This is a genomic window from Streptomyces sp. NPDC047043, assembly GCF_040644055.1.
Classification (GTDB): domain Bacteria; phylum Actinomycetota; class Actinomycetes; order Streptomycetales; family Streptomycetaceae; genus Streptomyces.
In genome coordinates this window covers 55,456-111,322 of the sequence record NZ_JBEYVO010000009.1, presented here as the reverse complement: position 1 = coordinate 111,322, position 55,867 = coordinate 55,456, and the positions used below count along the sequence as shown (strand labels likewise).

The following is a 55,867-nucleotide window of genomic DNA, read 5'->3' as shown; positions in this document are numbered from 1 at the left end:
CCCACGATGGCGGCGCGCCTTGCCGAGGCTCTGCCGGAAGGCGCACGCCGCGTGCACATCCTCGGCTTCGAAGAGCTGATGTACGCCCCCCTCCGCCTCGCCCGCGAGCTGGAGCAGGTCGTCGACGCCGAGGTGCGCTACTCCACCACCACGCGCTCGCCCGTCCTCGCGGTCGACGACCCTGGCTACGCGATACGCAGCCGTATCGCCTTCCCCGCCCACGACGACCCCGCCGACGGACCCGGCGAGCGGTACGCCTACAACGTGGCCGGAGCCGGTTTCGACGCCGTCGTCGCTGTGGTCGACTCGGCCGCCGACACGCCTGAACTGCACGCACCCGACGGCCTGTTGGCCCAGCTCGCCGCCCACACCCCGCACGTCTTGCTCGCGGTCATACCGTCGTACGTCCCCGAAAGGCCCCCCATGCTGCCCGAGCCCCTCCGCGGCCCCGCCTTCTCCTCGTATCCGCCCGAGGAGGTCGGCTGGCTGCTGCAGGACCTCTCGGACGTGACGCTGGAGGCGCCGACCGAGGAGCGGGAGGAGGCCATCCAGAGCGGGGGCGCGCACTATGCCGAGTCGCTGCCCGTCGAGTACCAGCCGAGCGAGCAGTACCAGGAGCTGTTCCACGCGGCGCTGCGGGAGTCGTCGGCGCGGCTCGCGCAGGCGGTCGGCGCGGTCACCGAGCTCGTGCTCGCCGAGCGGTCGCCGCGGCCGGTCCTCGTGTCGCTGGCCCGCGCGGGTACCCCGGTCGGCGTCCTGATGCGCCGCTGGGCGCAGTTCCGGCACGGACTCGACCTCCCGCACTACGCGGTCTCGATCGTCCGCGGCCGCGGTATCGACGCCAACGCGCTGCGCTGGCTGGCCGCCCATCACGACCCGTCCGACGTCGTGTTCGTCGACGGCTGGACCGGCAAGGGCGCCATCACCCGCGAACTCGCCGATGCCATCGAGGAGTTCGAGGCCTCCGACGGCATCACCGGCTTCGACCCGGAGATCGCGGTGCTGGCCGACCCGGGCTCGTGCGTGCGGACGTACGGCACGCGGGAGGACTACCTCATACCCTCCGCCTGCCTCAACTCGACCGTTTCGGGCCTGATTTCGCGGACCGTCCTGCGGGCCGACCTGGTCGGGCCGCACGACTTCCACGGCGCGAAGTTCTACCGCGAACTCGCCGGAGCCGACGTCTCGGTGGACTTCCTGGACGCCGTCGCCGCCCGCTTCCCGGAGGTCACGGACGCCGTCGACGCACAGGCCAAGGAGCTGCTGTCCGGCGACCGCGAGCCGACCTGGGAGGGCTGGGCGGCGGTCGAGCGGATCAGCGAGGAGTACGGCATCCACGACGTGAACCTCGTCAAGCCGGGCGTTGGCGAGACCACCCGTGTGCTGCTGCGCCGGGTGCCCTGGAAGATCCTGGCGCGGCAAGGTGCCGGCGCCGATCTGGACCACGTACGACTGCTCGCCGAGCAGCGGGGCGTACCGGTCGAGGAGGTCGGTGAACTGCCGTACACCTGCGTCGGGTTGATCCACCCCCGCTTCACGCGCGGTGCGACCGGTGCCGACGGCAAGGCGGTGAACGTCTGATGCCGGTGCTGGTGGCGAGCGATCTCGACCGTACGCTGATCTACTCCGCCGCGGCCCTCGCGCTGACCATGCCGGACGCGCGGGCGCCCCGGCTGCTGTGTGTCGAGGTGCACGAGAGCAGGCCGCTGTCGTTCATGACGGAGACGGCGGCCGGGCTGCTGACCGAGCTCGGCGACACGGCGGTCTTCGTGCCGACGACGACCCGGACGCGCAAGCAGTACCAGCGCATCAACCTGCCGGGACCGCCGCCGAAGTACGCGATCTGCGCGAACGGCGGGCATCTGCTGGTGGACGGGATCTCCGACCTCGACTGGCACGCGCGCGTGACGGCGCGGCTGGCCGAGGAGTGCGCGCCGCTGGACGAGGTGCGCGAGCACCTGCTGGCGACGGCGGACCCGGAGTGGGTGCGCAAGCACCGGGTTGCCGAGGACCTCTTCGCGTACCTGGTCGTGGAGCGCGAGCTGCTGCCCGAGGAGTGGGTGAAGGAACTTGCCGTCTGGGCGGAGAACCGAGGTTGGACGGTCTCCCTCCAGGGCCGCAAGATCTATGCCGTCCCGAAGCCGCTGACCAAGAGCGCGGCAGTGCGGGAGGTGGCGCGGCGCACGGGCGCGGAGCTGACGCTGGCCGCGGGCGACTCCCTCCTGGACGCCGACCTGTTGCTGGTGGCGGACCGAGGCTGGCGCCCAGGCCACGGCGAACTGGCCGACGCGGACTGGGCGGCCCCGCAGATCAGCGCACTGCCGGAGCGGGGTGTCCTGGCGGGGGAGCGGATCCTGCGGGAGTTCCTGAAGGCGACTCGCACCGCAGCCCCCTGAGGGGCGCGGGGCTGTGTCGATTTGCGGCTCCGCCGCGTGAGCGCGACCATCCCCCAGGCACCCGCAGTCAACAATGCACCGGTTCTGCCTAACCGCAGCACCCTCCACCACAACAACCGCCCCCGCCGCCGCCCCCTCGTGGAGCCGCCGCGGGGGCGGACGCCGTTCCGCCCACGGCCACCGTCGACAGAAGCTTCACCGTGTCCCCGTGCCCGGCGGGGCAGTCGGCGGGGGCGGAGGACTCCGCCATCGGTCGGCTCAGTTCAAACGTGTCGCCGCACGTCCGGCAGCGGTACTCATAGCGAGGCATGCGACCAGGTTAGCGGCGCCGCGGTGCGGCAAGTGTGACCCAAGTCACGCGTCCATCATGTTATCTACTGATCGGTATGTGATCGTTCCTGTCGGATTCTTATGTGGAGAAGATGCGAAGATCGTTGATATTTTTCGGGCGTGACCGGGACAGCACAACGTCGTGGCCGGCCGGCTGACCACCGCCGTCCACGCCGCCGAAGGGCGGCACCGAAGCGGTCCCTGTGGGCGGCGTTAGGCCGCTTACGCCCCGACTACCCCCGCCCCGGCCGCACCGGCTGGCGCCGCTGGCTGCCGTCCTGGCGCCATTGGCTGGGGGGCTTCCTCGGGGCCGTCGGCCTGAGCGGCTTCTTCCTGGTCGTGGCCTACGCCGTCACGGACATCCCGGAGAACCTCAACTCCTACGCCACCCAGCAGGACAACGTTTTCTACTGGTCCGACGGCACCCCCATGGCCCGCACCGGCTGGGTGCAGCGGCAGGCGATGCCGCTCAGGGACATTCCCGAGGACGTCCGTTGGGCGGTGCTGGCCGCCGAGAACGAGAGCTTCTACTCCGACCCCGGCATCTCCTTCAAGGGCCTGACCCGCGCACTGTGGCGCACCGTCGGGGAGGGGGACACCGAGGGCGGCTCGACGATCACCCAGCAGTACGTCAAGAACGTCTACCTGACGCAGAACCAGACGGTGAGCCGCAAGTTCACCGAGGCGATGATCTCCCTCAAGCTCGACAACCGGATGAGCAAGGACCAGATCCTCGAGGGGTATCTGAACACCAGCTGGTTCGGCCGGGGGACCTACGGCATCCAGCGCGCCGCCCAGGCCTACTACGGCAAGGACGTCACGCACCTGAATGTCAGTCAGGCGGCGTTCCTGGCCTCGCTGTTGAAGGGCGCCGGACTCTACGACCCCACCCTGTCCGAGGCCAACCACAAGCGTGCCGTGGAGCGTTGGTCCTGGACCCTCGACCGCATGGTCAAGATCGGCAGGCTGTCGCCGGCCGAGCGCGCCAAGTACCAGAAGTTCCCCGAACCGCTCAAGTCCGCCCGCGTCTACGACACCGGCAAGCAGAGCGACTACCTGGTGGAACTGGCGCAGCAGTACGCCAAGAAGGCCGCGCACATCTCGGACAAGCAGTTCGACCTCGGCGGCTACCAGATCTACACGACCTTCGACCGCAAACGGGAGACCGAACTCACCGACGCCGTGGCCAAGGCCCGTAAGCAGGCGAGGAAGGACGAGCCCAAGGCCGCCAAGACCGTGCACTACGGCGCCGCCTCCGTCGCCACCGACGGCCGGATCCTCGCCGTCTACGGCGGCCCCGACCACCGTACGCAGGGCTACAACGAGTCCAACTCCAGTACCGTGCAGGCCGGTTCGGCCTTCCTGCCGTTCGTCTACGCGGCCGGCCTGGAGCACGGCGTGCGCAAGACGCGCGGCGGGCCCACGACCCGGATCACCCCGCAGACCGTGTACGACGGCGACGACGGCATCCCGGTCACCACCCCCGAGGGGCCGTACTGGGACCGCAGCGGCAAGCAGGTCCTCGCGCACAACGAGGACGGCAGGTCCTACGGGCGGATCGGCCTCGGCAAGGCGCTCGCCGAGTCCGTGAACACGCCGTTCATGCAGCTCGGCATGGACACCGGCCTGGACAAGGTGCGCGACACCGCAGTGGCCGCCGGGCTGCTCTCCTCCAGCCTGGGACCGCAGGTACCGGCGCTGTCGCTGGGCAGTTCGACACCGAGCGCGATCCGGATGGCCGGCGGATACGCCACCTTCGCCGCCGCGGGCCTGCACACCGAGCCGTACTCGGTGCGCCGTATCACCCGCAACGGCTCGAGGGTCGCGCTGAGCACACCCATCGCCCGCCGCGCGGTCGACGCCCAGGTGGCCGAGGAGGTCTCCCAGGCACTGACGGACTCCCTGCGCGCCGCCCACCCCACCGTGGCGGCCCCGAGAGCGACCGGCAAGTCCGGCACCACCGCGGACGACACCGCCGCCTGGTACGCCGGCACCGCCGACTCCGTGTCGACCGCGGTCGTCGTCTACCGCATGGACCTGGCCAAGTCCCTGGAGCCACTGCCGCTCAAGGGCCTCGCCGGCACGACCGCCGACAGCGTCCCGTACGCCGTCTGGGCGGGCGCCATGGGCTTCGGCTGACCACCGAGACCCTGCACCACACCCCCCACCCCCCTCGCAGAATGAGCACCGCATGCCCCGCACCATGCAGCGCAATGGACCCCAGGGCCGTCGCAGGAAAGCGCGTACATCCCGCCGACCCACCCGCCCCGAAGTCCGGACCCTGACCGCCCTCCTCGTCGTGGCCTCGGTGGTCTCCGGCTTCCTCGTCCTGACCCGCCAGGACCACACCGAGCCCACCGCCGCCGCCTCGAAACGCCCCGCCGGCACCGCGCGGACGTCCACCGCGGAACCCTCCCCGGACGGAGAGATCAAGACTTTCGGAGACGGCTCCACCTCCTACACCGGCCCGCAGAAAGGCGAGTTGAAGGCCGAGCCGCTCAAACCCGGTGAGAAACCACCCCAGTTCGTCGTCTTCTCCTGGGACGGCGCGCTGGAGGGCAGCGACCATCTCTTCTCCCACTACCGGGAGTTGGCGAAGAAGTACGACGCCCACATGACGTTCTTCCTCACCGGCATCTACCTCCTGCCCAAGAGCAAGAAGACCCTCTACCACCCACCGCAGCACAAGCCCGGCGCCGCCGCGATCGACTACCCCACCGACGAGCACGTCCGCACCACGCTGGAGCAACTGCGGCTGGCCTACAACGAGGGCAACGAGATCGGCACCCACTTCAACGGCCACTTCTGCGACTCCAGGACCAGCGGCAAGTACTGGAGCGTCGACGACTGGAAGCAGGAGATCGACCAGTTCTACTCCCTGGTCGAGAACTGGAAGACCAATACCGGCTTCACGGACGTCCCCGCCCTGCCCTTCGACTTCAAGAAGGAAATCGCCGGCGGCCGCGCCCCCTGCCTGGAGGGCCAGAAGAACCTGCTGAAGGCCATCAAGGGCCTCGGCTGGAAGTACGACGCCAGCTCCCCGGGCGACTTCCAGATCTGGCCGTCGAAGAAGAGCGGCGTCTGGGACTTCCCGCTCCAGCTGGTCCCGTACTCCGCCGACAACCAGGCCCTGTCGATGGACTTCAACTTCCTCTACAACCAGACCGGCGGCGAGGTCCAGGGCAACCCGGCGAACTACGCCCAGTGGGAGAAGCAGACCGTCGACTCCTACATGAACGGCTTCAACCGCGTCTACTACGGCAGCCGCGCCCCGCTGTTCATCGGCAACCACTTCGAGGACTGGAACGGCGGCATCTACATGAAGGCCGTCGACCGGATCGTCAAGAACGTCTGCACGAAGAAGGGCGTCAAGTGCGTGTCCTTCAAGGAACTGGCCGACTGGCTGGACGTGCAGAAACCGGAGACCTTGGCGCGGCTGCGCGGCCTTGACCCCGCACAGGCGCCCGACTGGTCGACCGTCGTGAAATGAACCACCCCCCACCGCAAGGAGAAACCCCCGTGAGACCCAGCAAGTCCGCTGTCGGCAGAGGCCGTTGCACGGTCGTCGCCGCGATGGCCCTCTCGGCCGCCCTGCTTCCGCTCTCCGCCGCCCACGCGGCCGACTCGCCCGCCGGCCCCGCCGTGACCGCGGCCACCACCGACGCCTTCGGCCGCATCGCCGATGCCGTCCTCACCGACCGCACGGCCGCCCTGGTCGAAGGGTCCGCCAAGACCCGTACGGCTTTGAAGGCGACCGCAGGCGTCCAACTGGCCACCGCCCAGGCCAAGTCCGAGACCGCCACCCTGACCGCCCTGCACGGCACCCGCTCCCGGCTCGCCGCGCTCGGCGAGGCCTACACCGGCGCCGACACCAAGGTGCACATCGACAGCACCCGCCTGCAAGGCCGCACCGCCACGGTCCGCGTCACCGAGAGCACCACACTGACGTACGCGAAGATACGCGGCGACGAACCCGCCACCACGGGCTTCACCGCACACCACCAACTCACCTTCACCGAAGGCCCGGACGGCACCTGGCAGCTCACCCGCGAACGCCTCACCGACCAGGGCCCCCGCCCGGTCAACGCGCCCGCCCCGGCCGCCCCCGCGACCCCGGTCCGCCCGAGCGCCGTCATCGACGCGCCCCGCGCGGCCACCACCTACCCGGCCCCCGCCAACCCCAAGAACCTCGGCTCCGGGACGACGTACAACTACGCGGCGATGGCGACGTACGCGGAGAAGTACTGGAAGAACTACAACACCGCCTACCGCCGCTACAACAGCGCGGGCGGCGACTGCACCAACTACCTCAGCCAGTCCCTGTATGCCGGCGGCTGGAAGCAGGTCACCAACTCGAGCGAGGACTACGGCACTTGGTACTCCAAGACCTCGGGGGAGTCCGACACCTGGATCGGCGTCAACGAGTGGTCGTGGTTCACCCAGACCACCAAGCGGACGACGGCGCTGGCGAACGCCTACCAGATGGACGTCGGTGACGTGCTGCAGATGGACTTCGACAAGGACGGGTCGAAGGACCACTCGATGATGACGACGTACCGGAGCTCGAGCGGGGTGCCGTATCTGACGTACCACGACGTGGACACGTACCGGCGCTCGCTGGCGAGCCTGATCGCGTCGTACCCGAACTCGGCGTACTACGCCTACCGCAGCTAGCGAACCGGCCGCGTGGGGGCGGCAGTTCAGTGACCGCCTCCACGCTCCTCGCGAATCTGCGAGACGACCCGCCCCACCGTCTGCCGCACCGCCTCGGTCTCCGTGAGGAAGTGCCAGTAGTCCGGGTGGCGGCCCTCCAGGCCGGCGATCGCCTGCTCCAGCCTTGCCACCGAATCGTCCAGCGGCCGGGCATGCCGCGGATCGGGCGTCGTCCGGCCCGTCATCGCCAGCCGCTGGGCGTCCCGGATCGCGAAGCGCGTGCGGTCGATCTCCTGCTGGGGGTCCTTCTGTACGGCGTTCAGGCGCTGGAGCCGGTCCCGCGCCGCCGACACGGACTCGTCCGTCGTGTTCAGCAGCGCACGCACCGTCGACAGCAGCGCCGTCGCGTCCGGCCAGCGCTGGGCGTCCCGAGCCGCCTGCGCCTCCTTCAGCTTCAGCTCGGCCTGCCGGACGTTCTCCTCGGCCTGCTCCGGAACGTGCTGCAGGTCCTGCCAGCAGGCCGCCGCGAACCGGCGCCGCAGCTCGCTCAGCACCGGCTCGACCTGCCCGGCACGCGTGGTCAGCGCCTGCGCGCGCGTGCGCAGCGACACCAGCCGGTGGTCGATCTCGGCCGCCTTCTCCGGCAGCCGCTCGGCCTCCACCCGGACCGCCTCGGCCTCCCGCGCCACCCGCTCGGCCCGCTCCAGGGTCTGTGGCACACCATGCTGCCCGGCACCCTGGTTGAGCTTGGTCAGCTCGGGGCCGAGGGCGGCGAGACGGGCGGCGAGGTCGTCCGCCTTCAGCTTCGTCTGCCGTACGGCATCAAGGGCGTTCGAGGCGGCGAGGAGCCCCTGGCGCGCCCGCTCCACCGCCGGGGCCAGCCGGGCGAGCTGGGTCTCCGCCTTGCCGAGCAGCGGCCCGAGGCTGTCGCCGAAACGGTCCAGCTCCCGCTTGACGTTGGCGAGCTCGTCCTTGGCCCGGGTCAGCTCCGTACGCGCGCGCGACGCGACCGAGGCCTCCAGCTCGTCGCGGTCGAGGTCATAGGCGTCGACCGCCTCGATGTAGCGCTGGCTGACCTCGTCGATACGGCGACCCAGCGCCTCGAAGTCGGAGACCGCGCGCCGGGCGGCCGGGGTGTCGTCGACCGCCGTGATCGTCTCGATCGAGATCCGCATGTCCCGCTGGGCGGTGTCCAGCTCGTAGAACGCGGCCGCCGCGGCGTCCTTCGCGGCCTGCGCCTCGGCCCGCTGGCTCTCCGCCCGCCCGCCGAACCACCGCCGCGTGCCACCGCCGGCGAACGCGGCCGGCAGCGCGAGCGCGGCGACGAGGGGCAGAGCGAGAAGCGTGACGGTGTCCATGACCGCCCGACGATGTGCACGCAACGGCCCGCGATGCGCGCGCGGCACCAACGGCGAGTACGGCTGCGAAGGTGTCGCCGTCACATCCCTCTCCCGTGCTGTCATCCGTCCAGGCCGGTGCCTCGTTTCATTCTCCCACCGGTTAAGGACGAACACACGGGCCGGTTAGTTCGCGGTCCTGAGAGTGACTTTGCCGTCACCGGTGCGCGCGGACACCACGTGTGAGCTGGAGCCGGACCGCGGCACGGACACGTCCACCGAACCGTCACCCGTCTCGGTCGTCACACGGTACGTGGACCTGGGCAGCGCGATGGTGACGGACCCGTCGTGGCTGCGGGAGTCCACCAGGTCCGGTACGGCGCCGAGTTCGAGGTGAACCGAACCGTCACCGGTCTCCGCCCGCACCTGACGCGAGGAGACGTCGGCGTGCACCGAGCCGTCGCCGGTGCGCAGCGTCAGCGGCCCCGTGGAGTCCGTGACATGCACGGACCCGTCCCCCGTACGAATGCTCAGCGCATCCTCGAACCCCCGCGCCCGCACACTCCCGTCCCCGTCCTCGACCTTCACGGTGACCCCGCGCGGCACCTCGATCCGGTGCTTGGCCGAGCAGTCGGCGACGACACCGGAGCACTTCATGCGCAGCGTCAGCTTGTCGCCCGCCATCTTCCAGCTCACCTTCGGATCCTTGCCGATGGCCACCGACCCCTGGAACCACCGCGTGACCTCGACCTTCCCCGCCGGATTCCCGTCCGCGGCGACGATCTCCAGCGCCGAGTCGTCGGAATCCACGGTCAGCGTCCGCCCCTCCAGCGCGAACGTCCGATGATCGGGATCCTTGTCGTCCCCCGCGGAGGCCCCACAGCCGGTGGCGACCCCGACAAGAACCACGACGGCCCCGGCGGCGAGAGCGATACGGGCGGCGCGTGCGGTGCGTGCGGTGCCGGGACGGGTACGGATGCGGGCCATGGTGATCTTCCCCCTGCGACGGATTGTGAAGGCTCTTCGACCGTAGGGAGTGGGGGGCTGGAGGGGGATCCGGGATCCTCCCGGAATCGGGGTGGGGTAAACCCCCGGACCGGTCAGGGTCGCGGTCCGGGTCCCGATCAGGGGCCGATACGGGTTTGCAGGGCACTGCCCCTGGCAAGGTAGGCTGTCGACTTGTCCCGGGCGCGTAGCTCAGTGGTAGAGCGCTGCCCTTACAAGGCAGATGTCGGCGGTTCGAAACCGTCCGCGCCCACCGTCACGAGAAGACCCCGGCCGCCGCGGCCGGGGTCTTCTTCGTTCACTCCTCGTGTGCGTGCTTGAGCCTCATGCGGGCCTGCACGCGCTCCCCGGTCGTGACCTCCGCCCAGAAGCGGTGGGTGCTGACGAAGACGGCGAGTTCGTGTTCGCGTTGGCGGAGCTTTTCCACCTCGGCCTGTTCGTCGGCCGTCCAGCCGGGGGAGGCGGGGCGCTCCACCTTGCGCCAGCCGCCCGAGTCGCTGAAGGCGTCCAGGGGCTCGACCGACCAGGGCAGCCGCTTGAGCAGGGCCGACAGCTCGGCCCGGACCTGATGCAGCTCCTCCTGACCGGCGAGGAGGTCACTGGGAAAGTCATAGGTCTCAGCCACGGCGCAATGCTACGCCTGTTCGAATTTGGGATGCGAGCTCCTTCTCGGGGTTCATGCGGACGGGTGTGACTGGGCGCTTCAGTTGGCCAGTGAGCGCTTCCGTTGGCCGCTGCGGTGCTCGGCTTGCTGCTTCATCGTCGGGCCGGGGAAGCGCGGTGTTCGCCAAGCAGGTGAAGCCGTGTCGTGCGGTCATGCGCGCGGTGCGGGCCAGGAGTTGAGGGGTAGCGGGCCGCGGTCGACGACGGTGCGGATGCAGAAGGTGCTGCGGGCGTCGCGAACGGGGCCGATGGCAAGGATCTGGTCGGTGAGCACCTTTTCGAAGGTGCGCAGGTCCGGCACGGCGAGCTCGACGAGGAAGTCGGCGTCGCCGGAGACGACATGGCAGGCGACCACGTGGTCGATCGCCTTCAGTGCCGCTTCGACGACCTGGGAGGTGGTGCGGGAGTGCTCGACCTTGAGGGAGAGGAACACCGTCAGCCCGAGGCCGAGGCGCTCGCGGTCCAGGTCGGCCCGGTAGCCGGCCAGGACTCCGTCCTCCTCCAGCGCCTTGGTGCGGCGCAGGCAGGACGAGGGGGAGAGGCGTACGGCCTCGGCGAGGTCGACGTTGGGGGTGCGGCCGTGGCGCTGGAGGTGGTCCAGGATCGCCCGGTCGATGCGGTCGTACAGGGGGCGTGGCATGAAATGCAGCGTATCGGCCGTATCGGCGAATAATCCTGCGTCGCGGCGCCGTATCGGCGCTCACTACGCCATCGTGTGCGGGGCTCGGCGGCGCATTCTGGTCACGCGCCGCGGCCGCCAAGCCGGTCCGCTGCCGTCTCCGTACCGCCTCTCACTGCCATCGGACTGCCTCATGCACCCCTTTCCCCTGGAACCCGACCGCGCCACGATGACCGAAATGGGCCGTCTCGTGCTGGAGCGTGTCGTCGACCGCACCGACCAGCTCGCGGCACGCCCCGCGGCCAGCCCCCTGTCCCCGCGGGCCGAGGCCGACCTCGTGGAGTCCTTCCTGGCGCCGCCGCCCGACCGGGGCGGCGACCTGAAGGCTCTGCTCGCGCGCCTGGACGAGGCCGCCGACTGCGCTCTGGAGACGGCCGGGCCCGGCCACCTGGCATACATCCCGGGCAGCGGTCTGTACTCGGCCGCGCTCGCCGAGTTCTACAACCGTGCCGTCAACCGCTACGGCGGCCTGGCCTCGGTGGCCCCGGCCCTCGCCGCGCTGGAGGAGAGCGTGATCCGCTGGATGGCCCGCGAGGTGTGCGGCCTGGCGGAGGGCAGCGGCGGCCTGCTGACCAGCGGCGGCTCGATGGCCACCTTCTCCGCGACGGTCGCCGCCCGCCACCACCGGCTCGGCGACGATCTGGCCGGCGGCACCGTCTACACCACCGCCTTCGCCCACCACTCCGTCGCCAAGGCCGCCCGCCTCGCCGGGATCCCCGCCGCCCGCATACGGACCGTGCCGCACACCCCGGACCTGCGGATGGATGCCCACGCCGCCGCCGCGATGATCCGGGCCGACCGGGACGCGGGGCTGCGGCCGTTCCTGCTGGTGGCCACCGCCGGCACCACCGACACCGGCACCGTCGACCCGCTGCCTGAGCTGGCCGACCTGGCCCGCCGCGAGGACGTGTGGTTCCACATCGACGCGGCCTACGGGGGCTTCTTCCGGCTCACCGCGCGCGGCGCCAAGCGCCTCGCCGGTTTCGAGCAGGCCGACTCGATCACCCTGGACCCGCACAAGACCCTGTTCATGCCGTTCGGCACCGGCGCCCTGGTCGTCCGCGACCTCCCCGCCCTGCAGGCCGCGCACGAAGGCACGGGCAGCTACCTCCAGGACATGCGGGCGGCGGGGAGCGTGCCGGACTCCGGTCACCTCGGGCCCGAGTTGACCCACGAGATCCGCGGTCTGCGGGCCTGGCTTCCCCTGCACCTGCACGGGGTGGACGCCTTCCGCGAGGCTCTGGACGAGAAGCTCGACCTGGCCGAACACGTCCACGACACGCTGTGCGGCGTCGCGGCGTTGGAGGTCCCGCAGCGCCCGGACCTGTCCACCGTGATCTTCCGCGTCCGCCCCGTCGACGGCGGCCGGGCGGCCGCCGAGCGGGCCGACGAGGCGAGTCGCCGTCTGCTGGAGCGGATCAACGGCCACCGGCGCATCGTGCTCTCCAGCACGGTTGTCGACGGCCGCTACACCCTGCGCGTCTGCGTGGTCTCCCACCGCACCCACCACGACCGCATCGCCGAGGCGCTGAAGATCATCATCGCCGAGACCGAGCGCTGCACCACCGCGTAGCGGTCTCCGACCACCTGCGATGCTCGCCGTATCGAGTGATTTGCCTCCGCCGTAGCCGTCCTGCAGGGACCCAGAGAGGCCGGCGTGCGCGGCCGCCCCGGAGGCAAGGCCACCTGGGGCTCGCCCGCCCGCGCTGCGCTGCGGCGCCTCATCGTCGCGGCCGGCCGCGACTGATCGCATCCGTGGTTCGGAGCGTGTCGTGAGACGCAGGTCACCTTTGTTTCTGTCACGGCCGGTGGGGGCTGTTCGGTCCAAGGGGTGCAACGACCGACAACGACGTAGGAGTGCACTGTGGAAGCTCGGATGAACCTCATGGCCAGCCCGGTCGCCGCCAAGGCCTTCAAGCACATCGTGGCCGCGGCCCACGCGCTCGCGGACTCGACGCTGCCGTTCGCGACGCGGGAGCTGGTCAACCTCCGTGCCAGCCAGATCAACGGTTGTGCCGGCTGCATCGACATGCACACCAAGGAGCTCGCGCACGCCGGGGAGAGCGCGGTGCGCATCAACCTGGTGGCGGCCTGGCGCGAGGCGAAGGTCTTCACGGAGGCCGAGCGTGCCGCTCTCGAGCTGGCGGAGGAGGGCACCCGCCTCGCGGACGCCGCCGGTGGTGTCCCGGACGAGGTGTGGGAGAACGCCGCCAAGCACTACGACGAGGACCAGCTCGCCGCCCTGGTGACCCTGATCGCCGTCATCAACGCCTTCAACCGCGGCAATGTCATCACCCAGCAGCCCGCGGGTGACTACCAGGTCGGCCAGTTCAGCTGACCTGCCCGGCATCGAGGGCCGCTGTCAGACCCTGGTTCTACCGTTGGCGGTATGGACATCGCTGAGGTGGAGCAGGTGCGGTTGGAGCCGTGGGGTGAGGGGGACTTCTGGTTGCTGCAGAGGACCAACAGCCCTGAGATGACCGCGCACTTGGGCGGGCCGGAGAGCGAGGAGAAGCTCGTCGCTCGGCATGGTCGGTATCTCGAGCTGGCCGCGGGGCAGATGTACCGGGTCGTGCTGGCGGGCAGTGGCGAGACCGTCGGTTCGGTCGGGTTCTGGGAGCGGGAGTGGCGGGGCGGCACCGTGTGGGAGACGGGGTGGGGCGTGTTGCCCGAGTTCCAGGGGCGGGGGCTGGCCGTGGCGGCGGCCGGGGGTGTCATAAACGCCGCGCGGGCCGCCGGTGGGCATCAGTACCTGCATGCCTTTCCCGGCGCGGACCACGCCGCGTCGAACTCGGTGTGCCGCCGCGCCGGTTTCACGCTGCTCGGCCCGGTCGACTTCGAGTACCCGAAGGGGCACTGGATGACGTCCAACGACTGGCGGGTCGATCTGCGGGCGGCCGGTTGACACCCGCACCCGCGCGGACGTCAACCGGCCCAGGACGCAGGCCTGTCAGTGGCCGGCGTCCCTCAACTCCCCTACCAGCCGCGCCGCGACCGGCACGCTCACCCGGTGCCGCTGCGCCGCGCGCAGCAACGCCCCGCCGATCGCGTCCAGTTCGAGCGGGCGGCCGGCCTCCGCGTCGCGCTGCATGGAGGACTTGGTCTGCGGTGGGAAGGCGTCGTAGCGGGCGAGTGCCTGTGCGGGATCGGCGGGGCCTCCGCACGCGCGGCTGACCGCGGCCGTCTCCGCCACCAGGGCCGTCAGTTCGTCGCGATGCTGTGTGCGTACGTCACCCAGCGGGACCGCGTACCGGGTCGTGAGCAGGGCGAAGGGTGCCAGGAACGACATCTTCGCCCACAGCGCCGACGCCTCGTCGTCGAGGACGCGGGTCGTCGGTCCGGCGGCGTCGAGGGCCAGCGCGAGCGTGTCCAGCCGCTTGCGGTCGACTCCTTCGCCGGTCAGGTCGATCTCGGCGAAGGGGCTGCCGTGCTCGATCATGCCGGGCGCGATCCGGGTGGACTCGGCGCGGATGACGGCCGGGGCGACCAGGCCGGGGCGGTAGCGGGCGCGCAGGGTGGCCGGGTGTTCGACGCCGTTGAGGAACGGTACGAGGAGGGCGTCGTCCAGAGCCGTGGGCGGGACGCGGTCGAGGGCGGCGTCCAGGGCGGTGTGCTTGACCGCGACCAGGCAGGCGTCGACCGGTTCGCGCAGGACGGTGTCCGCCTCGACGCGGGCGGTGAAGTCGCCGAACAGTCCGCTGCGGACGCGGATTCCGTCCTGGCGCAGGGTCTCGGCGGTGTCCTCGCCGGCCAGGCAGAGCACGCGGTGTCCGGCGCGCGCCAGCAGTCCCGCGAGCAGGCCGCCGATGCCGCCGGGGCCGAGCACGGCCACGGTGAGTTCGTCGTTCGCCATGATTCATTTGTCCCTTCGTCGGTCGGCCCCGCATCGGTGGCCGCCTCGGAAAGGATCATCGCAGGGACAAGGGAGTTGAGCGAGACTTGTCTCATGTGCCGGAGCATCAAGACACTTCGTCCGCCCGCGTTGCCCGAAGAGGCGACAGAGGAAGAGATCAGGGCCGCGGCCCTGCAGTTCGTACGGAAGGTGTCCGGCTTCCGGGCGCCCGCCGCACACAACCAGGAGGTCTTCGACCAAGCCGTCGACGCGATCGCCGAGGCCACGGCGGAACTGCTGGACGGTCTCCAGATCCGGGGACAGAAGGCGCCTGCGCCCGCCTAGCCGCCATGAGGGGCGGCTACGACGCCTTCGCCGGCCGCCGCATCACATACGCCGCCCCGGCCCCCGCCCCGAACAGCGCCACCACCGACACCCCCGTGGCCAGCCACGTCGTACCGAGCCACCGGCCGCCGTAGTAGCCGAGGGCCACGCTGTAGGTCGCCCAGGTCAGTCCCGCGAGGGCGGACCAGGGCAGGAAGTCGCGGGCGCGGCGGTGGGCGGCGCCCGCGCCGAGGGAGACGACCGAGCGGCCGGCCGGGGCGAACCGGGCGAGGATGACCAGGGGGCCGCCGCCCCGGGCGAGGGCCGCGCCGAGACGTTCCTGCGCGCTGGTCAGCCGGCGGGAGCGGGCGATCGCGCGGTCCAGGCGTTCACCGCCGCGCCAGGCCAGCCGGTAGGCCACCAGGTCGCCGAGGACGGAGGCGGTGGCGGCGCAGAGGACGAGGGCCAGGATGTCGGGGACCTCGTGCGGTACCTGGCCGGTCGCCGAGCCCGCGGCCGCGGCGGTGGCGGCCGTGATCACCAGCACCCCGCTGGGCAGGACCGGCAGGAACACGTCCAGCAGGACCGACAGCGCCACCATGGCGTATATCCATGGGCTGCCGGTCAGCGACCCCATACTCTCGAGCACCGCGTATCTCCCCGTGACTCCCCCGTGGTCCGACCGTGCCGCGACGTCGCGAGGGAGCGGCAAGGGCGGCCGTAACAGCCATACAGCGTACGCCCGTGGTGTGACAGGAGATTCATGGGGGGCGCGTGTGATCGGCACAGTACGTTCACTCACCCGGCGAGCGTCCCGACCGTCCAGACGCCCCGACCGTTCAGCCGTCCCGCCGCCCGAAAGGGGAAGGGCCTTCCCCCGGCCGGCGGGGGAAGGCCCTGTCGTGCGGTGGATCAGGCGGCGACCGGCGTCTGCTCGACCGTCCGCTTGCCTTCGGCCGTGGAGCGCTTGGCGAAGAGCCGGTCCAGGCCGAGGGCGCCGGAGCCGGTGAACACCAGCAGGAAGAACGACCAGCAGAACAGCACGGACAGTTCGCCGCCGTTCTGGATGGGCCAGAGGTTCATCTGCTGGTGCACGTCGAAGTACGCGTACGCCATGGAGCCCGAGGCGATCAGCGCGGCGCCGCGGGTGCCGAGGCCGAGCAGGACGAGGCCGCCCGCGATCAGCTGGATGACGGCCGCGTACCAGCCGGGCCAGGTGCCGGCGTCGATGGTGGCGCCCTTGGTGCCCATGGCTCCGCCGAGGACGCCGAAGAGCGATGCGGCGCCGTGACAGGCGAAGAGCAGGCCGACGACCATGCGGAACAGGCCGAGGGCGTAGGGCTGAGCGGTATTGAGGCGTGCGGACATGGTGGGGGGTGCTCCTTCGGTGCAGTCGGGCCGGTCGGGGACTGACCGGCTGTGGGGGCGGCGGTACCGAACGAGCAACCCACGTTAGGTGGGCCTAATCGATGCTTGCAAGTTCAACATTTGGCCACCGGTTTGCCTCCGTTTCCGGCTCCGTTTCGGCCGCAGTCGCACGTAGAAGGGCTCTGGCCACCGCATCCGCGTCCGAAAGTGTGACCGAATCCACCCCTGGCCGGGCGCCCGCCGCGGTCACCCAGTGCACACCCTCCGTCGGCACCCCGAACGCGAACCGTCTTGGGTGCGCCCGGCCTTGACGGTCCTTCAGGCGGTACGGCCGCTCGGTGACGTCCAGTCCGCCGGTCTCGTAGCCGTCGACGGTGTGCGGCCGGCACTGTCCGGTCTTCAGCAGCCGGGCGAGGAGTTCGTCGGCGGTGCGGCGCAGATCCGGTTCCGGAAGGCGGGCCTCTATGAGGGTCGTCACCCGGACCTCGGAGCCGGGTATCTCGGGCGAGCGCGCCCTCCACGCCCCGTCCTGCTCCCGCACCTCGAGGCCGGGGCCGAGCACCTCCACCACGCCTGCCTCCACCAGCGCGGCCAGCTCCTCGATGCGCCGCCGGGGCGGGCCGATGGACAGGAAGGCGTTGAGCGGGGTGTACCAGCGGTCCAGGTGCTCGCGGCGGGAGACGCCGGTGAGGCCGCCGTGGTCGACGATCAGCCTCAGTTCGTTGCGCAGGTCGCGCAGGACGTCCAGGGCCGCCTTGAGCGGGCCGTCCACATTGCCGAGGGCGGCCTGCGCCGCGTCCTCGCGCAGATACGCCAGCAGCCACTGCCGCCACTGCCCGGGATCCGCGAACTCCCTTTCCGTATACGGCCGGGAGATCCGGTCCCAGCTCCAGCGCTTGGCCGCCGGGACGCCGAACTCGTCGAGCACGTCCGCCTCTTGGGGGTCGCGGTGGGGCACGGCGAGGAAGCGGTCGGTGAACTCCGGGCGCGGTACGAGCGCCGTGTAGTAGACCGTCTCGACCTCTTTGGCCACCAATGGCCAGATCTCGGCGAGGAAGTCCGGCGCCTCGCCCGAGTCCGCGCGCTTGCGGAAGCCCGCGATCACCTCCGGGGTGAGCACGAACGGGGTGTGACGCCCGTAGGGGCCCTTCGCGTTGTCGCCGCGCGCCTGGTAGGGGATGCCGCGCCGGGAGCCGGCGTACAGGCGGGGTTCGCGGCCGGAGGGGACGTAGCGCAGGCCGCGCCGGCCCGGCACGAAGCGGCCGCCGCGGCCGGTCGTCAACAGGGCCGTGTGGTCGAAGAAGTTGAGGCCCAGGCCGCGCAACAGGACCGGTTCGCCGGGGGAGACGGGGGAGAGGTCGAGGTCGGCCGGGTTGGCGGGCGGGTAGTGGAGCAGGCCGTTGCGGTCGGCGTAGGCCGCCAGGTGGCGCCCGGTCGTGTCCGCGGCCGTCGGGAGGTGGCCCTGGGCCAGGACGACGGCGGACAGGCCGGGCAGGGTGCGGCCGTCGTCGAGGGTGAGGGTCTGGCGGCCGTCGGGGGTGTCGTCCAGGCGGGTGGCCCGGGCCCGGTGCGTCACGACGTGGACGGCGGGCGGGGCCTCCCGCACCACCTTCGCGAACACCCACTCCAGGTAGCGGCCGTAGTCGGCGCGGGTCGGGTACTCGTCCGCGCCCAGTGCGCCGGCGGCCCACTCGTGCAGGCTGGGGCCCTCCCGCACGGGGCCCGAGCAGTCCACGCTGTCGTCGGTGAACAGGGTCACCTGGCAGGCCACGGTGTTCATCAGCAGCTCGGGGGACTGGGCGGCGCGCCACACGCTGCCGGCGCCGGGCGGTGCGGGGTCGATCACGTGGACGGTCAGCCGCACGCCCGGCGGCAGGAGTTCGGGCACGGAGGCGCACAGGCGTTCCAGGACGCTGGTGCCGCGCGGTCCTGCGCCGACCACGGCCAAGGAGACGGGCAGCTGTTCCGCGGTCGGTGCAGACAAAAGGGTGACTCCCGGGCGTGGGGGGCGCTTGGCAGCAAACCACCCGCTGGAAGCGGACGGTCCGCCTCATCATGCCGTCGCCGGTCACGGAAGCCAACGCGAGTCTCAGACACCCCGTTTGTCACGGATGGGGTGATGGGAGGGGACTCCTCCCTTCACTCACGGGGTGGTCAGGGCGGACTCCTCCACGGTCTTCAGTGAGCCGTTCGCCTGCGCCTGCTCCAGCCGCAGCCGGGCCGAACGCCCCCGCAGGGTCAGCGTCATGAGCTGGTTGCCGAACCAGGGCCCGCCCGTCTTGCGCCACTTGACCGGCGGCGCAGCACAACGCCCGTGCCGGGCGAAGCGGCGGCCAAGAGCCCGGGCCGCCGCGCTCCAGCCGAAGCGGAAGCCGAGCCGTATCGACAGCGGGATGGAGTTGTGGACGGGGGAGCAGGTCAGCTGCAGCACCCGGGCGTCCGGCGCGCCGGAGGGCCAGGTCGGCTCGGCCACGTAGGCGTGATGCACGTCTCCCGACAGCACGAGCACCGTCGCCGGCGCCCCGTCCCCCGAGCCGACCTCGGCGATCAGCTCGGTCAGCGCGGTGAAGGAGGCCGGAAAGGCCGCCCAGTGCTCCAGGTCCGCCCGCCGCCGCAGGTCCTCCCCGAAGCGCGCCCAGCGCGCCCCGCGGTCGCCCCGGCACAGCGCGGCGTTCCACGACTCGGCGTCGTGCACCAGGTGCGGCAGCAGCCAGGGCAGCGAGGTGCCGACGAGGAGGTGGTCGTAGGACCCGGGCCCCTCCAGCGCCTGTGCGCGCAGCCACTCGGCCTCTCCCGGGTCGAGCATCGCGCGGTGCTCCTCGTCGAGGACGCGGGCCGCCCTGGTGTCCACCATCAGCAGGCGTACGCGGCCGAAGTCGCGCCGATAGCTCCAGCGCACGGCGGCGGGATCGGCGTCGGCCTTGCAGGCGAAGGCGCGCAACTCGTTGGTTCCGTCGGGGAGTTGGCGTACGGCGGCGTAGAGCGGGTCGGCGGCCAGCTCGTCCGGCGAGAGGTTGCCGAGGTGCTGGTGCACCCAGTACGACATCAGGCCGCTCAGCAGCCGCTCGCGCCACCACGGGGTGGCGCGCATGTCGGCGAGCCAGGCGGCGGAGGTGTTCCAGTCGTCGATGACGTCGTGGTCGTCGAAGATCATGCAGCTCGGCACGGTGGACAGCAGCCAGCGCACCTCGGGGTCCAGCCACGATTCGTAGTAGAGGCGGGTGTACTCCTCGTAGTCCGCGACCTCGTTGCCCGGCGGGTCGCTCAGGTCGCGGCGGGCGGCCAGCCAGCGCCGGGTTGCCTCGGAGGTCTCGTCGGCGTAGACCTGGTCGCCCAGCAGGAGCAGGACGTCGGGGCGTTCGGCCTGCGGGTGGGCGGCGATCCGGGCGGCGAGCGTGTCCAGGGCGTCCGGGCCGACCGGGTCGTGCTCGTCGGCGGCCGGGGCGGCCCAGCGGCAGGAGCCGAAGGTGACGCGGACCTCGGCGCCGTCGGCCCGGGTGCGGATGACGGAGGGCGGGAAGCGGGAGTCGGGCAACGGCCACACGCGCGTGCCGTCGAGATGGACCTCGTAGGCCGTCTCCGTCCCCGGAGTCAGTCCGGCGAGCGGCACCAGCGCGTAGTGGTGCCCGGCGACCTGGAAGGTGCGGGCCTCCCCGCGGGTGCCGTCCGCGCAGCGCACCTCGGCGGTGCTGGGACGGCTCGCCTCGACCCACACGGTCGCGGTCGAGCCGTCGGCATACCTCAGCAGCGGACCCAGGCGCAGTTCGGCCACGTCATGCCCTCCTCCGTCGCCCCGTACGGTACGGAACGACGGAGGTGAGCGGGGAGGTTCCTTGCGTAACGATCAGCGCAGGGCGATCAGCAGTTGGCGAGGTAGCTGGTGAGCGCGGACTTCTCGGCCGAGTCGACGGAGAGGTCGTAGTAGTACTTCACCTGGACCCAGGCGCGGACGTAGGTGCACACGTACGCGGACCGGGACGGAACCCAGGTGGAGGGGTCCTGGTCGCCCTTGGACTGGTTCACGTTGTCCGTGACGGCCAGCAGCTGCGGGCGGGTGATGTCGTTGGCGAAGCCCTGGCGCTCGGAGGTGGTCCACGCGCTGGCGCCGGAGTCCCAGGCCTCGGCCAGCGGCACGAGGTGGTCGATGTCGAGGTCGGACGCGGCGGTCCAGGTCGCACCGTCGTAAGGGGAGTACCAGCTGCCGCTGGTGGCGGTGCAGGCGGAGTTGGTCACGACGTTCGTACCGTCCCGCTTGAGGATGTACTCGCGGGTGTTGCAGGTGCCGCTGATGGTGATCCAGGTCGGGAACAGGTCGCGGTCGTAGCCGGTGCGGTTCTCGGTGGCCACGGTGAGCGAGGCGAGGTAGGTGCGGGCGGTGGCGGCGCTGACCGGGGTGGGGAGCGCGGCGGAGGCGGTCGGACCGTTGAAGAGTCCGACGGAGGCTATGAGTCCGGTAAGAGCCGCGAGTATGCTGAGCCGTCGACGCGCGTAGAACTTCGGCATGCGAACTCCCTTGGGGTGTGGGGGCGTTGGGGTGCGAGCGATGGAATGCTCGCGGCGCCGTATTGCCGGGAGGTGAGTGTCCGGTAAGAAGTTAGTGACGCGTTCATGACACGACAAGGTTCACGGTCGAACTTTCTCCCGCGCACGGGTCACGTACGATGGACGGCGCAGAAGGGGAGTAGCTCTTCGCCGGACCGTCGACATACTGCTCAGCCAGCCTGAGCCGGCGCCCGGAGGCGGGTCCCTCGAGGACCTCGCCAGCGAGACCTTCGGCAAGCAGTGCACGCCCGTGCCCCCTGGCGCGGGCGCCGAGTGTGCTGCCATGCCGAGGTGTCCGCACACGCAAGTCGCACTCTCGGTGGGGCAGCCCGACCGATTGAGGAACCTTGATCAGCATCACCGTCACGGCGCTCGTCTTCGGCGTCGTCTTCCTGGCCGAACTGCCGGACAAGACCGCGCTCGCCGGGCTCGTGCTGGGCACCCGCTACCGCGCCTCGTACGTCTTCGCCGGCGTCGCCGCCGCGTTCGCGCTGCATGTCGCCCTCGCCGTCGCGGCCGGCAGCGTGCTCACACTGCTGCCGCAGCAGATCGTGCACGCGCTGACGGGCGTGCTGTTCCTGGGCGGCGCGGCCGTGCTGCTGATGAAGAAGGGCGAGGGCGAGGAGGAGATCCGCAAGCCCGACAACCAGTCCTTCTGGAAGGTCGCCGGCGCCGGATTCATGCTCATCCTGGTCGCCGAGTTCGGTGACCTGACCCAGATCATGACGGCGAACCTCGCGGCCCGCTACGACGACCCGCTCTCCGTCGGGCTCGGTGCGGTGCTGGCGCTGTGGGCGGTGGCCGGGCTCGGCATCGTCGGCGGGAAGGCGCTGATGAAGCGGGTGCCGCTGGCTCTCATCACGAAGATCGCGGCACTGCTGATGCTGGCGCTCGGCGGGTGGAGCCTCTGGGAGGCCCTGGCCGGCTGAGCTGAACGGCCGGTGAACTGTTGCCCAAGGCGGTGGCGGATGCGGCCCCTGTTTTGTACCGTGGAGGAACAAAGTGGCTCCCGCCCGTTTTCCCTGACCGGCGGGCGGGGCCGCCTTGTCCCTCCGGGCGCCACCCGTACGCCCGCCCCTCGGGCTCTTCCCGAGCCTCTCGCGCCTTGGAGCTGCCGATGACGGTCACCACCGTGCCCACCGTCCTCACCGCCCGCGCCCTCCTGCTGGACATGGACGGCACCCTCGTGAACTCCGACGCCGCGGTCGAGCGCATCTGGCGGCGCTGGGCCGAGCGGCACGGGCTGGACGCGGCGGAGGTCATGAAGGTGGTGCACGGGCGGCAGGGGTATGCGTCCATGGCCCTGCTGCTGCCCGACCGGCCGATGGAGCACAATCTGGCCGACAACGCCCGGATGCTCGCCGAGGAGACCGCCGACACGGACGGCGTCGTCGCCATCCCCGGGGCGCCGGAGTTCCTCGCGTCTCTGCGGGGGCTGCCGCATGCGCTCGTGACGTCGGCGGACGTGGCTTTGTCCACGGCGCGGATGGCGGCCGCCGGGCTGGAACTGCCCCAGGTGCGCATCACCGCGGAGAGCGTCGGCGCGAGCAAGCCGGATCCCGAGGGCTTCCTCAAGGGCGCGGCGGAACTGGGCGTCGACCCCGAGGACTGCATCGTGTTCGAGGACTCCGCGGCCGGGATCCAGGCAGGGCGGGCCGCAGGGATGCGGGTCGTCGGGGTCGGGGCACGGGCCGACTTCCACGAGCCGGACGTGGTGGTGCGGGACCTGACCCGGATCCGGGTGGAGGCTGCCCCGGACGGGCGGATCCGGCTCTACGTACGGTGAGCAAGACCAGTCCGTCCGGGGCGGCAGCCCCCGGCACGTCACGGTTCGGTCGTCTCCGACTCCAGGCGTGAGCGTGTCTTCAGGCCGTACACCCCGAGCTCGTCGTCCGTGATCCCCCGTGCCCACTGATACCGGCTGACCGCGTCCTCGACACCCTCGTTGTAGTGGCCGCTGGCCTTGCGCGTGTACAGGCCGAGCTGGGTCAGGCGCAGTTCGAGTTCGGTGACCTCGGGGCCGTTCGAGCCGCGGCTCAGGACCGGGGGCGCGGTCTGGCGGCTGTTGTCGGAACCCGACGAGATCGTGCCGGTCGCCGTGGCCGTCGGCGGGGTCGCCGTCGGCCCGGCCGAGCGGGACGGGCTCGGCGAGGCGCTCGTGAGCGACGGCGACGGCGACGGCGAGAGCGACGGGCTCGCGCTGACCACCGGCGCCGGCGGCGCGGGCCGTAGGGAGGTGGCGCCGGCGGACGGCGACCCGGACGCCTCGCTCGGCGACGCGTCCGGCACGCTCGCCCGCACGTCGTCCGGCAGCGCGGTCTCCCGCGTGGGCTTCTGGTAGGAGAACAGTCCGCTCGCCAGCCCGGCCGCCGCCATCACCGCCGCGAAGGCCCCGCCGACGCCCAGCAGCACGGTGCGGCGTCTGCGGCGCGACCGGTACGCCGCGTCGTCCCCGGCGTCCCCGGCGTCCTCGTCGCCCTCTTCGTGGGCGCCCTCGAACAGTCTCAGGTCGTCGCTGCTCGGCACCTCGGCGCTCACCGGCCGCAACGGCATCGTCGCCTCGACCGCGGGCACCGGAGGCGGCACCGGATGCGCGCTCCCGTCGGCCTCCAGCTCGACGTAGGGCCGTATGCGCAGCGGATCGAAGTCCTCCGCCGCGGCCTGCTCGGCCGTGCGGGCATCGCGCAGGGCGTCGGACGCCCGCTGTGTGCAGCCGCAGGACGGGGTGTTGTCCGCCCCTCTGGGCGCACCACACTCCGGGCAAAGGTGACCTTTCGGGTCTGTCACGCGTTCGTCCCTCCCTTCACGCTCCCCTCGCGAACTCCAGACTTTATCCAGATCATCTCCGCCCCGTGGCTGGTGGCCCCCGGAATATCGGCTTCCAACAGGACTCAACAGGCCATAACCGGTCACACCGATCACCATGGACTCACCATGAACGTGTAACCAGAGCCGCTGGAGGTCTTCATGGCCGCGGATGCGCACGGTAGGACGGGGAATGTGCGAGACGCGCAGTCGCCCGCGGGGCCCCCGAAGCAGGGCGGCGCCGCCGACGAGCACGTGTCCGGGAACGTCCTCGTCTCGATCGGCGCCCTGCTCCTGGGGCTGCTGCTCGCCGCCCTCGACCAGACCATCGTGTCGACCGCGCTGCCCACCATCGTCAGCGACCTCGGCGGTCTGGAGCACCTGTCCTGGGTGGTCACCGCCTATCTGCTGGCCTCGACCGCCGCGACCCCGCTGTGGGGCAAGCTCGGCGACCAGTACGGACGCAAGCGGCTGTTCCAGCTCGCGATCGTGATTTTCCTCATCGGCTCGGCGCTGTGCGGAATGGCGCAGAACATGCCCCAGTTGATCGCCTTCCGGGCGGTCCAGGGCCTGGGCGGCGGCGGGTTGATCGTGCTGTCGATGGCGATCGTCGGCGATGTCGTCTCGCCGCGTGAACGCGGGCGCTACCAGGGGCTGTTCGGGGCCGTCTTCGGTGCGACGAGCGTCCTGGGGCCGCTGCTCGGCGGGCTGTTCACCCAACACCTCAGCTGGCGCTGGGTGTTCTACGTCAACCTGCCCGTCGGCGTCGTCGCGCTCGCCGTGATCGCGACCGCCCTGCACATCCCGCGCAAGGCGGCCCACCATGTCATCGACTACCTCGGCACGTTCCTCATCGCCTCGGTCGCCACCTGTCTGATCCTGGTCGCCTCCCTCGGCGGCACGACCTGGGGCTGGGGCTCCACGCAGATCGTCGGGCTGATCGTCCTCGGCGTCGGACTGACCGTCGCGTTCGTGGCCGTGGAGCGCCGGGCCGCCGAACCCGTCCTGCCGCTCAAGCTGTTCCGCATCCGCACCTTCACCCTCTCCGCAATCATCAGCTTCATCGTCGGCTTCGCCATGTTCGGCGCGATGACCTATCTGCCGACCTTCCTCCAGGTCGTCCAGGGCGTGACGCCCACCATGTCCGGCGTGCACATGCTGCCGATGGTGTTCGGCATGCTGCTGTCGTCCACCGGGTCGGGGCAGATCGTCAGCCGCACGGGGCGCTGGAAGGTCTTCCCGATCGCGGGCACCGGGATCACCGCCCTCGGGCTGCTCTTCCTCCACCAGCTCGACGAGAACAGCTCCACGGCCGAGATGAGCACCTACTTCTTCGTCTTCGGCCTCGGCCTCGGCCTGGTCATGCAGGTGCTGGTGCTCATCGTGCAGAACGCGGTCGCCTACGAGGACCTCGGCGTCGCCACCTCCGGCGCGACCTTCTTCCGCTCCATCGGCGCCTCGTTCGGCGTCGCGATCTTCGGCACGGTCTTCGCCAGCCGCCTCGGCGACAAGCTCACCGACGCCTTCCGGGGCGCCCGGCTGCCCGCCGGCCTCTCGGCGGACTCGCTCAAGGCCGACCCGCGCGGCATCGGCTCACTGCCGCCCGCCCTGCGCGCGCCGGCCCTGCACGCCTACTCGGCGGCCATCACCGACGTCTTCCTCTACGCCGCCCCCGTCGCCCTCCTCGGCTTCGTCCTGGCCTGGTTCCTCAAGGAGGACAAGCTGCGCGGCTCCGTCACCGCGCCCGACGTCACGGAGACGCTCGCCAGCAATCCGGTCCAGCGGTCCTCCTACGACGAGGTGTGCCGCGCCCTGTCCCTGCTCGGCACCCGCGAGGGCCGGCGCGAGGTCTACCGGACGATCACCGAGCGGGCGGGCTACGACCTGCTGCCGGCGGCGAGCTGGCTGCTGCTGCGCATCAAGAAGTACGGCTCCGTCGAACCCGGCGTGCTCGCCGAGCGCAGCTCCGTGCCGCTGACCGTCGTCATGGAAGCCGCCCGCCAGGTCGAGGAACGCCGCCTCGCCACCCGCGAGGGCCTCGACCTCTCGCTGACCGACTCCGGACGCGAGGTCGCCGAACGGCTCGCGATGGCCCGCGAGGAGTCCCTCGCCGACCTGCTCGGCGACTGGTGGGGTCCGGACCGCCCGACCGACCTGGCCCAGCTGGTCCACGAACTCAACGACGAACTGTGCGGCTCGGACCGCGAGCAGCCCCACAACGGGGCGTCTCTTACGGGGCGTTCGCCCACGGGGGCGCACTAGGTGCTGCTGGGCGCCGTGACCGGGAGCGATGCCGCAGGCGGCGCGGGGCCCGAGGACCCGGGCTGCCTGCCCGCCGGGACGATGTGTCAGATGACGGCGAGCCGGTCCACCAGCAGCTCCACCCTCCACTCGGCGTCCCCCGGCGGCAGCCGTCCCGCCCGGGTCAGGGTGGCCAGGCCGTGCAGGGCCGCCCAGAACGTCTCGGTGAACAGACCTGGGTGGATGCCGTCCCCGGCGACCTCGGCGAGGCACTCGAGCAGGGCGGCGAAGGCGTCCTTCAAAGGCTCCGGGGTGTCCTCCTGCGCGTACGCCAGGCCGCCGTCGAGCTGGAACAAGGCGTCGTAGACCGCCGGGTTGCGTGCGGCGAAGTCGAGGTAGGCGCGGGCCAGGGCGGTGACCCGGGCGCGCGGGCCGTCCGCGGCGGAGGTCGCGGCCCGCACCGCCGCGGCCATCTCGGTGGCGCCCTCGAGGGCGACGGCGCCGATGATCTCGCGCTTGCCGCGGAAGTGGCTGTAAAGGACGGGCTGGCTGTACTCGATGCGCTCGGCGAGCCGGCGGGTGGTGACCGCGTCCCAGCCCTGCTGCTCGGCGAGTTCGCGGGCCGTGGCCACGATGAGGCGTTCGCGCTCCGCCCGTTCGCGCTGCTTGCGTTCCTGTACCGACATGAATCGATCCTAGCACCGCTAGACAATCGAGCGGCAGTAGTACTAGCGTTGCCTCATCGGCTAGCAGCGCTAGATCCCAGGGGGTCGTCATGCTCAACGCACTCGAGATCGTCACCACCGTGGTCGTCGGCCTGATGGTGGGGGTGGAGTTCTCCGTCGCCTTCGTCATGAACCCGATCCTCAACGCACTCCCCGAGGACAGCGGCCAGCTCGGCCATGCCCACGGGGGCCGGATGCTCGGCGCCGTGATGCCGTTCTGGTACATCGGCTCGCTCGTCCTGAGCGCGGTCTGGGCCGTCGCCGGATGGCACCACGACGGCGCCGGCCTGGTCGTCGTCGCCGGCGCGCTGCTGATCCTCAGCGTGGTCATGTCGATTCTGCTGCTCGTCCCGATCAACAACCGGAACAAGACGTGGACCCCCGAGAACCGGCCCGCCGACTGGAAGCAGCAGCTGAATCGCTGGAACCGCTTCCACTACGTCCGCGTGGCCGTCATCGTCGCCGCCTTCGCCCTGCTGGTCGCCGCCCTCGCCTGAGCCCGCGGGCCGGCACCGCGCCCGTGACGCACCAGCCCCACCTCGCCGCCGGCGTCCGGCGGCGCAGTGGGCGTTGGAAGGCCGCTTGCCGTCAGTTGTCCGTGCGGAACCAGTGGCCGGCGTACTTGTCGTCGTTGTGCGGCCCGCATGAGGGGCGTGGCGCCGCCCTTGCCGCTCATCTGCTCGTACTGCGCGAACATCCGGGTCGGTTCGGCCGTCGTGGCGTTCGGGAGCCGTACGCCCGCCGATCCGGCAGGCTCGCCCTCGTGGCGTGCGATCAGCAACTGGCCCGTCGGCGGGGCGCGTTCGGCGCCGTGCGGGCCGCGATCTCCCGCTCCGGCTCGGCCGGGTCGGTCCGGTGCCCCTCGTGCAGGAGGCAGTAGCGGTCGCTGGCCTCCGTGTAGTGCGCCCGCCAAAGGGCCGCGGCGACGGGGGAGTCGAAGGGGGGGCGCGCAACCGAATACGGGACACGCCGGCCCACCGGATTCCGCAGACTGGGCGTCATGAACCGCACCGACCGCCTCTACGCCCTGGTGGAGGAGCTGCGCGCCGCCGCGCCGAGCCCGCGCAGCGCCCGTACGCTCGCCCGGCGCTTCGAGGTCAGCGTCCGCACCGTCGAGCGGGACCTGGCGGCGCTGCAGCAGTCCGGCGTCCCGGTGTACGCCCAGCCCGGCCGCACCGGCGGCTACGTCCTGGACCGGCGGCGCACGCTGCCGCCGCTGACCATCACCCCGGCCGAGGCGACCGCCCTCGCGGTCGGGCTGCACGCGCTCGCGGGCACGCCGTTCGCGGCGGACGCCCGCAGCGCCCTGCACAAGGTGCTCGCGGTGATGCCGGAGCGGGAGCGGGCGGCGGCCGCCGAGATGACCGGCCGGGTGCAGCTGCTCGTCCCGGCGGCCGCCCCGGCGCGCTCCGCCGCCCCCGTCGTACCGGAGCCGCTGCGCGAGGCGCTGACCGCCGGGCGGGTGCTGCGGCTGCGGTACGTGGACGCGGCCGGCACCGTCACCGGCCGCGACGTCGAACCGGTCGGCTTCCTCGGCGGCGACGAGCACTGGTACCTGGCCGCCTGGTGCCGGATGCGCGAGGCGCCGCGCGGCTTCCGCGTCGACCGGATACAGGCGGTCCAGGCCCTCGACGAGCGGATCCCGGAGCGGCATGTGGATCTCGCGGAACTCGACACGCTGGGCTCCGACCTGGTGCCGCTGGCCGAGTTCGGAATGTGACGGCAATCACCGACAGGAGGGTGTCGCGCAGGCCGCCGAGTCTGGTGTCCGACCTCGACGGACGCGCCACGAAAGGCCAGTGCTATGTCACATACCGCTTCCGACATCCTCACCCCGGCGACCGGCCTCGCCCTCTTCGACCGCTGGACCGCCCTCTGGAACGGCGACTTCAGCGACCCCGACGGCTTCCTCGCCCCCGACTTCCGCATCCGTTTCGCCGGCAACCCCGAGGGCTCGGACACCGACTCCCTGCACGGCCCCTCGGGCATCGTCGACCTGATCGCCCGGCACCGTGCCGAGAGCCCCGGACGCCGGTACGCCGCCGAGGGCACCCCGCTGGTCGACCCCGTGCTCGGCCGGGTCGCCTGCTGCTGGTACGTGACGCGCGAGGACGGCACGCAGAAGAGCGGCATCGACCTGTTCGAGGTAGTCCGGGGGCGCATCGCGACCGTGTGGTCGGTGACCGGCCTGCGCCGCTTCGCGCCCTGAGCGCACCGAAGGACGGCCGAAACACTGCCGAAGGGCGACAGTTGACCGTTTGAGGGGTGCCCTCCGGGCAACCCGGTCGGGGAACCGGCCCGTTGGGCCGACCCACCGGAAGGCACCCATGTCCACAGGCATGATCATCGCTCTGATCGTGATCGTGGCGGCCGTGGTCGTTGTCGCGGCCGCCCTGACCCTGAACGCCCGCGGTCCGCACGGCGGCCGGGACCTGAAGCGGCGCTTCGGTCCCGAGTACGACCGGACGCTGGCCCGGCACGACGGGGACGCCAAGGCCGCCGAACGCGAGCTCACCGAACGGGTGGAGCGGCACGGATCGCTGCGCGAGCAGCCGCTGGAGCCCGGCCGGCGCGAGCAGTTCGAGGCTCGCTGGACGGCCGCGCAGGAGCGGTTCGTCGACGCGCCGCGGGAGGCGGTCGCCGAGGCGGACCGGCTGCTCTCGGAGGTCGCGGCCGACCGTGGCTTCCCCGACGGCGGCCAGTACGAGGAGCAGCTCGCCGCGCTCTCCGTCCACCACGCCGGCCATGTCCACGGCTACCGGCATGTGCACCGGGTCGCCCGCGTGGGCGCGGGCGGGCAGGACGGCGACCGGGCCGACACCGAGGAGATGCGCGAGGCGATGGTCGAGGCCCGGGCCCTGTTCGAGGACCTGATGAGCCCGACCCGCGAGGACTCCAAGAAGCCCGCCAAGCCCGAGCAGCACACCCGCACCAACGGCCGCACGCGCCTGCCGTGGGCCTTCAACCGGCACCAGGCGAAGGGGAGTTGAGCGACATGACGGACGCCAAGGCCGGCCCCGGCGTCGGCGCCGAAGGCAGCGAGGCCGACGACAGGACGAAGCCGCACACGGTGGCGCCCACCCCGCCGAAGGCGACCGGGAGCGAGCCCGCGGGCCCGCGAGGCACTTCGCCGACCCCGCCGAAGGCGACCGGGGCGGCGGACCGCGAGGGCACGGAGCCCGGCCCCGACAGCACTGCCGGCCCCGCCAGCACCTCCGGCACCGAAGGCACCGGACAGCGCACCGGCACCACCACCCCCACCGCCCGCCTGCTTCCCCACGACGAGTGCGACAAGCTCGAACTCCGCCTCCGCCAGGCCGTCTCCGGGTTCGTCGACGGGCCCCGGGACGCCGTCGAGGAGGCCGACCACGTGGTCGAGGAGATCGCCGGGCGGTTCACCGAGGCCCTGACCCGGCGCCGCCGCACCCTGCGCATGTCCTGGCAGGAGGGCGAGCGGACCGGGGAGCCTGCCACGCACCCCGACACCGAGCAGCTCCGGCTGGCCCTGCGGGACTACCGCGCGCTGGCCGAGCGGCTACTGCACAGCTGAGTCCGCCCCGTCGACCGCCGTCCGACGCTCCCGCCACTCCCGTACGACCGCCTCCACGTCGTACGGCTTCATCCCGAGCGGGGGGCCGGGCGGCGGCTTGAACATCATGTCGCGGATCTTGACGTTGACGTCCGTGATGATCTTCCGGGCGAGCCGCTCCGAGGGCGCCGCGTACGCCGCCGTGAGCGCGTCCTCGGCCTCCTTGCGCAGGGCGAGGGTCGGTGGCAGCACCGAGAGGCCCTCGCGGGCCATCTTCTGCTTGATCCACCACAGTTCGTCGTACGAGGTGTCGGTGCCGGCGGGCAACGGCCTGCCCGCGCCCGGCAGTTGGGCGAAGTCGCCGCGCCGCTCGGCGTCACGGATCTGTTTGTCGACCCAGGACTCGAACGGCACGCCCGGTGGCTTTCGCTCGGTCATGACTCCATTGTGCCGGACGCGGTATGGCCGGGCGATTTATCATGCGGCGGCTGTGTAATGACACTTCAAGAGGAGCGCACGTGCTCGAACTGACCATGGCCACCGTCTCCGGGGCGGAAGAGGGGGCCACGGCCGGCATGCAGATGGCCGACGCGCCCAGTGAGCCCGGCGCCGTGCTGCGGGTGGGCCGGGACAAGTCGGTGTGCCGTCTGGCCACGCCCGACGACTGGCTGTTCATCTCGCGGGTCCACCTGGAGTTCCTGTGCGGCCCGGAGGGGACCTGGCAGGTGACCTGGCTGCGCGGCTCGCAGGCCGACCCGTCCTCCGAGGTCCGGCTGATCGTCGGGGAGTACGCACAGACGCTCGTCTACGGCGGGACCGTGGCGCTGCCCAGGGGCGGCAACGGCGAGATCGTCGTCCGGGACCGCACCGCCCCGCGCAGCGTCAACGTCGGCTTCTACCACGAGTTCTGAACCGGAGGGTCAAGGAGACGGGAGCGGGGGTCACCCGAGGACGCGGGCCAGTGCGAAGCCGTCGTAGCCCTTGCTGCCCACCGTCTGGACCGCCGTGCCGCTCAACCTCGGGTGGGAGCCGATCAGTTCGATCGCGGCGCGGCTGCCCAGGATGTCCGGGTCGGTGCTGTGCGCGTCGGCGACCCGGCCGCTGCGTACCACGTTGTCCACGACGATCAGGCTGCCGGCGCTGGTGAGCCTGAGGGCCCACTCCACGTAGTGCGGGTTGTTGACCTTGTCGGCGTCGATGAAGACCAGGTCGAAGGGGGCCGGGTTCTCGTCGGCCAGCTTGGGCAGCGACTCCAGGGCGGGGCCCACCCGCACGTCGACGATCCGGTCCAGGCCCGCGCGCGCGATGTTGCGGGTGGCGACCTCGGCGTGCTTGGCGCTGTACTCGAGCGAGATCAGCCTGCCGTCCTCGGGCAGGGCGCGGGCCAGCCAGATGGTGCTGTAGCCGCCGAGGGTGCCGATCTCCAGGATGGTGCGGGCGCCCTGGATCTCGGCGAGGAGCTGCAGGAACTTGCCCTGGGGCGGGGTGACCGCGATGGAGGGGAGTCCGGCCGCGTCGCTGTCGCGCAAGGCCGCGTCCAGGACGGCGTCGTCCGGCGAGAGGTGGGTGGTGAAGTAGTCGTCCACGTCGTGCCAGAGCTGCGACTCGCTCATGCACCTGCGCCTTTCATATGGTTAACGCTGCTAACTAGTTGGCCTAACGAACGTGGGCGTCTGCTGGTTCCGGGCGCGTGAGCGCCGTACGGCGAAGACGGTCGCCGCGGTGACGGCCAGGGCCAGTGTGCCCACGACCGTCAGCAGCCACGCCGGGACGCCGGCCACCGTGCGCAGATGGTCCTCGTAGATCACCTGTTGGAACGGGGTGTCCTCGGGTGCCGGGCGCAGGACGTGGTCGCCGGAGATCGAGGCGGGGTTCGGGAACTCCTGGCCGATCGCGGTGAGGTACGGGGTGCCCTTGGCCAGTTCGGCGAGCGGGCCCGCGGGGGTGGTGACGCGTCCGGCGAAGGTGGTGCGGGGGCGGTCGCCGCCGATCGCGGTGCGGGTCTCCATGCGGTGGTCGGCGAGGACGTACAGGCCGAGGGACTGCGGGGTGCGGGCGAGGCGGGACAGGCGCATCGGGTAGATGGGCTGGCCGGCCGCGAAGGTCAGGTGCAGGGGGTCGAGGGTGCCGCTCAGTGCGGTGGACGCGGTGGCGGGGGTCAGGCGGACGGCGACGTACTCCCAGCGGCGGTCCACGTACGGCTGGAGGGCGTCGGTCAGGCGGGGCGGCATGACGAAGCCGTTGGTGTCGAGCCAGCCGTTCAGGGCGGCGGGGTCGGTGGCCGTCAGACGGGCCACGTCGAAGGGGCCGAGCTGCTGGCGGCCGACCACGCCCACGTGCGGTGCGGCGGCGCCCGGCGGCGGTGCGCCGGCGCTGGTGTCGTCGCCGGTGACGAGGGGCCAGTCGCCGTCCTGCGGCCAGAAGTGGTAGCGGTCGCGGCGCACGGGGGCGGTGGCGTTCCTGAGCTGGGTGAACAGCTCGGGGTCGCCGAGCTCGACGGTCGCGCGGTGCGGAACGGGCATGATCCATGCGGCCTTCTGGGCATCCCCGTCCACTGTCAGGCTCATCACGATCTGTTCCTGGCGGCCGTCCCAGCGGACCACGGACTCCTCACGGCCGACGGCCACGCGCTGCTGGGCCCCCGGGATCATCGCCCCGCAGCCGCACGCGTACGCGGGCGCGATCAGGGAGCCCAGCTGCACCGCGAGCAGCGCGCCGACGACCGTCAGTACGCGCACCCGCGCACATTTCCGCAGGAACCAGCCCATTCCCCGAAGCCTCCCGGATGCCGTGGACAGGGCTTCAGACGGTACGGGGGAGGGACCGGTTCCAGGGCGTGTTTGAGACGCTGCGGTGGGTGGGGGAGGGGCGACTGCGCCGTCGCCGGCCGGGACGACGACCGCTCCTCCACGAACGAGGCGCTGCCCCTCCGTCCGCCGCGACGGTGGCGGGCGGACGACGGCCGTGGCCCACTGCCGCCGCTGCCTCGGGCGGCCGGCCGCCGGGCTCAAGGCCGTCAGGGAGTCGGCGGTGCTCGACGCGCCGCCGGCACTGTGCGGCCTTGGCCTCATCCGTCGGCCCGCGGCCGTCGTCGGCCGGGATGGCCGCTCCTCCACGAACGAGGCGCTGCCCCTTCGTCCGCCGCGACGGTGGCGGGCGGACGACGGCCGTAGCCCACTGCCGCCGCTGCCTCGGGCGGCCGGCCGCCGGGCTCAAGGCCGTCAGGGAGTCGGCGGTGCTCGACGCGCCGCCGGCGCTGTGCGGCCTTGGCCTCATCCGTCGGCCCGCGGCCGTCGCCGGCCGGGACGGCCGCTCCTCCGCGAACGAGGCGCTGCCCCTTCGTCCGCCGCGGCGGTGGCGGGCGGACGACGGCCGTGGCCCGCTGCCGCCGCTGCCTCGGGCGGCCGGCTGCCGGGCTCGAGGCCGTCAGGGAGTCGGCGGTGCTCGACGCGCCGCCGGCACTGTGCGGCCCTGGCCTCATCCGCCGGCCCGCGGCCCGGGGCTACCGCTCCACGGCCGGCGCCGACCCGGGCAGGGGCTTGCCCGCCGACTCGGTCATGAACCAGACCGCCACCCCGCCGATGATCGCGGCCGCCATCATGTAGTACGCGGGCATCATCATGTTGCCGGTGGCTCCGATCAGGGCCGTCACGACCAGGGGGGTCGTGCCGCCGAACAGGGAGACCGAGACGTTGAAGCCGATCGACAGGGAGCCGTAGCGCACGCGGGTCGGGAACAGGGCCGGCAGCGCCGAGGGCATCGCGGCGGTGAAGCAGACCAGGAGCAGGCCCAGGGCGCCCATGCCCAGCGCGACCGCCGCCAGGCTGCCCTGGCGGATGAGGAGGATCGCCGGGACGGACAGGGCGAGGAAGCCCGCGCAGCCTGCCGCGATCACCGGGCGGCGGCCGATGCGGTCGGTCAGGGCTCCGGTGAAGGGCTGCGCGATCATCATCAGGACCATGACGGCGAGGACGACCAGCAGGCCGTGGGTCTCGTCGTACTTGAGCTCGCTCGTCAGATAGCTCGGCATGTACGACAGCAGCATGTAGTCCGTGACGTTGAAGACCAGGACCAGGCCCATGCACAGGAGCAGCGCCTTCCACTGGCCCGTGACCATCTCGCGCAGGGGCACCTTCGGGCGGGTGGACTCGGCCTTCTCCAGCTCCGCCGCGAACGCCGGGGTCTCCTCCAGGCGCATGCGCAGGTAGAGGCCGACGATGCCCATCGGGCCGGCGATCAGGAACGGGATCCGCCAGCCCCACGACACCAGGTCCGCCGGCGACAGCAGCGCGGTCATCAGCGTGACCAGGCCCGCGCCGCCGATGTAGCCCGCCAGCGTGCCGAACTCCAGCCAGCTGCCCAAAAACCCGCGCCGCTTGTCCGGCGCGTACTCGGCGATGAACGTCGACGCGCCCGCGTACTCACCGCCGGTCGAGAAGCCCTGCACCAGGCGGGCCAGCAGGAGCAGCAGCGGTGCGCCCACGCCGATGGTGGCGTACGAGGGGATCAGGCCGATCGCGAAGGTGCCCGCCGCCATCATGATCATCGTCAGTGCGAGGACCTTCTGGCGGCCGATCCGGTCGCCGAGCGGGCCGAAGACCATGCCGCCGAGCGGGCGGACCAGGAAGGCCGCGGCGAAGGCGCCGAACGTGGACAGCAGCTGGGCGGTGGGGTTGCCGGACGGGAAGAAGACCTTGCCCAGCGTCACGGCGATGTAGCTGTAGACGCCGAAGTCGAACCACTCCATCGCGTTGCCCAGCGCGGCGGCCTTCACGGCACGGCGCACCAGGGCCGGGTCGGTGGCGGTGACATCGGGAGTGCTGTGGACGGGGGACGGACCGGGGGACGCACTGTGGGGGGATTTTTCGAGAAGGGACATAGCAAAGCGACCATAGGGGGCCTTGTCCCCCTTACGGGGTGCACGCAAGTCGTTGCACAGGGCACGTAAACGGCGCGTATGCAGGCCCGTAGGCCCGCCCGGCAGCGGTTTTCGTACGCCTGCGCTGTGATCCATCTCGCGTACCGCGGAGGCGGCCCCACTCCCGCCGGACTATCGTCATCCAGACAAAAGGGAGAGGGACGACAGGTGAAGCCCGGGTTGCCTGCGTCTCTCTCGGGGGGCCCAGAGAAACGGCGGGGCGGGAGGCCGACGCGGCGTGGCGGACGTGGAGCACAGCGGGCGACCGGCGGGAACCTTCGGAGCGACGGCTGCCGGAGCGGGCAGAAGACGCCTGCGCGTCGCACGTCTGGGCCTGTGGCTGATCGCGGCTGTGCTCGCCGTACGTCAACTGGCCGTCGTTCTGCGTACTCCCCGGGGGGAGCGACTGACGGACCTGGAGACCTGGGTCGGCCCGAACGGCGTCCTGCATGTGAAGGGTTCGCTGTACGACTCCACCCAGTTCACCGGCACCCCGTTCGGCGGTCTCGTCCTCAAGCCCCTCACCCGTGCGGCCGAGCAGGCCCTCGGCTGGGGCTGGACCTTCGGCACGCTGCTGCTGGTGGCCGCCCTCGGCCTGGTCGTCGCCCGCGCCCTGCCCCAGCCGGTGAGCCGCCGGGCCTCCCTGCTCGCCGCGCCGGTCGCGATCAGCCTGCTGATGCTGTCGCTGCCGGTGCGCAACGCCCTCTGGCTCGGCCAGATCAGCATCCTCCCGGTGCTGCTCGTGCTGCTGGGCTGCTTCATCGTCCGCGGCGAACGCACCAGCGGCCTGCTGATCGGACTCGCCGCCGCGCTCCAGCCGACCGTGCTGCTGTTCGCGCCGCTGCTGTGGTTCACCGGGCGGCGCCGGGCCGCGCTGTCGACCGGGGCCACCTTCGCCGCGTGCACGGCGCTCACCTGGGCGGCGATGCCGCGCGACTCGTACATGTACTGGGTGCACCACATGGCGGGCACCGGCCTGGGCGGACCGGCCGACGACCTCGCCAACCAGTCCCTGCACGGCGCGCTGCTCCGGCTGGGCCTGACCGGCCCGCTGGAGATCGCCCTCTTCCTCACGCTCGGCACGGCGGTCGCGGTCCTGGGCGTGCGCCGCGCGGTGGGCTACGCGCGCGACGGCCAGCTGCTGCTCGCGGTCGCCGTCACCGGCTGCGCGGCGATCGCGGTGTCGCCGACCACCTGGCAGCACCAGCTGCTGTGGGTGCTGCTCGCGGTCGTCGGGCGGGTCGGCAGGCGGGCCTCCGACCGGTTCGTGTGGCCGGTCGCCGTCGTCCTGGTGATGACGCTGCCGGCGAAGATGATGCTGCCGAACATGTCGCAGCTGTACACGCTGCGCGACGACATGGTGCTGCTCGCCGCCCTCGCCGCGGCCACCGTCGTCCCGTTCCTGTCCCGCACCTCGCCCTACTACCGCACGCCGATCCCGACCGAGTACGCCGCCCCGGTCCCGGCGCGATGGCGGCGCGTCCCGCTGGTGCCCTTCCTGCGCCGGGCCGTCACCCGCTCGAACCTGCTGCTCGAACTCCTCCTGATCCGCGTCACCTACGCCGCCTACCAGCGGGTCCGGGTCAGGGTGACCGCCGACCGGGCCACCGCCGAGCACCACGGACGCCAGGTCCACACGCTCGAGCAGTGGCTGCACATCGACGTCGAGGGCTGGGTCAACCACACCGTGGTGAAGATCGACTGGCTGCGCCAGTTCCTCGACTTCTACTACGAGTCGTTCCACTTCGGCGTCCCGCTGACCATCCTGGCCGTGCTGTACATCCGCCGCCCCGCGGACTACCGGTGGGCCCGCTCGGCGCTCGGCCTGGCCACCGTGTTCGCCCTGGTCGGCTTCTGGCTGTACCCGCTGGCGCCGCCGCGGCTGATGCCGGGGCTCGGTTTCATCGACACGGTGCACGGCGTCCAGGACTTCGCCAAGCCGAACTACGGCACGCTGACCGCGGTCACCAACCAGTACGCGGCCATGCCCTCGCTGCACTTCGGCTGGTCGCTGTGGTGCGGCGTCGTGATCGTGGTCCTGGCGCCGAAGTGGTGGATGAAGGCGCTGGGCCTGCTGCACCCGCTGTTCACCGTGTCCGCGATCGTGGCGACCGCCAACCACTGGATCCTCGACGCGGTCGGTGGCGCCGCCATCGTCAGCGCGGGCTTCGGGCTGATGTACCTGCTGTCGGGACCGCGCGCCGCCGCCGCGACCGCCCGCAAGGACGACCCGGTGCCCCAAGCCGTGGCGGCGTCGACGGGCCGGGCCTCCTCGGGGCATTGACTGCCGGCTGATGAACCGGAGGCGGATGGTGTGCGTCTCACGGAACGCGGGTGGCCGCGAACAAGGCTGTTGACTCCGGGGGCACCCGTTCCGCAAGGACCCGCACGGTGCGACCGTGACCAGCCCGTCAGCCCGCCGGCCCCCGTCTCCGGAGGACGTCATCACTCAACAAGTGGACACGGCGGGGCTGCTCCCGGTCCAACGCGGCCCCCGCCCCGGACAGCCACCGCCCGTCCGGCAGGTGGGCCGGGCGAAGCGGGCCGCACCGCTCGCCGCCCCTGCCGTGGCCGCGCTCGCCCTCGGACTGTGGGGCATAGGCCGGCACGACAGCATGTGGCGCGACGAGTCCGTCAGCTACCAGGCCGCCCACCGGTCACTGGGCGAACTGTGGGGTCTGCTGGGCCACATCGACGCCGTGCACGGCCTGTACTACCTCCTCCTGCACGCCGTGTTCGCCGTGTGGGACGGCGGCCCGACGGCCCTCCGGCTGCCCTCGGTGCTGGCGAGCGCCCTCGCGGCCGCCGGCGTCGGCGCGATCGGCACCCGGCTCGCCGGGCGCCGGGCCGGCACGCTGGCCGGACTCGTCTTCGCGCTGCTGCCGGCCACCCAGCAGTACGCGCAGGAGGGCCGCTCGTACGCCCTGGTCACCGCGGGGGTGACCTGGGCGACGTACTTCTTCCTGCGCGCCGTCGCAGACCCGCGGGCCCGCCGCTGGACGGCGTACGCCCTCACCCTCGGACTCGCCTGCTGGCTGCACGAGTTCGCGGCGCTGGCGCTCGCCGCGCACGGCATGACGCTGGCCGGATTACAGGTGCCGCGCCGAATATGGTGCAGCTGGGCCGTCGCCGCGACCTGCCTGGCGGCGGGCCTGCTGCCGCTGATGCTGACCAGCGCGGGACAGGCCGACGAGCAGCTCGGCTGGCTCGGACGTCCCTCCCTGAGCATGTGGCTGCAGTTCCTGGCGGTCGCGGCCACGGGCGTGCTGCTGTGCCGGCTCCTGGTGTGCGCGGGCGGCCCCGGGGCCATGGCCATGACCCGCCTGTCCCTGCCGCTGCTGATCGCCCCGGCCGGACTCCTGATGACGATCTCGCTGGTCAAGCCGTGGTACGTCGACCGGTACGTGCTCTACGGCCTCACCGGACTGGCGCTGCCGGCCGGCGCACTGCTGGCCCATGCGATCCGGCGCCGGCACCGGCTCGCCCCCGCCGCCCGGCTGCTGGCGGCCGGCCTGCTCGCCACTGCCGCGGTCGCCGTCCTGCTGCCGTGGTCGCTGATGGTGCGCGAGCCCGACAGCCGCAAGGACGACGTCGTCGCGGTCGCCCGCGCCGTGGAGAAGACGGCACACAACGGCGACGGCGTGCTCTTCATGCCGGCCCGGCGCCGCGAATGGCTCCTTGCCTTCCCCCGGATCTACGACCGCCTCGACGACCTCGCGCTCGCCAAGTCCCCGGCGGCCTCGCGCACCCTCCAGGGCACCGAACTCCCCGCCGACGAGATCCGCCGCCGCATCCTCGCGGCCGACCGGATCATCGCCCTGACCGACCCACCGGACCAGCCGCTCGACGCCTTCCCGCAGGAGAAGGTCAAACGGCAGATCCTCAAGAGGTATTACGAGCCCTGTGAACACACCCGGGTCCTGGGCGCCCAGATCGTCGTCTACGCCCGCCCGGGCCACTGCACGCCCTGAGCGGACCGGGCCGCACCGGGTGACAGCCCCGCCTCCTTGCCTTCCCGCAGGAGAGGGTCAAACGGCAGGTCCTCAAGAGGTATTACGAGCCCTGCGATCGCACCCGGGTCCTGGGCGCCCAGATCGTCGTCTACGCCCGTCCGGGCCACTGCACGCCCTGAGCGGACCGGGCCGCACCGGGTGACAGCCCCGCCTCCTTCGGGGTGCAATGTTGTGCGGAGGCGGCATGGACTGGGACGCGGAGGTCGGGCGAGGGCGCGAGGCCGTGCTGGGCCAGGCCTGGGGCCGGGCGTACGACGTGCTGGCGCAGGCCGATGCGGAGCGTCCGCTGCAGGCCAGTGATGTCGAGCTGTTCGCCGAGGCCGCCGACATGCTGGGCCGCGGCGACGACGCGGTGGCGCTGCTGCGGCGGGCCTACACCGCGTACGCCGAGGCCGGGGCGGTGGGGGCGGCGCTGCGGTGTGCGTACTGGCTGTGCAAGGCGCTGGCCTGGGGCGGCGAGTTCGCACAGTCGGGCGCCTGGCTGGCCCGCGCCCGGCGCCTCGCGGCCACCGAACCCGGCTGCCCCGAGTGCGCCTACCTGCTCATGCTGGAGGCCGAGCTGCACTTCCGGGCGGGCGAACCGGAGCAGATGCTCGACACCGCCCGCCGGCTGGCCGAGGTGGCCGCCTCCCGCACGGATGCCGACCTCGCGGCCGGCACGGCGATGACGCTGGGCCTCGCCCTGGTGAGCAACGGGCAGGTCGCCGCCGGGCTCGCCGAACTCGACGAGGCGATGGTCGCGGTCACCGACGGCGCGCTGTCCGCGCGCTGCACCGGGATGATCTACTGCGTCGTCATCGGCACCTGCCAGGAGCTGCAGGAACTGCGCCGCGCCCAGGAGTGGAGCGAGGCGCTGGCCGAGTGGTGCGCGGCCCAGCCCGAGTTCACCGGCGCCTACCGCGGCCTGTGCCGGGTGCACCGCGTCGCACTGCTCCAGCTCGGCGGCGCCTGGCCGGACGCGGTCCGCGAGGCCCGCCTGGCCTGCACCCAGCTCACCGCCGGCTACGGCGAACAGGTGGCGGGCGGCGCCTTCTACCAGCTGGCCGAACTGCACCGCCTGCGCGGCGAGTTCACCGAGGCCGAGCAGGCCTACCGGGACACCCTCCAGTACGGCTGGGACGCCCAGCCCGGCCTGGCGCTGCTCCGGCTGGTGCGGGGCCGGCGCGATGCGGCGACGGCGGCGATCCGCCGGGCACTGGCGGAGACGACGGAGCCGATGCGCAGGGCGCGCCTGCTGCCCGCGGCGGTGGAGATCCTTCTCGCGGAGGGCGAGCAGACCGCGGCCGAAGCCGCCCGGGCGGCCGACGAGTTGGTGGGCATCGCCGGTGCGCACGGCGCCGTCGCCCTGCGCGCCATGGCCGCGCAGGCCCAAGGGGCGGTGCGGCTCGCCGAGGGTGCGGTGGGGGAGGCCCTGGCGCTGCTCCGGGAGGCCGGGCGGCTGTGGCGGGAGCTGGAGGTGCCCTACGAGGCCGCGCGCGTCGGGGTGTCGATCGGCCTGGCCTGCCGGGCGCTCGGCGACGAGGACTCGGCGGGGTGGGAGCTGGACTCGGCCCGGCAGGTCTTCGAGCGGCTCGGCGCCGCCCCGGCCGTGGCACGCGTCGAGCGCCTCACCGGCGACGCCAAGGATCGCCATCCGATGCTCTCGCCCCGCGAGCTCGAAGTCGTACGGCTGATCGCCCGCGGCCGCACCAACCACGCCATCGCAGCGGAGCTGTTCCTCAGCGAGAAGACCGTCGCCCGGCACGTCAGCAACATCTTCGGCAAGCTCGACGTCACCTCCCGCACCGCGGCGGCCGCCTACGCCTTCGAGCACGGGCTCGTGCAGCGCGACACGCCTGCGTAGCAGCAGCAGAGCAGCGGCTGCGCAGAACCACCCATGCGCCCGCCCCGGCGCATGGGCATGGATGGGCATTCCTCTCGATGCGGCCGCCCCCGCCCCGGCACGAGCATCGACACGTGTCCGACGACCAGAGCGGTACAGACGGTCTCCAAGGTCTTCGCGAACAGGTCCGCGCGGCGCGCCTGCGGCTCGCCGACAGCGCCGCCGACCTGGGCACCCTGCTGCGGCTGCTCGGTGAGCACGCCGAGGCCGAGCGGATGCTGCGCCAGGCCGTGGAGATCTACGAGGCCGACCGCCGGACACGGCCCACCAGCAGCGGCACGGACATCACGGAGGAGCTGTCATGGACACCCAGCGCATCGAAACGGTCGTCATCGGCGGCGGCCAGGCAGGCCTCGCCACCGGATACCACCTCGCCCGCACCGGCCGGCCCTTCGTGATCCTGGACGCCGGCGAGCGCATCGGCGACGCCTGGCGCGGGCGCTGGGACTCGCTGCGGCTGTTCAGCCCCGCCCGGTTCGACGGCCTGCCCGGGCTGCCGTACCCCGGCCCCGCCTGGTCGTTCCCCACCCGCGACGAGTTCGCCGACTACCTCCAGGCGTACGCGGCCTGGGCGGAACTCCCGGTCAGGACGGGGGCAGCGGTGCGGCGGGTGTCGTACACAAACGGCCGCTACGTCGTCGAGACGGCAGGTGATCTGCGGTACGAGGCCGACAACGTCGTCGTCGCGGCGGGATACGACCGGCTGCCCAAGATCCCTGCCTACGCCGGTCAACTCGCCCCCGGGATCACCCAGTTGCACGCGGTCGACTACCGCAATCCCGACCAGCTCCGCGACGGCCCGGTCCTGATCGTCGGCGCCGGCAACTCGGGCGCCGACATCGCCCTCGAACTCGCCCGCACCCACACGGTGTTGCTCTCCGGCCCGCACCCGGGACAGATCCCCTGGCGGATCGAGAGCCGAAAGGCCAGGTTCCTGACCCCGGCCCTCTTCTTCCTCTTCCGGCACCTGCTGACCGTGCGCACCCCGATCGGCCGCAAGGTCCGGCCCAAGGTGCTCGCGCACAGCGCCCCGCTGATCCGGGTGAAGTCGTCGGACCTGAAGGCGGCCGGTGTCCGGCGGGTGGCGCGCACGACGGGGGTGCGCGACGGCCGGCCGGTGCTCGCCGACGGGACGGTGCCCGAGGTGACGAACGTGCTGTGGTGCACGGGGTTCCGGCCGGACACCTCCTGGATCGACCTGCCCGACGCGGAGGTGTTCGACGTGGACGGGGAACCGGCGCAGCGACGCGGGGTGGTGGAGTCACAGCCCGGCCTGTACTTCGTCGGCAGGCTCTTCCAGTACGCGATGGCCTCGTCGATGATCCAGGGCGTCGGAAGGGACGCCGAGTTCGTCGTACGGCACCTCGCGGCGCGCTCTGTTGCGGCATCCGTCGAGGACGGGCCGGCGGCGCCGGGAAGCCGCCGGCCCGAGATCGTCAACCGGCCCGGACCAGAAGGTGTTTCACACCGTTGATCCATGCCGAGCGCAGGCGGTCCGGGTCGCCGGACAGGGTGAGGTTCGGCAGGGCGTCGGCGATCGCGTTGAAGATGAGGTCGATCTCCAGGACGGCCAGGGACTTGCCCAGGCAGTAGTGCGGGCCGCCCCCGCCGAAGCCGAGGTGGGGGTTGGGGTCGCGGGTGATGTCGAAGGTGTCCGGGTCGGTGAAGACCTCCGGGTCGTGGTTGGCGGAGGCGTAGAAGATGCCGACCCGGTCGCCCTTCTTTATCAACTTCCCGCCCAGTTCCGTGTCCTGGGTGGCGGTGCGCTGGAAGGAGTTGACGGGGGTCGCCCAGCGGACGATCTCCTCGGCCGCCGTCTCCGGACGCTCCCTCTTGTACAGCTCCCACTGCTCGGGATGGGTGAGGAAGGCGTGCATGCCGTGGGTGATGGCGTTGCGGGTCGTCTCGTTGCCCGCGACCGCCAGCATCAGTACGAAGAACCCGAACTCGTCGGAGTTGAGGTTGCCTTCGTCCTCCGCGGCCACCAGCGTCGTGACGATGTCCTTGGCCGGGCACTGCTTCCGGTCGGCGGACATGTTCATGGCGTAGGCGATGAGTTCGGTGGCCGACTCGGCGCCGACCTCCTCGGTGATCGCGTACTCCGGGTCGTCGTACGAGATCATCTTGTTGGACCAGTCGAAGATCTTGGCCCGGTCGTCCTGCGGGATGCCGATGAGCTCGGCGATGGCCTGCAGGGGCAGTTCGCAGGCGACCTCGGTGACGAAGTCGAAGGGGCCGGACTGGGCGAGGGCGCTCTGTGCGATGTTGTGGGCGCGGTCGCGCAGCCGCTCCTCCAGCGCCCGGATGGCGCGCGGCGTGAAGATGCGCTGCACGATCTGGCGGACGCGGGTGTGCTCCGGCGGATCCATGTTCAGCAGGATCAGCCGCTGGGCGTCGATCGCGTCGCGCTCGATGTGCTCGTTGAAGCGGATGATCGCCGTGTTGAGGTACGAGGAGAAGAGCTCCGGGTGCGTCGAGACGTACTTGACGTCGGCGTGCCGGGTGACGGCCCAGTACCCCTCGTCCTGGAAGCCGGCCAGGTTGGCCGACTGCGGGATCCAGCGGACCGGTTCGGCCCGGCGCAGCTCGGCGAACTCCGGCAGGGGCACTCGGGCGTGCAGCAGGTCGGGGTCGGTGAAGTCGAACCCGTCGGGGAGAGCCGGACAGGGCATGGGCAGCTCCAAGCCTGTGTTCTGAACAGTTCTGACGGTCTACGGACGTTCTTCTGACGGTCCATCAGAAATCGGGCTGCCGTGAAGGTAGTAACGGGTTCTACAAGGTGCAAGGGGTACGGCAAGCCGAATTGAAGCCGAATAGCGTGCACGACCCTTGCGGTTGTGGTTGAGCTGTCAGCAGACTGCTGACAGAACTAGAACACGTACTAGTTCAGCGTGGCGGGGCCGGCCGGGACGCCCCCGCGCCGCGCGGGAACCGAGGAGAGGATCTCCCCCCATGGCCGCGGAACCCGTGATCGTAGAAGCCGTACGCACCCCCATCGGCAAGCGCGGCGGCGCGCTCGCCAACCTGCACCCCGCCTATCTCCTGGGCGAGACCTACCGCGAACTCCTCGGCCGCACCGGCATCCCCGCCGACGCCGTCGAACAGATCGTCGGCGGCACGGTGACGCACGCCGGCGAACAGTCCATGAACCCCGCGCGCACGGCCTGGCTGACGATGGGCCTGCCGTACGAGACGGCGGCGACGACGGTCGACTGTCAGTGCGGTTCCTCGCAGCAGGCGTCGCACATGGTGGCCAACATGGTCGCGGCGGGCGTGATCGACGTCGGGATCAGCTGCGGTGTCGAGGCGATGTCGCGGGTGCCATTGGGGTCGGGGTCGAAGCACGGCCCCGGGAAGCCGTTCCCCGACGAATGGAACGTCGACCTTCCCAATCAGTTCGAGGCGGCGGAGCGCATCGCCCGCCACCGCGGGCTGACGCGCGAGAACGTCGACTCGCTGGGCCTCATCTCGCAGGAGCGGGCGGCGATCGCCTGGTCCGAGGAGCGCTTCAAGCGCGAGACCTTCGCCGTCCAGGTTCCGACCACGGAGGACGAACAGCGCGCCGGGCAGGGCATGTGGCGGCTCGTCGACCGCGACGAGGGCCTGCGCGACACGTCCATGGAGGCGCTGGCCCGCCTGAAGCCGGTCATGCCGACGGCCATCCACACGGCGGGCAACTCCTCGCAGATCAGCGACGGTTCGGCGGCCATCATGTGGGCGTCGAAGCGGATGGCACGGGCGCTGAAGCTGAAGCCGCGGGCGCGAATCGTGGCCCAGGCGCTGGTCGGGGCCGACCCGCACTTCCACCTCGACGGCCCGATCGACGCGACGCGGGCGGTGCTGGGCAAGGCCGGCATGTCCCTGAAGGACATCGACGTCGTCGAGATCAACGAGGCGTTCGCGTCAGTGGTGTTGAGCTGGGCGCAGGTCTTCGAGCAGGACCTGGAGAAGGTGAACGTGAACGGCGGCGCCATCGCCCTCGGGCACCCGGTGGGGTCCACCGGGGCGCGGCTCATCACGACGGCACTTCATGAACTGGAGCGGTCGGACAAGGAGTTCGCGCTCATCACCATGTGTGCGGGCGGTGGGCTGGCCACGGGCACGATCATTCAGCGCCTGTAAGCGCAAGTAGGTGGCGCGGATTGACGCGAACTGGTCAACTTACCCAATGCTGATCAACGTAATCCTCCGCGTCCTGCCCTTCTACATCCGCGAACCCATCATCATCGCCGTCTGCGCGTTCTTCACCGGCCTGGCCTTCTACTGGTTCTTCACGGCAGGAGGCCTGGGCAGGGCCGGCATCGGGCTGCTGTTCCTGGCGGTCGGCGCCTTGCGCGCCTACTTCTTCCGCAAGGAGTGGAGAGCCCACCAGGCGGCGAAGGTGGGGGGTGTCAGACCTCAGGCGTAGCGCCGCTCCAGGAGACGAAACGACGGAATGCGTCGGGCCGGAAGGAGAGGACCGGCCCGGCGGGGGTCTTTGAGTCGCGTACGGCGACGGTGGCGCCGGGGAGTTCGGCGATCTCGAGGCACGAGCCGCCCTGGTCGCCGCTGTAGCTGGACTTACGCCACTGAGTCGCTTGGTTCTCCATAGCGTTCCTCCATCACTCGCCGGATCAGCTCCGCCGAGTCCTTGAGGGAGAGGGCGGCGGCTCGGAGATGATCGTAACGGAGCGAACAGTCCTTGATGGTGTCTGGGTTCGCGGTTGGATGCCCGCTTCCGTAGCCCTCCGTATAGACGATGGTCGGGTCGCTGGCGAAGAGGAAGAGGTCGAACGAGCCTTGCATGCCCGCGTGTGCTCCGGACGAGAAGGGCAGGATCTGGATGTTGATCCGGGGGTTGTCCTCGAAGGCCAACAGGCGAGCCAGTTGGTTTCGCATGATCTCCGGCCCACCGATCTGCTGGCAGAGGGCGGCCTCGCTGATGACAGCCCAGAGGACCGGCGGCTCGTCCTTCTCGAAGATGCGCTGACGGGCCAGCCGAACCTCCGTGCGGTCGTCGAGGTTGGCCCGGTCCAGCGCGCCGAGCACGGCACGCGCGTACGCCTTCGTCTGCAGAAGCCCGTGGATCAGGTGGGTGTGGAAGGTGCAGATCTCAATGGCACGCGCCTCAAGCTCCGCCACCTGCCTGAACCAGCCCGGCAGTTGACTGCGCATCACAAGCTCGACGAGCCGTGACAACGCCCCGCCCGTCCCCAGTGCTGCATCCGCCCGTTCGCTGAAATCCTGCGTCGGCAGCTTCCTCGCCGTCTCGATCTGGCCGACCATCGAGCCCGTGTAGTTGACGATGTCTCCGAGTTGACGCTGCGTCAGTCCCGCGGTCTCGCGGTAGCGGCGCAACTCGTAGCCGTAGTAGTCGAGCGGCGAGGCGCCCGGGTCGAGGGTGTTGATGTGGGTCACGCACGGCCCCCCTTGAGTGCAACGACTGCCGCGGACTGTGGGACTGGTTGTATCCGCCCCGTAGCCCAGAGTAGTTGCGCCGGATCAAGCTCGTCCTGTGAACCTCAACATTCCCCCCACGTACCGGCTGAGCCTCACCGCGGGTGAGCATTCGGCCCGTCACATCCGCCGTATCGTCCGCTCGTTGCTGGACGAGTGGGAGTTGGCGGAACTGTCCGACGCCGTGGAACTGGGCGTGACAGAGCTGGTCGCCAATGTCGTACGGCATGTTCCGGACCGGCGCTGTGTGCTGCTGGTGCTGCGGTCGGCGGCGGCAGTCAGGGTGGAGGTGGCGGACGGCTGCCCTCAACCGCCGTGCTCCCCGGCGGAGTTGTCACTGGAGGCGGAGGGCGGGCGCGGACTGCTGCTCCTGGACGCGGTGGTCGACAAGTGGGGGGTGTCGGCCGCGTCCGGTGGCGGGAAGACGGTGTGGTTCGAGTGCGGCCGGTCGGACGGGGTCCTGGAGTGCCCTGAGTACAGGTTCGGGTGACGGCAGGGCGCACACTTGGCCGCCTTCGCCGCTGCCGTGTTGCACTGACGCGTCGCCGACCGGGAGAGGCCGCTGAAGAACCTGGAGCTGGTGCTGTCCGTGTGGCGGTCACGGGGGCCGGCAGTTCTGCCTCCGAGTCTCCGACGTCCCACAGCGAGCTCGCCCGTGGCCCGTCCTCGGAGACTGTGCGTGGCGGCAGGCCGCGGCGCAGCAACTCACGGTGTTGGGGAGCAGCTGGTAGCCCGACCGTGTGACGTGCCCGGCCGAAGTGCGGCTGCCTTGCGCGCCGGTCGGTCCCACCCGCGAGGCAGGGTGCTTTCGTCGGGGGGCCGGGTGTGCGACGGCTCCTGTGTCGGTCCTGGCGGGTCGGCCGACGTCCAGCCAAGTTCCTACGCGTCGTCCGGTTGCTGAGGGCGTCCGTCCGCAACGCAGAGGGAGAGATCGTGGTGGCAGGAAACGTCAGCGAGAGCCGCCGGACGCTGTCCGCGCAGCTCCTCAGGGGCCAGAAGGCGCTGGTGACCGGTGCCAACTCGGGCATCGGCCTGGCGACCGCCGTCGCCCTGGGCCGGGCCGGAGCGGACGTGGTGGTCAACTACGTCGTCGGTGCGCACGAGGCGGACAACGTCGTGAAGGAGATCGAGGGCTTCGGGGTCCGCGCCTACGCCCACGAGGCCGATGTGTCCGACGAGGACCAGGTGACCGCCATGGTCGCGCGGATGGTCGAGGAGTTCGGCACCATCGACATCATGGTGGCCAACGCAGGCCTTCAGCGGGACGCAGCCCTGACGGACATGACGCTGGCCCAGTGGCAGAAGGTCATCGACGTCAACCTGACCGGTCAGTTCCTTTGCGCGCGGGAGGCCGCCAGGGAGTTCATGCGGCGCGGAGTGGTGGAGGAGGTCTCCCGTTCGGCGGGAAAGATCATCTGTATGAGCTCGGTCCACCAGATCGTCCCCTGGTCGGGGCACGTCAACTACGCCTCCTCCAAGGGCGGTGTGGGCATGCTGATGCAGACCCTCGCCCAGGAGTTGGCCCCCCATCGGATCAGGGTCAACGCGGTCGCGCCCGGCGCCATCCGCACGCCGATCAACCGCGACGCCTGGTCCACTCCCGAGGCCGAGGCCGAGCTTCTGCAGCTGATCCCGTACCGCCGCGTGGGGGACCCGGACGACATTGCCAACGCCGTCGTCGCCATGGCGTCCGACCTGCTCGACTACGTCGTCGGGACCACCCTCTACGTCGACGGCGGAATGACTCTTTTCCCCGGGTTCGCCACCGGAGGCTGATCTCCGATGCAGGATCACGTCACGCCCCGCCGGGTGGTCATCGTCGGCGGAGGGTTCGCGGGGCTGTTCGCCGCCCGCGCCCTGCGGAATGCACCGGTCGCGGTGACTGTGGTCGACCGCCGTGCCCACCACCTCTTCCAACCGCTGCTGTACCAGTGCGCCTCCGGGATCCTGTCCGAGGGGCAGATCGCACAACCGCTCCGCGGAGTCCTGCGGCGCCACCACAACGTGCGCTGCGTGCTCGCCGAAGCCACCGACGTGGATGCCGGCGCCCGGCTGGTGCACGCCCGGCGACCGGAGGGCGGGGCCGTCGTGCTGCCGTATGACGATCTGATCGTCTCGGTGGGTATGCGTCAGTCCTACTTCGGGCACGACGAGTTCGCCGCGTACGCCCCCGGCATGAAGACCCTGGAGGACGCGCTCGACATCCGCCGACGGATCTACCGGGCGTTCGAGATGGCCGAAACGGCCGCGGACGACCGGGAACGGCAGCAGTGGCTCACCTTCGCGCTGGTCGGCGCCGGGCCGACCGGTGTCGAACTCGCGGGACAGATCCGGGAGATCGCCGGGCACACGCTCGAGCGGGAGTTCCAGACGATCGACTCCGCCCAGGCCCGGGTGCTGCTTTTCGAGGGGTCCGAGGCGGTGCTGGGCGCGTTCGGCCCTCGACTGGCCCACCGTGCGGCCCGAACGCTGCGGGGTCTCGGTGTGGAGCTCCACCTGGGCACGACGGTCACCGACGTCGGCGCGGACGGTCTGACGGTACGGGACCATGACGGCAGGACGACGCGGTTCGCCGCACGCACCGTGCTGTGGACGGCGGGCGTCGAGGCGCCGCCGATCGCCGCCGCGTTGGCCCGGGCGACCGGCGCCAAGCAGGACCGGGCCGGACGCATCCTCGTCGAACCCGACCTCACCCTCCCCGGCCATCCGGAGATCCGCGTCACCGGTGACGTGATGAGCTTGAACAGGCTGCCGGGTCTGGCCGAGGTCGCCATGCAGTCGGGTGCGTACGCGGGCCGGACCGTGCGCCACGCCGTCGAAGGCAGGACGAAGACACCGAAGCCCTTCAAGTACGTGGATCTCGGCAGCGCCGCCTACATCGCCCGCGGCCGGGCCGTGGTCAAGGTCGGCCCGCTGCATCTGTCGGGCTTCACCGGCTGGCTGGCCTGGCTCTTCATCCACCTGGCCTTCCTCACCGGCTTCCGCAGCAGGCTGGGAGCGGTGCTCAGCTGGTCCGTCGCCTTCGCCACCGGCTCGCGCCGCGAACGCGCCTTCACCCTGCCCGACGCCGACGGGTCGGCAGCCCGGGCGGCCGGACCGACGGCGTCCCCGCCGCCCTGACCAGACCATCGAGGCGCCCATGCTCAGCACCGCTGTCCTTCTGGCGAACAGCACCCCCGCCCAGCTCCTGCCGGCGCGAGAGCTGATGGCCTTCACCCTGGCCTCGCACATCCTGCTGGTCCCGTTCGGCGTGGCACTGCCGTTCATCACGTTGCTCATGCACCACCGGGGACTGAGCCGCAACGACCCCGTCGCCCTCACCCTGGCCCGGCGCTGGTCGGCGGTGATGGCCGTGCAGTTCGCCATCGGCATCGTCACCGGCACGGTGTTGTCCTTCGAGTTCGGCCTGCTGTGGCCCGGCATGATGGGCCGCTGGGGCGACGTGTTCGGCCTCGGGTTCGGCGTCGAGGCATGGGCGTTCTTCCTGGAGGCCGTCCTGATCGCGATCTACCTCTACGGGTGGCGCCGGCTCAAGCCCTGGACGCACTTCTGGCTGGCCGTACCGCTGCCGCCGGCGGCCCTGATGGGGGCGTTCGGCATCATCGCGGCCAACTCCTGGATGAACACCCCGCAGGGGTTCGGCCTCGATGCGCAGGGCAGGCCGATCCACGTCGACGTGCAGCAGGCGATCTTCACCCCGATGTTCGGCCCGGAGTACTGGCACTTCGTGGTCGCGATGCTCCTGACCGCCGGCTATGTGGTCGCCGGTGTGTACGCGGTGGGCTGGCTGCGCGGGCGCCGTGACCGCTACCACCGGCTCGGCTTCACCGTGCCCTTCACGGTTGCCGCGATCCTCACTCCGATCCAGTTCATGCTCGGCGACTCCGCCGCCCGAGCCGTCTTCCACAAACAGCCGATCAAGTTCGCCGCCACGGAGATCGTCTGGAAGACCGACACCCACGTACCGGAGTACATGTTCGGGCGGCTGCACCCCGACGGGACGATCTCCGGCGGCCTCAAGATCCCCCAACTGGACTCGATCCTCGCCGGATTCAGCCCCGCCACCAAGGTGACGGGCCTGTCGTCGGTCGCGGCGAGCGACCGCCCGACGGCGGTTCAGGCCACCATCGCCCACTGGGCCTTCGACATCATGGTCACCATCGGCAGCGTGCTGATCCTGCTCGCGCTCTGGTACGCCTGGTCCTGGTGGAGACATCGGGACAACCCGCGCGGCCGCTGGTTCTACCGCTGCGCCGCGCTCGCGGGAGTCGCCTGCCTGGTCACCGTCGAGTGTGGGTGGATCACCACGGAGGTCGGCCGTCAGCCCTGGATCGTCTACCAGCACATGAGGGTCTCGGAGGCGGTGACCGGCACCCGCGCCGGATCGCTGTGGGCGATGCTCGGCATCGTCATCGTCGTGTACGGGGTCGTTTTCGGCTCGTTCCTCGCGGTCGTCCTGAAGATGCGTACCCGCTGGCGCATCGCCGACGAGGGGGCGGCTGCCGCGCGCGCCGAACTGCCGCCGGAGACCGACACCCCCTACGGGCCCAGAAGCGAGCCCGAGCCCACGACCGTCGGCACCGTGCCTGGCGGCGGATCCGACCACACCCCTGGCGGTGCGTCGTAATGGCCGCATTCATCGCCTGGGTGCTGGTGCTCGCCGTCGCCGCCTACGCCTGCGCCGGAGGCACCGACTACGGCGCGGGCTTCTGGGACCTGCTGGCCGGCGGCGCGGAGCGCGGCAAGCGGCCCCGCTGGCTCATCGACCACGCCATGGCACCGGTCTGGGAGGTCAACAACGTCTGGTTGATCTTCGTCCTGGTCATCATGTGGACCGGCTTTCCGACGATGTTCCAGGCCGTCTTCACCGCGATGTGGCTGCCGCTCGCCCTCGCCGCCGGCGGCCTGGTCCTGCGCGGCGCCGGGTTCGCCCTGCGCAGGCCGACCCGCCGCCTGGCCCAACAACGGGTCTACGGCGCGATGTTCGCCGTGTCGTCACTGATGACGCCGTTCTTCCTCGGGGCGGTGCTCGGCGGCATCGCCTCCGGCCGGGTCGAGGTCGGCACGAGCGCCTCCGCGGACGCCTGGGCCAATGCAACCTCCGTCCTCACGGGTCTGCTGGCCATCGCCGCCACCGCCTTCCTCGGAGCGGTCTTCCTCTGCTCCGACGCCCTGCGGTTCGGCGCGCCCGATCTCGTCGACTACTTTCGGCTGCGGGCGCTGTGTGCCTTCGCAGCGGTTGTGGTCCTCGCGCTCATCGCCCTGCCCGTCACGCACCATGACGCCCGCTACGTCTGGGACGGCCTCACCGGGGGCGCGGGCCTGCTGCTGATCATTCTGGCTGCGTTGTGCGGTCTGGCCACGGTGTTGCTTCTGCTGCGCCGGTCGCACGGCTGGTCCCGCCACACCTCGGTGGCGAGCGTGGCCCTGGTCGTCGGCGCCTGGGGCTTCGCGCAGCGGCCCTACGTGCTGCCCACCTCGCTGACGGTGACCGAGGCGGCCGGCGCCGCCCACACTCTGCGCTGGCTGGTGATCGTCACCGCCATCGCGATCGTGCTGGTCGGTCCGGCGCTGGTCCTGCTCTACCGGCTCGACACGATGGGTGAGCTGGAGGAGCTCACCGACGCCGACACCCGGGCCGCCAGGACGGCAGGCGACAACGTGTAGCGGTGCTCGGCCGGTTCACGAGCGACTGTCCCGGTCAGCTCAGCCGGGCGGCGATGTGGTCGCCGACTCGCAGGGCGTTGGCGATGGCGGTCAGTGACGGGTTCACCGCGCCGATGCTGGGGAAGAAACTGGTGTCCACGACGTAGAGGTTGTCGAGGTCGTGGGCCTTGCAGTCGACGTCCAGGGCCGAAGTCCGTGGGTCGTCGCCGAACCGCACGGTGCCGGCCTGGTGTGCGGTGGCGCCGATCGGCATGCCCTTGTGCAGGTAGATGCTGTGATCCAGCAGGTGGTGCTCGTGCATGCCCAGGTGCCCGAGCATCCCCCGCAGCTTGTGCTGCAGACGCTTCAACCCGGCGATGTTGTTCTTCTCGTCGAGGGCCAGGTGGATGGCGTCGTCCTTGTCGAGGGTGACCCGGCTCTCGGGCAGCGGAAGGTCCTCTCCGCAGAGCCAGAAGTCGACGGCGTGGTGGGCGAGTACCTCGAAGGGCATGTCGGGCAGGATGGCGCCGGCCCAGCGCGGCGCCTCGCCGTGGATCTGCTCGGCGTCCGACTTGCCGAGCATCTGGATGCCGCCGAGCGGATACTCCCAGTCGTCCGCGCCCAGGTACCAGTCGTTGAGCGCCAGGGTCTTCTGGAATCTGGTGGGGTTCGGTTCCTTCGACACCGCCATGAGCGCGAGGTTGTTGTGCCGCATGTAGTGGCGTCCCACCACGTCCGAGCTGTTGGCCAGGCCGCCGGGGTGCTTGTCGTTCGCCGAACGCAGCAGCAGAACGGCGGAGTTGACCGCGCCGGCCGCGACCACCACGATGTCGGCGCTGAATCTCTCCGTCGTTGCGTTCTCGAGCTCGGCGACGACCTTGGTGACGGTGTGTCCGGTCGGGTCGGTCTCCAGGCGGCGCACGTCGGCGTGGGTGACCATCGTGACGTTGTCGTGCTTCAGCGCCGGGTCGACGCAGATCACCTGTGCATCGGACTTGGCGCCCACCAGGCAGGGGAAGCCGTCGACCCGGTCGCAGCGGATGCAGGCGCTGTCGTGGGTGGGCCGGCCGTGCTCGTCCTGGGTGAGGTTCACGCCGATCGGCAGGTGGAAGGGGTGCAGGCCGGCCTTCCCCAGATCGTCGCTGAGCTGCTGGATGCGCGCCTCGTGCTCGACCGGCGGGTAGGCGTACTGCGCACTGGTCGGCCCTCCGGTGGGGTCCTCGCCGTGCCGACCGTGCACCAGGTAGAGGCGCTCGGCCTGGGTGTAGTACGGCTCCAGGTCCTCGTAACGGATCGGCCAGGCCGGAGAGATGCCGTCGTGGTGGCGCAGTTCGCCGAAGTCCTCGGGCCGGAGCCGGAAGAGCGCGGCGCCGTAGAACTTGGTGTTGCCCCCGACGTAGTAGTTGACCTCCGGCGGGAACTGGTGGCCGTGCTTGTCGTACCAGAACTCCGGGGCACGGTATGTGCCCTTGACGAAGACGGCGGTGGAGTCCCAGTTGTCCCGCTCCCGCGGCAGGTAGCCGCCGCGTTCCAGGATCAGGATCCGCTTGCCGGAGGGGGCCAGCCGGTGGGCGAGCGTGCCGCCGCCCGCTCCCGTACCGATGACGATGACGTCGTAGTGCTGATCGTCGGCCATGAGAGGGTCCCGTCCTAGGAGTCGTCGGCTGTCCGGGCCGAAGCGCCCGTCCGGGGGCTGCGGCTGTGCTGTTCCGCACGGACATTCACGTATTCGGGACATTCAGCGCCAATTTCCAAAATATCGGGCGGGTCGGTCGGTGGCGACCGGGCGGAGTCGATCGGGCGCCCGGTCACTTCACGGCCCGGACGGCGCGCACCGCCTGGTCGGCGAGGGTCTGCGGGTCGCCCTGCGCATCGACGGTCAGGCCCGGCTCGTCCGGCCGCAGCGGTTCCAGGGCGGCGTACTGGGAATCGACCAGCCGGGCGGGCATGAAATGGCCCACACGGCCTGCGACCCGTCGGTCGGCGATCGCCCGGTCCAGCGCCAGATACAGAAACCACACGCCGGCTCCTGCCCTGCGCAACTCTTCCCGGTATGCGTGCTTGAGGGCCGAGCACGCCACCACCCCGCCGTGTCCGGCGTCGGTCGCCTCGCGGATCCATTGGGCGACGGACCGCAGCCACGGGCGGCGATCCTCGTCGTCGAGCGGGTGACCCGCGGCCATCTTGGCGCGGTTCGCGGCCGGGTGGACGTCGTCCGCCTCCAGGAAGGGCACCATGAGCCGCTGCGCGAGCAGCAGTCCCACGGTGGACTTGCCCGATCCCGAGACACCCATGACGACCACGACCGGGGGTGCCGGGGTCACAGGACGGCAATCGGATTGACCGGCGAGCCGGTGGCGTCCGGCAGCCTCAGTGGGGCGATCACGCAGAGGAAGGACCAGCGTCCCTCCGCCTCGCAGAGCGGTGCCAGGTCCTCGAACTGCAGGTAGTCCAGCAGGTGCAGGCCCATGGCGTGCACCGCCAGCACATGTACGGGAAAGTCGACGCCCTCGGTGGAACTCGGGGCCGTGTCGTTGTTGCCGTCGCCGCCGAGCACGGCGACGCGCCGGTCGGCGAGGAACTCCAGTGCCGACGGGTGGAGTCCGGCGCGCTCACGCGCCGCGTGCCACGGCCCGAGTTCGGCACGGCGCCGGCGATGGCCGACGCGGACGAACAGGAGGTCGCCCTCGCTCACGCGGACGTGCTGGGCGGTTTCGGCCGCGGCGAGGTCGCCGGCGGTCACGTGATCGCCCGGTTCGAGCCAGGGCACGCCGCGCAGCCGCGGAACGTCCAGCAGCACACCGCGTCCCACGATCCCGTCGCGCGCCGTCTCGATGGAGAGCGCCGTGGCCCCGTCCGCCGTGACGCTGCTCGCGGACACGCCGCCGTGCAGGGTGCCGTCGTAGATCACGTGGCAGAGGGCGTCGATGTGGCTGTCCGCGTCGCCGTGCACGTTCATCGCGAAGCTGTCCCTCGCGAAGTGGAGCCCGCCAGAGGCGTCTTGGTCCGGCTGCCCGATCATCCGGTGTCTGGCGGGCTCCGGGTTGTCCGGGCCGGGCAGCGTCTCCACCGGCGCGGCGAGGGTCACCGTCCGGCCGGTCCGCACCTCCCGGGCGGCGGCCGCCACCCGGGCAGGAGTGAGCGCGTCCAGGGCGCCCCGGTCCCCGGAGGCCCAGGCGGTGCGGGAGAGCAGGCGCCGGTACAGCTCACCGAATTGCTCCTCGGTCAGCCGTGGTGGTCGTGCCGGACGGGCACGGGTGGCCATGGGTCAGCGCCCTTGCTCCGCGTCGAGCGCCTGGTCGAGGGTGGTGGCCGCCATGATGAGGGAGAGATGGGTGAACGCCTGTGGGAAGTTGCCCAGTTGCTCCCCGGTCGGACCGACCTCCTCGGCGAAGAGGCCGACGTGGTTGGCGTAGGTCTGCATCTTCTCGAAGGTGTAGCGGGCCTGGGGCAGTCGCCCCGCGCGGGCCAGCGCGTCGACGTAGAGGAAGGTGCACAGACTGAAGGTGCCCTCCGAGCCGCGCAGCCCGTCGGGTGATGCCG

The 55,867-nt window shown here is 71.3% G+C and carries 54 protein-coding genes, 1 tRNA gene and 2 pseudogenes (2 of these 57 running past the window's edge); 32 read left to right on the top strand and 25 right to left on the bottom strand.

Features of this window, described 5'->3' with window-relative positions; genetic code table 11:
* A protein-coding gene (locus ABZ880_RS15910; protein WP_361262160.1) for a phosphoribosyltransferase crosses the window boundary here: on the top strand, positions 1-1,581 show its 3' portion. Its footprint begins 999 nt before the window's first position; the window shows 1,581 of its 2,580 coding nt (coding positions 1,000-2,580); the start codon falls outside the window, past its left edge; the stop codon is at positions 1,579-1,581.
* Positions 1,581-2,396 carry an HAD family hydrolase gene (locus ABZ880_RS15905; RefSeq protein ID WP_361262157.1) on the top strand — a complete coding sequence of 272 codons (816 nt, stop codon included), beginning with the start codon at positions 1,581-1,583 and terminating at the stop codon, positions 2,394-2,396. Before ABZ880_RS15910 ends, ABZ880_RS15905 begins: the two co-directional genes overlap by 1 nt.
* 88 nt (positions 2,397-2,484) lie before the next feature.
* Here ABZ880_RS15905 and ABZ880_RS15900 read toward each other — a convergent pair whose 3' ends face one another.
* On the bottom strand, positions 2,485-2,706 hold the full coding sequence (locus ABZ880_RS15900) for a zinc ribbon domain-containing protein (RefSeq protein ID WP_361262154.1): 222 nt from the start codon (positions 2,704-2,706) through the stop codon (positions 2,485-2,487).
* A gap of 221 nt (positions 2,707-2,927) precedes the next feature.
* Here ABZ880_RS15900 and ABZ880_RS15895 point away from each other — a divergent pair, with 221 nt between their 5' ends.
* The 3 genes from ABZ880_RS15895 (at position 2,928) to ABZ880_RS15885 (ending at position 7,400) form a co-directional block, all read left to right on the top strand.
* A complete protein-coding gene (locus ABZ880_RS15895) occupies positions 2,928-4,865 on the top strand; it encodes a transglycosylase domain-containing protein (RefSeq protein ID WP_361262713.1) in 1,938 nt (645 codons plus the stop codon).
* Between the two features lie 52 nt (positions 4,866-4,917).
* Positions 4,918-6,216, top strand: a complete 1,299-nt coding sequence (locus tag ABZ880_RS15890) for a hypothetical protein (RefSeq protein ID WP_361262151.1) — start codon at positions 4,918-4,920, stop codon at positions 6,214-6,216.
* An 83-nt stretch (positions 6,217-6,299) separates the two neighbouring features.
* Complete coding sequence (locus tag ABZ880_RS15885; RefSeq protein WP_361262710.1) at positions 6,300-7,400, top strand: amidase domain-containing protein; 1,101 nt, start codon at positions 6,300-6,302, stop codon at positions 7,398-7,400.
* A gap of 26 nt (positions 7,401-7,426) precedes the next feature.
* Here the strand turns inward: ABZ880_RS15885 and ABZ880_RS15880 are convergent, their stop codons facing one another.
* Complete coding sequence (locus tag ABZ880_RS15880) at positions 7,427-8,821, bottom strand: hypothetical protein (RefSeq protein ID WP_361262148.1); 1,395 nt, start codon at positions 8,819-8,821, stop codon at positions 7,427-7,429.
* 81 nt (positions 8,822-8,902) lie between these two features.
* The gene (locus ABZ880_RS15875) at positions 8,903-9,703 is read right to left on the bottom strand and encodes a DUF4097 family beta strand repeat-containing protein (protein WP_361262145.1); all 801 of its coding nucleotides are present in this window, start codon (positions 9,701-9,703) and stop codon (positions 8,903-8,905) included.
* Positions 9,704-9,902: 199 nt separating this feature from the next.
* Between ABZ880_RS15875 and ABZ880_RS15870 the strand changes: the two genes are divergently transcribed.
* Positions 9,903-9,974, top strand: a tRNA-Val gene (locus ABZ880_RS15870).
* 45 nt (positions 9,975-10,019) lie between these two features.
* On the opposite strand, the gene ABZ880_RS15865 is transcribed toward ABZ880_RS15870, so the two are convergent.
* Positions 10,020-10,346 carry a hypothetical protein gene (locus ABZ880_RS15865; RefSeq protein ID WP_361262142.1) on the bottom strand — a complete coding sequence of 109 codons (327 nt, stop codon included), beginning with the start codon at positions 10,344-10,346 and terminating at the stop codon, positions 10,020-10,022.
* A 189-nt stretch (positions 10,347-10,535) separates the two neighbouring features.
* Positions 10,536-11,024, bottom strand: a complete 489-nt coding sequence (locus tag ABZ880_RS15860; RefSeq protein WP_361262139.1) for an Lrp/AsnC family transcriptional regulator — start codon at positions 11,022-11,024, stop codon at positions 10,536-10,538.
* A 217-nt stretch (positions 11,025-11,241) separates the two neighbouring features.
* On the opposite strand from ABZ880_RS15860, the gene ABZ880_RS15855 reads away from it, so the two are divergent.
* From ABZ880_RS15855 to ABZ880_RS15840, 4 genes and pseudogenes are all read left to right on the top strand, one after another.
* Entirely contained in the window at positions 11,242-12,636 is a 1,395-nt protein-coding gene (locus tag ABZ880_RS15855) for an aminotransferase class V-fold PLP-dependent enzyme (RefSeq protein ID WP_361262136.1), read from the top strand.
* Between the two features lie 75 nt (positions 12,637-12,711).
* Positions 12,712-12,810, top strand: a pseudogene (locus ABZ880_RS15850) (aminoglycoside phosphotransferase); the annotation flags it as partial.
* A 117-nt stretch (positions 12,811-12,927) separates the two neighbouring features.
* Positions 12,928-13,401, top strand: a complete 474-nt coding sequence (locus ABZ880_RS15845) for a carboxymuconolactone decarboxylase family protein (protein WP_361262133.1) — start codon at positions 12,928-12,930, stop codon at positions 13,399-13,401.
* Positions 13,402-13,452: 51 nt separating this feature from the next.
* Complete coding sequence (locus tag ABZ880_RS15840; RefSeq protein WP_361262130.1) at positions 13,453-13,968, top strand: GNAT family N-acetyltransferase; 516 nt, start codon at positions 13,453-13,455, stop codon at positions 13,966-13,968.
* Between the two features lie 45 nt (positions 13,969-14,013).
* Here ABZ880_RS15840 and ABZ880_RS15835 read toward each other — a convergent pair whose 3' ends face one another.
* Complete coding sequence (locus ABZ880_RS15835; RefSeq protein WP_361262127.1) at positions 14,014-14,916, bottom strand: 2-dehydropantoate 2-reductase; 903 nt, start codon at positions 14,914-14,916, stop codon at positions 14,014-14,016.
* Between the two features lie 93 nt (positions 14,917-15,009).
* On the opposite strand from ABZ880_RS15835, the gene ABZ880_RS15830 reads away from it, so the two are divergent.
* The gene (locus ABZ880_RS15830; protein WP_361262124.1) at positions 15,010-15,240 is read left to right on the top strand and encodes a DUF2277 domain-containing protein; all 231 of its coding nucleotides are present in this window, start codon (positions 15,010-15,012) and stop codon (positions 15,238-15,240) included.
* 16 nt (positions 15,241-15,256) lie between these two features.
* On the opposite strand, the gene ABZ880_RS15825 is transcribed toward ABZ880_RS15830, so the two are convergent.
* The 5 genes from ABZ880_RS15825 to ABZ880_RS15805 all read right to left on the bottom strand — a co-directional run bounded on the left by ABZ880_RS15825 (position 15,257) and on the right by ABZ880_RS15805 (position 21,090).
* Positions 15,257-15,868 (bottom strand): VTT domain-containing protein, encoded by a 612-nt coding sequence (locus tag ABZ880_RS15825; RefSeq protein WP_361262121.1) that lies wholly within the window; start codon positions 15,866-15,868, stop codon positions 15,257-15,259.
* Positions 15,869-16,131: 263 nt separating this feature from the next.
* On the bottom strand, positions 16,132-16,587 hold the full coding sequence (locus tag ABZ880_RS15820; protein WP_361262118.1) for a DoxX family protein: 456 nt from the start codon (positions 16,585-16,587) through the stop codon (positions 16,132-16,134).
* Between the two features lie 94 nt (positions 16,588-16,681).
* Entirely contained in the window at positions 16,682-18,571 is a 1,890-nt protein-coding gene (locus ABZ880_RS15815; RefSeq protein ID WP_361262115.1) for an FAD/NAD(P)-binding protein, read from the bottom strand.
* 159 nt (positions 18,572-18,730) lie between these two features.
* Entirely contained in the window at positions 18,731-20,359 is a 1,629-nt protein-coding gene (locus ABZ880_RS15810; protein WP_361262112.1) for an alkaline phosphatase D family protein, read from the bottom strand.
* 86 nt (positions 20,360-20,445) lie between these two features.
* Positions 20,446-21,090: an HNH endonuclease family protein gene (locus ABZ880_RS15805; protein WP_361262109.1), complete on the bottom strand. Its 645-nt coding sequence runs from the start codon at positions 21,088-21,090 to the stop codon at positions 20,446-20,448.
* A 386-nt stretch (positions 21,091-21,476) separates the two neighbouring features.
* Between ABZ880_RS15805 and ABZ880_RS15800 the strand changes: the two genes are divergently transcribed.
* Together ABZ880_RS15800 and ABZ880_RS15795 are read left to right on the top strand one after the other, a co-directional pair.
* Complete coding sequence (locus ABZ880_RS15800) at positions 21,477-22,058, top strand: TMEM165/GDT1 family protein (RefSeq protein ID WP_361262106.1); 582 nt, start codon at positions 21,477-21,479, stop codon at positions 22,056-22,058.
* Between the two features lie 188 nt (positions 22,059-22,246).
* The gene (locus ABZ880_RS15795; RefSeq protein WP_361262103.1) at positions 22,247-22,915 is read left to right on the top strand and encodes an HAD family hydrolase; all 669 of its coding nucleotides are present in this window, start codon (positions 22,247-22,249) and stop codon (positions 22,913-22,915) included.
* Between the two features lie 38 nt (positions 22,916-22,953).
* On the opposite strand, the gene ABZ880_RS15790 is transcribed toward ABZ880_RS15795, so the two are convergent.
* Complete coding sequence (locus ABZ880_RS15790; RefSeq protein WP_361262100.1) at positions 22,954-23,916, bottom strand: peptidoglycan-binding domain-containing protein; 963 nt, start codon at positions 23,914-23,916, stop codon at positions 22,954-22,956.
* A gap of 180 nt (positions 23,917-24,096) precedes the next feature.
* Here ABZ880_RS15790 and ABZ880_RS15785 point away from each other — a divergent pair, with 180 nt between their 5' ends.
* Positions 24,097-26,196 (top strand): MFS transporter, encoded by a 2,100-nt coding sequence (locus ABZ880_RS15785; protein ID WP_361262097.1) that lies wholly within the window; start codon positions 24,097-24,099, stop codon positions 26,194-26,196.
* Positions 26,197-26,282: 86 nt separating this feature from the next.
* Here the strand turns inward: ABZ880_RS15785 and ABZ880_RS15780 are convergent, their stop codons facing one another.
* Complete coding sequence (locus ABZ880_RS15780) at positions 26,283-26,861, bottom strand: TetR/AcrR family transcriptional regulator (protein ID WP_361262094.1); 579 nt, start codon at positions 26,859-26,861, stop codon at positions 26,283-26,285.
* A gap of 89 nt (positions 26,862-26,950) precedes the next feature.
* Between ABZ880_RS15780 and ABZ880_RS15775 the strand changes: the two genes are divergently transcribed.
* Positions 26,951-27,397, top strand: coding sequence for a DUF1772 domain-containing protein (locus ABZ880_RS15775; RefSeq protein WP_361262091.1), 447 nt, complete (start codon positions 26,951-26,953; stop codon positions 27,395-27,397).
* A 134-nt stretch (positions 27,398-27,531) separates the two neighbouring features.
* Here ABZ880_RS15775 and ABZ880_RS15770 read toward each other — a convergent pair.
* A pseudogene (locus tag ABZ880_RS15770) lies at positions 27,532-27,902 on the bottom strand (GNAT family N-acetyltransferase); the annotation flags it as partial.
* On the opposite strand from ABZ880_RS15770, the gene ABZ880_RS15765 reads away from it, so the two are divergent.
* From ABZ880_RS15765 to ABZ880_RS15750, 4 genes are all read left to right on the top strand, one after another.
* Entirely contained in the window at positions 27,901-28,620 is a 720-nt protein-coding gene (locus ABZ880_RS15765) for a YafY family protein (protein WP_361262088.1), read from the top strand. The pseudogene ABZ880_RS15770 and the gene ABZ880_RS15765 overlap by 2 nt on opposite strands.
* Before the next feature lie 84 nt (positions 28,621-28,704).
* Entirely contained in the window at positions 28,705-29,109 is a 405-nt protein-coding gene (locus ABZ880_RS15760) for a nuclear transport factor 2 family protein (protein WP_361262085.1), read from the top strand.
* A gap of 118 nt (positions 29,110-29,227) precedes the next feature.
* On the top strand, positions 29,228-29,890 hold the full coding sequence (locus tag ABZ880_RS15755) for a hypothetical protein (RefSeq protein ID WP_361262082.1): 663 nt from the start codon (positions 29,228-29,230) through the stop codon (positions 29,888-29,890).
* A gap of 5 nt (positions 29,891-29,895) precedes the next feature.
* Entirely contained in the window at positions 29,896-30,450 is a 555-nt protein-coding gene (locus ABZ880_RS15750; RefSeq protein ID WP_361262079.1) for a hypothetical protein, read from the top strand.
* Here ABZ880_RS15750 and ABZ880_RS15745 read toward each other — a convergent pair.
* Positions 30,436-30,867 carry a DUF1992 domain-containing protein gene (locus tag ABZ880_RS15745; protein ID WP_361262076.1) on the bottom strand — a complete coding sequence of 144 codons (432 nt, stop codon included), beginning with the start codon at positions 30,865-30,867 and terminating at the stop codon, positions 30,436-30,438. The two genes, ABZ880_RS15750 and ABZ880_RS15745, sit on opposite strands and share 15 nt — an antisense overlap.
* Positions 30,868-30,947: 80 nt before the next feature.
* Here ABZ880_RS15745 and ABZ880_RS15740 point away from each other — a divergent pair, with 80 nt between their 5' ends.
* Positions 30,948-31,340, top strand: coding sequence for a hypothetical protein (locus ABZ880_RS15740; protein ID WP_361262073.1), 393 nt, complete (start codon positions 30,948-30,950; stop codon positions 31,338-31,340).
* Between the two features lie 30 nt (positions 31,341-31,370).
* Here the strand turns inward: ABZ880_RS15740 and ABZ880_RS15735 are convergent, their stop codons facing one another.
* From ABZ880_RS15735 to proP, 3 genes are all read right to left on the bottom strand, one after another.
* On the bottom strand, positions 31,371-32,042 hold the full coding sequence (locus tag ABZ880_RS15735) for an O-methyltransferase (protein WP_361262070.1): 672 nt from the start codon (positions 32,040-32,042) through the stop codon (positions 31,371-31,373).
* 30 nt (positions 32,043-32,072) lie between these two features.
* Positions 32,073-33,197 carry a DUF2330 domain-containing protein gene (locus tag ABZ880_RS15730; RefSeq protein WP_361262067.1) on the bottom strand — a complete coding sequence of 375 codons (1,125 nt, stop codon included), beginning with the start codon at positions 33,195-33,197 and terminating at the stop codon, positions 32,073-32,075.
* Positions 33,198-33,931: 734 nt separating this feature from the next.
* A complete protein-coding gene (gene proP / locus ABZ880_RS15725) occupies positions 33,932-35,308 on the bottom strand; it encodes a glycine betaine/L-proline transporter ProP (RefSeq protein ID WP_361262064.1) in 1,377 nt (458 codons plus the stop codon).
* A 277-nt stretch (positions 35,309-35,585) separates the two neighbouring features.
* Here proP and ABZ880_RS15720 point away from each other — a divergent pair, with 277 nt between their 5' ends.
* From ABZ880_RS15720 to ABZ880_RS15700, 5 genes are all read left to right on the top strand, one after another.
* Complete coding sequence (locus ABZ880_RS15720; protein ID WP_361262061.1) at positions 35,586-37,631, top strand: bifunctional glycosyltransferase 87/phosphatase PAP2 family protein; 2,046 nt, start codon at positions 35,586-35,588, stop codon at positions 37,629-37,631.
* Positions 37,632-37,746: 115 nt separating this feature from the next.
* Positions 37,747-39,318 carry a glycosyltransferase family 39 protein gene (locus tag ABZ880_RS15715; RefSeq protein WP_361262058.1) on the top strand — a complete coding sequence of 524 codons (1,572 nt, stop codon included), beginning with the start codon at positions 37,747-37,749 and terminating at the stop codon, positions 39,316-39,318.
* A 226-nt stretch (positions 39,319-39,544) separates the two neighbouring features.
* Positions 39,545-41,203 carry a response regulator transcription factor gene (locus tag ABZ880_RS15710; protein ID WP_361262055.1) on the top strand — a complete coding sequence of 553 codons (1,659 nt, stop codon included), beginning with the start codon at positions 39,545-39,547 and terminating at the stop codon, positions 41,201-41,203.
* A gap of 113 nt (positions 41,204-41,316) precedes the next feature.
* The gene (locus ABZ880_RS15705) at positions 41,317-41,640 is read left to right on the top strand and encodes a tetratricopeptide repeat protein (RefSeq protein WP_361262052.1); all 324 of its coding nucleotides are present in this window, start codon (positions 41,317-41,319) and stop codon (positions 41,638-41,640) included.
* A complete protein-coding gene (locus ABZ880_RS15700) occupies positions 41,544-42,716 on the top strand; it encodes an NAD(P)-binding domain-containing protein (protein ID WP_361262049.1) in 1,173 nt (390 codons plus the stop codon). The genes ABZ880_RS15705 and ABZ880_RS15700 overlap by 97 nt, the downstream gene beginning before the upstream one ends.
* Here ABZ880_RS15700 and ABZ880_RS15695 read toward each other — a convergent pair.
* Positions 42,679-43,914 (bottom strand): cytochrome P450, encoded by a 1,236-nt coding sequence (locus ABZ880_RS15695; protein WP_361262046.1) that lies wholly within the window; start codon positions 43,912-43,914, stop codon positions 42,679-42,681. The two genes, ABZ880_RS15700 and ABZ880_RS15695, sit on opposite strands and share 38 nt — an antisense overlap.
* A 280-nt stretch (positions 43,915-44,194) precedes the next feature.
* On the opposite strand from ABZ880_RS15695, the gene ABZ880_RS15690 reads away from it, so the two are divergent.
* Together ABZ880_RS15690 and ABZ880_RS15685 are read left to right on the top strand one after the other, a co-directional pair.
* Entirely contained in the window at positions 44,195-45,364 is a 1,170-nt protein-coding gene (locus ABZ880_RS15690) for a steroid 3-ketoacyl-CoA thiolase (protein ID WP_361262041.1), read from the top strand.
* Between the two features lie 46 nt (positions 45,365-45,410).
* Complete coding sequence (locus ABZ880_RS15685; RefSeq protein ID WP_361262038.1) at positions 45,411-45,650, top strand: hypothetical protein; 240 nt, start codon at positions 45,411-45,413, stop codon at positions 45,648-45,650.
* Here ABZ880_RS15685 and ABZ880_RS15680 read toward each other — a convergent pair.
* Positions 45,634-45,831, bottom strand: a complete 198-nt coding sequence (locus tag ABZ880_RS15680; RefSeq protein ID WP_361262035.1) for a DUF397 domain-containing protein — start codon at positions 45,829-45,831, stop codon at positions 45,634-45,636. The genes ABZ880_RS15685 and ABZ880_RS15680 overlap by 17 nt on opposite strands.
* Complete coding sequence (locus ABZ880_RS15675) at positions 45,803-46,639, bottom strand: helix-turn-helix transcriptional regulator (RefSeq protein ID WP_361262032.1); 837 nt, start codon at positions 46,637-46,639, stop codon at positions 45,803-45,805. The genes ABZ880_RS15680 and ABZ880_RS15675 overlap by 29 nt, the downstream gene beginning before the upstream one ends.
* A gap of 97 nt (positions 46,640-46,736) precedes the next feature.
* Here ABZ880_RS15675 and ABZ880_RS15670 point away from each other — a divergent pair, with 97 nt between their 5' ends.
* From ABZ880_RS15670 to ABZ880_RS15650, 5 genes are all read left to right on the top strand, one after another.
* Positions 46,737-47,168: an ATP-binding protein gene (locus tag ABZ880_RS15670; RefSeq protein ID WP_361262029.1), complete on the top strand. Its 432-nt coding sequence runs from the start codon at positions 46,737-46,739 to the stop codon at positions 47,166-47,168.
* Between the two features lie 446 nt (positions 47,169-47,614).
* Positions 47,615-48,454 (top strand): SDR family oxidoreductase, encoded by an 840-nt coding sequence (locus ABZ880_RS15665; protein ID WP_361262707.1) that lies wholly within the window; start codon positions 47,615-47,617, stop codon positions 48,452-48,454.
* A 6-nt stretch (positions 48,455-48,460) separates the two neighbouring features.
* Entirely contained in the window at positions 48,461-49,798 is a 1,338-nt protein-coding gene (locus tag ABZ880_RS15660) for an NAD(P)/FAD-dependent oxidoreductase (RefSeq protein WP_361262026.1), read from the top strand.
* A gap of 19 nt (positions 49,799-49,817) precedes the next feature.
* Positions 49,818-51,305, top strand: a complete 1,488-nt coding sequence (locus ABZ880_RS15655; protein WP_361262023.1) for a cytochrome ubiquinol oxidase subunit I — start codon at positions 49,818-49,820, stop codon at positions 51,303-51,305.
* Positions 51,305-52,345, top strand: coding sequence for a cytochrome d ubiquinol oxidase subunit II (locus ABZ880_RS15650; protein ID WP_361262020.1), 1,041 nt, complete (start codon positions 51,305-51,307; stop codon positions 52,343-52,345). Before ABZ880_RS15655 ends, ABZ880_RS15650 begins: the two co-directional genes overlap by 1 nt.
* A gap of 34 nt (positions 52,346-52,379) precedes the next feature.
* Here ABZ880_RS15650 and ABZ880_RS15645 read toward each other — a convergent pair whose 3' ends face one another.
* The 4 genes from ABZ880_RS15645 to ABZ880_RS15630 all read right to left on the bottom strand — a co-directional run.
* Positions 52,380-53,960 carry a GMC family oxidoreductase gene (locus ABZ880_RS15645; protein WP_361262017.1) on the bottom strand — a complete coding sequence of 527 codons (1,581 nt, stop codon included), beginning with the start codon at positions 53,958-53,960 and terminating at the stop codon, positions 52,380-52,382.
* 172 nt (positions 53,961-54,132) lie between these two features.
* Positions 54,133-54,648, bottom strand: a complete 516-nt coding sequence (locus tag ABZ880_RS15640; protein ID WP_361262014.1) for a gluconokinase — start codon at positions 54,646-54,648, stop codon at positions 54,133-54,135.
* A complete protein-coding gene (locus tag ABZ880_RS15635; protein ID WP_361262011.1) occupies positions 54,645-55,589 on the bottom strand; it encodes a cyclase family protein in 945 nt (314 codons plus the stop codon). The genes ABZ880_RS15640 and ABZ880_RS15635 overlap by 4 nt, the downstream gene beginning before the upstream one ends.
* Before the next feature lie 3 nt (positions 55,590-55,592).
* Positions 55,593-55,867 carry the 3' portion of a glycoside hydrolase family 15 protein gene (locus ABZ880_RS15630; RefSeq protein ID WP_361262008.1) on the bottom strand. The gene runs 1,552 nt beyond the window's last position, so only the last 275 of its 1,827 coding nucleotides appear in the window; its start codon lies beyond the right edge, outside the window; the stop codon is at positions 55,593-55,595.

Coding starts and splice junctions, on each gene's coding strand:
- ABZ880_RS15835 (WP_361262127.1), bottom strand. CDS start 14,916: ATGGCGAACGACGAACTCACCGTGGCCGTGCTCGGCCCCGGCGGCATC.
- ABZ880_RS15695 (WP_361262046.1), bottom strand. CDS start 43,914: ATGCCCTGTCCGGCTCTCCCCGACGGGTTCGACTTCACCGACCCCGAC.
- ABZ880_RS15735 (WP_361262070.1), bottom strand. CDS start 32,042: ATGAGCGAGTCGCAGCTCTGGCACGACGTGGACGACTACTTCACCACC.
- ABZ880_RS15745 (WP_361262076.1), bottom strand. CDS start 30,867: ATGACCGAGCGAAAGCCACCGGGCGTGCCGTTCGAGTCCTGGGTCGAC.
- ABZ880_RS15650 (WP_361262020.1), top strand. CDS start 51,305: ATGGCCGCATTCATCGCCTGGGTGCTGGTGCTCGCCGTCGCCGCCTAC.
- ABZ880_RS15655 (WP_361262023.1), top strand. CDS start 49,818: ATGCTCAGCACCGCTGTCCTTCTGGCGAACAGCACCCCCGCCCAGCTC.
- ABZ880_RS15635 (WP_361262011.1), bottom strand. CDS start 55,589: ATGGCCACCCGTGCCCGTCCGGCACGACCACCACGGCTGACCGAGGAG.
- ABZ880_RS15750 (WP_361262079.1), top strand. CDS start 29,896: ATGACGGACGCCAAGGCCGGCCCCGGCGTCGGCGCCGAAGGCAGCGAG.
- ABZ880_RS15685 (WP_361262038.1), top strand. CDS start 45,411: ATGCTGATCAACGTAATCCTCCGCGTCCTGCCCTTCTACATCCGCGAA.
- ABZ880_RS15785 (WP_361262097.1), top strand. CDS start 24,097: ATGGCCGCGGATGCGCACGGTAGGACGGGGAATGTGCGAGACGCGCAG.
- ABZ880_RS15805 (WP_361262109.1), bottom strand. CDS start 21,090: ATGCCGAAGTTCTACGCGCGTCGACGGCTCAGCATACTCGCGGCTCTT.
- ABZ880_RS15700 (WP_361262049.1), top strand. CDS start 41,544: ATGGACACCCAGCGCATCGAAACGGTCGTCATCGGCGGCGGCCAGGCA.
- ABZ880_RS15680 (WP_361262035.1), bottom strand. CDS start 45,831: ATGGAGAACCAAGCGACTCAGTGGCGTAAGTCCAGCTACAGCGGCGAC.
- ABZ880_RS15755 (WP_361262082.1), top strand. CDS start 29,228: ATGTCCACAGGCATGATCATCGCTCTGATCGTGATCGTGGCGGCCGTG.
- ABZ880_RS15875 (WP_361262145.1), bottom strand. CDS start 9,703: ATGGCCCGCATCCGTACCCGTCCCGGCACCGCACGCACCGCACGCGCC.
- proP (WP_361262064.1), bottom strand. CDS start 35,308: ATGTCCCTTCTCGAAAAATCCCCCCACAGTGCGTCCCCCGGTCCGTCC.
- ABZ880_RS15830 (WP_361262124.1), top strand. CDS start 15,010: ATGTGCCGGAGCATCAAGACACTTCGTCCGCCCGCGTTGCCCGAAGAG.
- ABZ880_RS15765 (WP_361262088.1), top strand. CDS start 27,901: ATGAACCGCACCGACCGCCTCTACGCCCTGGTGGAGGAGCTGCGCGCC.
- ABZ880_RS15905 (WP_361262157.1), top strand. CDS start 1,581: ATGCCGGTGCTGGTGGCGAGCGATCTCGACCGTACGCTGATCTACTCC.
- ABZ880_RS15820 (WP_361262118.1), bottom strand. CDS start 16,587: ATGTCCGCACGCCTCAATACCGCTCAGCCCTACGCCCTCGGCCTGTTC.
- ABZ880_RS15780 (WP_361262094.1), bottom strand. CDS start 26,861: ATGTCGGTACAGGAACGCAAGCAGCGCGAACGGGCGGAGCGCGAACGC.
- ABZ880_RS15855 (WP_361262136.1), top strand. CDS start 11,242: ATGGGCCGTCTCGTGCTGGAGCGTGTCGTCGACCGCACCGACCAGCTC.
- ABZ880_RS15730 (WP_361262067.1), bottom strand. CDS start 33,197: ATGGGCTGGTTCCTGCGGAAATGTGCGCGGGTGCGCGTACTGACGGTC.
- ABZ880_RS15775 (WP_361262091.1), top strand. CDS start 26,951: ATGCTCAACGCACTCGAGATCGTCACCACCGTGGTCGTCGGCCTGATG.
- ABZ880_RS15660 (WP_361262026.1), top strand. CDS start 48,461: ATGCAGGATCACGTCACGCCCCGCCGGGTGGTCATCGTCGGCGGAGGG.
- ABZ880_RS15885 (WP_361262710.1), top strand. CDS start 6,300: ATGGCCCTCTCGGCCGCCCTGCTTCCGCTCTCCGCCGCCCACGCGGCC.
- ABZ880_RS15795 (WP_361262103.1), top strand. CDS start 22,247: ATGACGGTCACCACCGTGCCCACCGTCCTCACCGCCCGCGCCCTCCTG.
- ABZ880_RS15890 (WP_361262151.1), top strand. CDS start 4,918: ATGCCCCGCACCATGCAGCGCAATGGACCCCAGGGCCGTCGCAGGAAA.
- ABZ880_RS15900 (WP_361262154.1), bottom strand. CDS start 2,706: ATGCCTCGCTATGAGTACCGCTGCCGGACGTGCGGCGACACGTTTGAA.
- ABZ880_RS15645 (WP_361262017.1), bottom strand. CDS start 53,960: ATGGCCGACGATCAGCACTACGACGTCATCGTCATCGGTACGGGAGCG.
- ABZ880_RS15760 (WP_361262085.1), top strand. CDS start 28,705: ATGTCACATACCGCTTCCGACATCCTCACCCCGGCGACCGGCCTCGCC.
- ABZ880_RS15690 (WP_361262041.1), top strand. CDS start 44,195: ATGGCCGCGGAACCCGTGATCGTAGAAGCCGTACGCACCCCCATCGGC.
- ABZ880_RS15710 (WP_361262055.1), top strand. CDS start 39,545: ATGGACTGGGACGCGGAGGTCGGGCGAGGGCGCGAGGCCGTGCTGGGC.
- ABZ880_RS15860 (WP_361262139.1), bottom strand. CDS start 11,024: ATGCCACGCCCCCTGTACGACCGCATCGACCGGGCGATCCTGGACCAC.
- ABZ880_RS15840 (WP_361262130.1), top strand. CDS start 13,453: ATGGACATCGCTGAGGTGGAGCAGGTGCGGTTGGAGCCGTGGGGTGAG.